The sequence below is a fragment of the Amycolatopsis australiensis genome (genome assembly GCF_900119165.1).
GTDB lineage: Bacteria > Actinomycetota > Actinomycetes > Mycobacteriales > Pseudonocardiaceae > Amycolatopsis > Amycolatopsis australiensis.
In genome coordinates, this window is record NZ_FPJG01000006.1 from 4279252 (window position 1) to 4335854 (window position 56603).

Consider the following 56603-nt stretch of genomic DNA (forward strand, 5'->3'; position numbering starts at 1 on the left):
CCGGCCGGTGAGCCGCACGGCGATCCTCGTCGGCTGCGCGGAGCTCCCGGAAGGCGACGGCGACGAGGACGTCGTGCTGCCCGCCCTGCGTGAGCTGGGCTTCTCGGTGTCGTGGGCACCGTGGGACTCGGGCGCCGGCTTCGCCGCGGCCGACGCCGTGATCCTGCGCGCGACCTGGGACTACGCCGCGCGGCGGGCCGAGTTCCTCGACTGGTGCGAGTCGGTGCCGGCGCTGTACAACCCGGCGGCCGTCGTGCGCTGGAACACCGACAAGGCGTACCTGGCCGAGCTGCTCGACGCGGGCCTGGCGGTCGTCCCGACGGAGCTGGTGGAGCCGGGCGAGCAGGCCCGCTTCCCGTCGTCGGACTTCGTGGTCAAGCCGTCGGTGGGCGCGGGCTCGCGCGGAGCGGCCCGCTTCGCGGCGGGCGCGGACGCGTCGTCGCACGTGGCGGGGCTGCACGCCGAGGGCCACACGGCACTGATCCAGCCCTACCAGTCCAGTGTGGACACCGAGGGCGAGCTGGCACTGGTGTACCTGGGCGGCATCTATTCGCACGCCTTCGCCAAGGGCGCGATGCTCGGGTCCACAATGGACGCGTCGGGGCTGTACCTGACGGAGCAGCTGGCGAAGGCGGAACCACCGTCGGACGCGGTGGCGCTGGCGGAGGACGTCCTGGACGCGGCGTCGGCACTGCTGGGCATCCTGCGGGCGGAGCTGCTGTACGCCCGGGTGGACCTGGTCCGCGGCGCGGACGGTAAGCCGCTGCTGCTGGAGCTGGAGCTGACGGAGCCGTCACTGGGCTTCCGCCAGGCGGACCCGGCCGCGGCGCTGCGGTTCGCCTCCGCGGTGCGGCAGCAGCTGGCGTAGCGCTCACCGGAGCGCTCGCGTGGCCACCAGGGCGACGAGCGCCACGACGGCCTTGATCGTGGTTACGGTGACGGAGCCGGTGACCACTGGGTGACAGCCGTCATCGAGCCCGCTTCGCCGCCAGCCGGTCCGCCCGCGGCCAGCGGACGTCCGTCGCCCAGCCGAGCTGCTCGAAGATCCGGATCACCCGCGCCGACACGTCGATCTGGCCGCGCAGCACGCCGTGGCGGGCGCACGTCGGGTCCGCGTGGTGCGAGTTGTGCCATGACTCGCCCATCGACAGCAGCGCCAGCGGCCAGAAGTTCGCCGCCCGGTCGCGGCCGGCGAAGGGACGCTCGCCGATCAGGTGGCACACCGAGTTGACCGACCACGTCACGTGGTGCAGGAACGCGATGCGGACCAGGCCGGCCCAGAAGAACGCCGTCACGACGCCCCACCATGACCACGACAGCAGGCCGCCCAGCAGCGCCGGCAGCGCCAGGCTCGCCGTGATCCACAGCCAGAAGTAGCGGTTGACCACGCGCAGGTCGCCGTCCGCCACCAGGTCCGGGGCGAAGCGGTCGGCGTTGGTGACCTCGCGGCCGAACATCCAGCCCATGTGCGCGTGCCAGAAGCCGCGCAGGAGTGCCGCCGGGGACGTGCCGAACAGCCACGGTGAATGCGGGTCGCCTTCGCGGTCGGCGAAGGCGTGGTGGCGCCGGTGGCTGGCCACCCAGAAGATCACCGAGCCCTGGACCGCCATGCTGCCCGCGACGGCCAGCGCGATCCGCAATGGCCGGTTGGCCTTGAACGCGCCGTGCGTGAAGTAACGGTGGTAGCCGACAGTCACCCCGAGCGTCGCGAAGACGTAGAACACCGCCGCGAGGATCAGGTCCACCCACGTCATGCCCCAACCCCAGACGAGCGGGACCGCGGCCAGGAGCGCCGCGAACGGCACCAGCAGGAACGTCTTCAGCACGAGCATCTCGCCGGTGCCCCGGCGGTGCGAGATCAGCGGCTTGGGCGCGGAGCGCGTCGTCATGGCGCGAAAGGTAGCCGCGGTGAGTTACGGCGGCGTGACCGCCGGTTGCTCAGGTGGTGGCGAGTTCCGGTTGCTTCGGCGCCGGCTCCAGCGAGACGGCCGGGCCGCGGTCGCGGCTGCCGGTCCACAGCGTCGCCGTCGCGATGATCAGCGCCATCGCGCCGAGCACGTGGAACGACACCATCGCCTCGGGCACGCCGAGCGCGTACTGCAGCGAGCCGAGGACGCCCTGCGCGACCGCGACCACCCAGACCGCCGTGTAGCGCTGCCACAGGCTCTTCGGCGCGCCGACGCGCAGCAGCTGCAGGCCGAAGATCGCGAGCAGCAGCAGGTAGAGCACGAGCAGCCCGCCGTGGACCTGGGCGAGCGCCTCGACCGGGGCGTCGAGGCGGTGGGTGTTGATGTCGCCGCTGTGCGGCCCGGCGCCGGTGACCGTCGTGCCGGCCGCGAGCACCAGCCACAGGACGACGGCCAGCGCGACGAGGATCGCGCGGCCGGACGCCGGGACCAGCGGCCGCGCGGGCTCGTCGCCTTCGCGGAACGCGCGCAGCAGCAGGACGGCCAGCCAGACGAGCGGGGTGGTGGCGAGGAAGTGGATCGCGACGGTCCACCACTCGAGCTTGGCGAGCACGGTCATCCCGCCGACGACGGCCTGCAGCACGACACCGCCGGGCATCGTCCAGGCCAGCTTGACCAGGCGGGTGCGGCGGGGGTGGTCGATCTGGACGCGCCAGGCGGTGACGACCGCGACGGCGGCGACGACGATGACGACGCCGGTCAGCAGCCGGTTGCCGAACTCGATCCACTGGTTGAGCGCGTGGATGCCGGGGTGGTTCACCGGGACGAGACTGCCGGCCACGCACTGCGGCCAGGTGGGGCAGCCGAGCCCGGACCCGGTGACGCGCACGATGGAGCCGGTGACCCCGATCAGCGCCTGCGCGAGGACGGCGGCGACCCCGACGGCCCGCTGCACGGCAGCGGACGGAAACGGCAGGCGGGCGACGAGGCTGGTGAACGGCACGTGTTCGATGGTAGAGCGCGCGGGAAACGGCCTTCCGGCAGGTCCCGGCGCCCAGCAGGCAGTCCGCGCCGCAAGGGACCAAGGTCACTCGCGAGCCGGGACGAGCGCCCCAAGGCCGCTTTGGGTGCGCAAGACGCACCGAAGGCGGCCTTGGGTGCGCGTGACGCACCGAAGGCCACATTGGGGCGCTTCGGGCCGGTCAGGTGAGTTTCGTCGTGCGCGAAGCCAGCGTGCCCGCCAGGACCGCCCAGACGGCCAACACCACGCACGGCCCGGCCGCGAACCCGCCGTCCACCAGGGCCGTGCGCATGCCCTCCGCCAGTGCGCCCGACGGCAGCAGCTCCACGACCACCGCGAGCCCGTGCGGCAGGGACGACGGGGCCAGCAGGATCCCGCCCGCCAGCAGCAGCACGAACCACACGATGTTCGCCAGCGCCAGCACGGCTTCCGCGCGCAACGCCCCGCCCAGCAGCACGCCCAGTGCCCCGAACGCCAGCGTGCCCAGCACCAGCAGCAACACCGCCGAAGCCAGTCCCGCCGCCGACGGGGACCAGCCCAGGAACGCCGCCACCACGCCGAGGACCACCGACTGCAGGGCCACGACCACCAGCGCCGCCACCACGCGGCCGGCCACCAGCAGCCACCGCGGCAACGCCGTCGCCGACAGGCGCTTCAGCACTCCGTACCGGCGGTCGAAGCCCAGCGCGATCGCCTGGCCCGTGAACGCCGACGACATCACCGCCAGCGCCAGGATCCGCGGGGTGATCCAGTCCACTTTGGACGTCGAGCCCAGCGACGACGCCGGCAGGATGTCCAGCAGCGACAAGCCGATCAGCAACGCCAGCGGGATCAGCAACGTCAGCAGCGCCTGCTCGCCGTGGCGCAGCGTCAGGCTCGCCTCCACCCGCGCGTGCGTGCGCAGCATCCGGCCCAGCGATCCGCGCCCCGGCGCCGGGGTGAACGTTCCGGGAGCGAAGTTCACGCGCGCAGCTCCCGTCCGGTCAGCTCGAGGAAGACCTCTTCGAGCGTCCGCTTCCCGACCTGCAGCTCTTCCGGCAGCACGCCCTGCTGCGCGCACCACGCCGTGACCGTCGACACGACCTGCGGGTCGACCGCGCCGACCACGACGTACGTGCCCGGCGCCGACTCGCGCACCGCGTACCCCTCGGGCAGCGCCGCGGCCAGCAGCGCCGTGTCGAGGCGGGTGCGGGCCTTGAAGCGCAGTCCGGCCGTGCCGCTTTCGTCCACCGTCAGCGACTGCGGTGCCCCGGACACGACGACCTTGCCGTGGTCGACGATCACCACCGTGTCGGCCAGCGCCTCGGCCTCCTCCATCAGGTGGGTGGTCAGCAGCACCGACACGCCGTCGCGGCGCAACGCCGACAGCAGGTCCCACACCAGGTGCCGGGCCTGCGGGTCCATGCCCGCGGTCGGCTCGTCGAGGAACACCAGCTCCGGCCGCCCGACCAGGGCGCACGCCAGCGAAAGCCGTTGCTGCTGACCGCCCGAGAGCCGTTTGAACGGCGTCCGGCGCACCGCGGCCAGCCCGAGGACGTCCAGCAGCCACGCCGGGTCCAGCGGGGTCGCGGCGCACGACGCCACCAGCCGGAGCATCTCGTCGGCCCGCACGCCCGGGTACGCGCCGCCGCCCTGGGGCATGATGCCGACGCGCGGACGCAGCTCGGCCGACTCGCGGACGGGGTCGAGGCCGAGGACGCGCACCGTGCCCGAATCAGGGCGGAGGAAGCCTTCGCAGACCTCGACGGTGGTCGTCTTGCCGGCCCCGTTCGGGCCGAGCAGGGCGAGCAGGCTGCCGCGCTCCATCCGCAGGTCGAGATCGTCGACCGCGCGGGTGGAGCCGTAGCTTTTCACCAGCCCGGTGATCTCGACGGCGGGGGCACTCACATCGGGTCACGATACGGCGTCGGCCCGCGCGGGCAGCCGCGGGGACGGCCTGGACAGCAGCACCGGCGCGAGCCGCCGCACGATCAGCATCCCGCCGCCGCACACGACGATCGCCGCGACGTAGGCGAACGGCAGCACGTACGGGCGCCCGTCGAAGGTGCTGCCGGTGGGCGGCAGCAGGAACGGCAGGGCGGCCGACAGCACCGTCGCGGCCACCCGGAACCGGGACGTCCCGGCCGAGGCGGCGAGCGGGATCACCGCCCACAGCACGTACCACGGCTGCAGGTTGATCTGCAGGATCATCACCGCGCCGAGCGCGACGCCGAGGCCGATGATCGGCCGGTAGCGCCACTTGAAGCTGTCCCAGAGGAACTTGAACGTGATGGCCAGCGCGACGAGGTAGCCGAGCACGCCGAGGATCGGCACCAGCGCGTCGGTGTGGTTGCCCAGCCCGAGCGCGATGCCGAGGACGCCGGAGAGGTTGGCGAGCTCGGCGGTGGGGGAGATCCAGGAGCGGACCAGCCCGGGTGTGCTGAAGGTCGCCCCGACCCAGCCGAAGCCGAGCCCGGTGCCGAAGCAGACGGCCACCAGCACCACGCCGAACCACAGCGCCATCGGCGCCCCCGCCACGAACAGGTCTTTCAGCCGCCCGTGCCAGCGTCGCGCCACCATCACGGCGAAGAACGGCAACGCGAACACCGCCGGCAGCTTCACCGCGACGCCGAGGGTGATGATCGCCACGCCGAGCCCGATGTAGAGCAGCTCGCCGCGGGCCAGCGGCGGGGGCGTGTCGCCCTTGACCCGGATCGGCAGCCGCCGGATGCCGACCTCCAGGCCGGCGAGCATCAGGCCGACCGCGAGCGCGTCGTTGTGGGCGCCGGCGACGAAGTGGAAGATCAGCAGCGGGTTGGCCGCGCCGAGCCACAGCGCGGTCGCGGGCTGGACGCCGAAGCGGCGCGCCAGCCGCGGCAGCGCCCAGACGATGAGCACCACGCCGGCGAGCGCGAGCACGCGCTGCAGGAGCACGCCGACGGCGATGCTGTTGCCGGCCAGCGGCGCGAGCCAGCCGCCGAGGCGCAGCACCAGCGGGCCGTACGGCGCCGGCGTCTCGCGCCACATGTTCGACACGCCCGCGGTGAACGGGTCGGCGACGCCGAGGGCCTGTGCCGGGCCCAGGACGTACGGGTCCATCCCGCGGTGCACGATCTCGCTCTGCGCCAGGTAGCTGTAGACGTCGCGGGAGAACAGCGGGGGGATCACCAGCAGCGGCAGCACCCACAGCGCGATGGTGCGCGCCAGCTGGCCCCGGGAGGCGAGCCGCGCGCAGTCGGGGCGGGCGAACTTGCCCAGCATCAGCCAGCTCAGCACCAGGATGCCCATCCCGGAGATGGCGATGGCCAGCGACACCGTCGGGATGCGGGTGAACAGCCGCAGCACCGGGATCTCCTGGACCGGGTTGATCACCGGGGCGGCGCCGGCGCCGAGGCTGCCGAGCGCGAGGAAGAGCGACCCGACCGTGCCGAAGCGGCGGACGACGTGCAGCCCGCGCCGCTCGTCCGGCTCCAGCGGGAGCGGCTCCCGCGGGCGGACGGGCGAAAGCGTGACGGGGTGGGCACTCCCGGTGTCCAGGTCCGCCACTTGCCGCTCCTGCCGCGCAGGATGTTCGCCGACTGCCACGCGTGCAGGGTATCGGTCCGCCCGGGAGTGAGTCGGGTCACTGCCGGACACCCCGCCTTTGCCGCTCGCGGGGAAATAAGACACACTTGTGTTGTGAAAAAGACGGAGGCGGGTGACCAGGCGGGCGGCGACATGCCCCGCGCCGCGCACCCGCACGTCCCGTCGCAGGTCAGCGCCGAGGGCAAGACCCGCCACGAGGTCGCCCGGCTGCTGCTGGAACAGGGTCCCATGACCGCCGTCGTGGTCGCCGAGCAGCTCGGCATCAGCCCCACGGCCGTCCGCCGGCACCTCGACGCGCTGCTCGCCGACGGCGAGGCCGAGACCCGGGACGCGCCGCGCCGCGGGCCCCGCGGCCGGGGCCGTCCGGCGAAGCTGTTCCTGCTCACCGAGGCCGGCCGCGCCCGGTTCGGGCACGCCTACGACGACCTGGCCGTCTCCGCCATCCGCTTCCTCGCCGAGCACGCCGGGGAGGACGCCGTGCGCGCCTTCGCCGAGCGCCGCGTCGCGAAGCTGGTCGAGCCGCACCGCCCGGCGATCACCGGTTCGAGTGATCCCGCGGCACGCGCCGAGGCCCTCGCGACCGCGCTGACCAGGGAGGGCTACGCTGCGTCGACCCGTCAGGTCGCGGCGCCCGCCCCTGGACGGAACGTCGGCGCGCAGCTTTGCCAGCACCACTGTCCGGTCGCGCACGTGGCCGCGGAGTTCCCGCAGCTGTGCGAGGCCGAGACGGAGGCGTTCGCGAAGCTGCTGGGCACCCACGTCCAGCGGCTGGCGACCATCGCGCGCGGGGACTCCGCGTGCACCACACACGTGCCCGTCACGACGGGTGACCCGGCCCATCCCGAGCCGGGTGGCACAGCGTCGACTCGGCGCGAAGCACGGATCCCGAGGAATGGAGGGAAACCCGCATGACTGCCGCTGCCGAGCAGCGCACTCCCACCACCGCGCCACTGAGCCAGGAAGAGACCATCGAGTCCCTTGGCAAGTACGCGTTCGGCTGGGCGGACTCCGACGAGGCGGGCGCCAGCGCCCGTCGCGGGCTGAACGAGGACGTCGTCACCGACATCTCCGCGAAGAAGTCCGAGCCGGAGTGGATGCGCGAAGCGCGACTGAAGGCGCTCAAGCTCTTCGAGAAGAAGCCCATGCCCAACTGGGGGGCCGACCTCTCCGGGATCGACTTCGACAACATCAAGTACTTCGTGCGGTCCACGGAGAAGCAGGCCACCTCCTGGGAGGAACTGCCCGAGGACATCAAGAACACCTACGACAAGCTGGGCATCCCCGAGGCGGAGAAGCAGCGCCTCGTCGCCGGTGTCGCCGCGCAGTACGAGTCCGAGGTCGTCTACCACCAGATCCGCGAGGACCTGGAGGAGCAGGGCGTGATCTTCCTGGACACCGACTCGGGCCTGCGCGAGCACCCCGAGCTGTTCCAGGAGTACTTCGGTTCGGTCATCCCGGCCGGGGACAACAAGTTCTCCGCGCTGAACACGGCGGTGTGGTCCGGCGGCTCGTTCATCTACGTGCCGAAGGGCGTGCACGTCGAGATCCCGCTGCAGGCCTACTTCCGGATCAACACCGAGAACATGGGCCAGTTCGAGCGCACCCTGATCATCGTCGACGAAGGTGCGTACGTGCACTACGTCGAGGGCTGCACGGCGCCGATCTACCAGTCCGACTCGCTGCACTCGGCGGTCGTGGAGATCATCGTCAAGAAGGGCGCCCGCTGCCGCTACACGACCATCCAGAACTGGTCGAACAACGTCTACAACCTGGTCACCAAGCGCGCCAAGTGCGAAGAGGGCGCGACCATGGAATGGATCGACGGCAACATCGGTTCCAAGGTGACGATGAAGTACCCGTCGGTGTTCCTCATGGGCGAGCACGCCAAGGGCGAGGTCCTGTCGGTCGCGTTCGCGGGCGAGGGCCAGCACCAGGACGCGGGCGCCAAGATGGAGCACCTCGCGCCGTACACGTCCTCGACGATCGTGTCGAAGTCGGTGGCGCGCGGCGGCGGCCGCACCTCCTACCGCGGCCTGGTCCGCGTGGCGAAGCGGGCGCACCACTCGCGCTCCAGCGTGGTCTGCGACGCGCTGCTGGTCGACACCATCTCGCGCTCGGACACGTACCCGTACGTGGACATCCGCAACGACGAGGTGTCCATGGGCCACGAGGCCACGGTGTCCAAGGTCAGCGAGGACCAGCTGTTCTACCTGATGTCGCGCGGCCTCGACGAGGCCGAGGCGATGGCGATGATCGTGCGCGGCTTCGTCGAGCCGATCGCCCGTGAGCTGCCGATGGAGTACGCGCTCGAGCTGAACCGCCTGATCGAGCTCCAGATGGAAGGGTCCGTCGGCTAGTCATGTCGGTTACCGAGAACAACGTTTCCGGAGCCCTCCGCGAGGGGGCCGTCGTCCCGGCGGCCTCCCGCGCGGAGCGGTTCACTTCTTACGACGTCGAGGCCTTCGAGGTCCCCGGCGGCCGTGAGGAGAACTGGCGCTTCACGCCGATGAAGCGCCTCCGCGGCCTGCACGACGGCAGCGCGCAGGCCACCGGCGAGATCACCCTCGACGTCGACGCCGCCCCCGAGCTGGGCATCGTGACCGTCGGCCGCGACGACCCGCGGCTGGGCCAGGCCGGCGTCCCGAGCGACCGGATCGCCGCGCAGGCGTACTCGTCGTTCACCAAGGCCACCATCGTGACGGTGCCGAAGGAGACGAAGGCGTCGAAGCCGTCCGTGCTGCGGATCCACGGTCCGGGCGAAGGCCAGGTCGCCTACGGGCACCTGCAGGTCCGCGCCGAGGCGTTCGCCGAGGCCGTCGTCGTGCTCGACCACGTCGGCTCCGGCACCTACGCCGACAACGTCGAGTTCGTCATCGGCGACTCGGCGAAGGTCACCGTGGTCAGCGTCCAGGACTGGGCCGACGACGCCGTGCACGTCTCCGAGCAGCACCTCAAGCTCGGCCGCGACGCCACGCTCAAGCACATCGTCATCACCCTCGGCGGTGACCTGGTCCGCGTCTCGCCGACGGCGACGTTCGCGGACAAGGGCGGCGACGTCGAGATGCTCGGCCTGTACTTCGCCGACGCGGGCCAGCACCAGGAGCACCGCCTTTTCGTCGACCACGCGGTCCCGAACTGCAAGTCGAACGTGATGTACAAGGGCGCGCTGCAGGGCGACGAAGCGCACACGGTGTGGATCGGCGACGTCCTGATCCGCGCGGCCGCCGAGGCCACCGACACCTACGAGCTCAACCGCAACCTGGTGCTCACGCCGGGCGCGCGCGCCGACTCGGTGCCGAACCTCGAGATCGAGACCGGCGAGATCGAAGGCGCCGGCCACGCGAGCGCGACGGGAAGGTTCGACGACGAGCAGTTGTTCTACCTGCAGTCGCGCGGGATCGCCGAAGAAGCCGCCCGCCGGCTGGTCGTGCGCGGGTTCTTCCACGAGATCCTGGTCAAGATCGACGTCCCCGAGGTGCGCGAGCGCCTCGAAGCGGCGATCGAAGCCGAACTCGAAGCCGTTGGCGCCTGACCGCCCTCTCTGACTTAGGAAAACGAAGAATGGCAACGCTGGAAATCAAGGACCTGCACGCCTCGGTGACCACCGAGGAAGGCGCCAAGGAGATCCTCAAGGGCGTCAACCTGACGATCAAGTCGGGTGAAACGCACGCGATCATGGGCCCCAACGGCTCCGGCAAGTCCACCCTGTCCTACGCCATCGCCGGTCACCCCAAGTACCAGGTGACCTCCGGCGAGGTGCTGCTCGACGGCGAGAACGTCCTCGAGATGAGCGTCGACGAGCGCGCCCGGGCCGGCCTGTTCCTGGCCATGCAGTACCCGGTCGAGGTGCCGGGCGTGTCGATGTCCAACTTCCTCCGCACCGCGGCCACCGCGGTCCGTGGCGAGGCCCCCAAGCTGCGCCACTGGGTCAAGGAGGTCAAGGAGGAGATGGGCAAGCTCGAGATCTCGCAGGAGTTCGCCGAGCGCTCGGTCAACGAAGGCTTCTCCGGCGGCGAGAAGAAGCGCCACGAGATCCTGCAGCTGGCGCTGCTCAAGCCGAAGTTCGCCATCCTCGACGAGACCGACTCCGGCCTCGACGTCGACGCGCTGCGGATCGTCTCGCAGGGTGTCAACGACTACAAGGCCAACAGCGAGGTCGGCGTCATGCTGATCACGCACTACACCCGGATCCTCCGGCACATCACGCCGGACTTCGTCCACGTCTTCGCCGGCGGCAAGATCGTCGAGTCGGGCGGCAAGGAACTGGCGGACGAGCTCGAGGAAAACGGGTACGTCAAGTACACCGGCAAGACCGAGCCCGCCGCGGTCTGACCCGTTCCACCACACCGAGAACGAGAGGAGTCGGCCCGATGACCACCACCTCGGCCAGCTCTTTGCCACTGGACGTGGCGGCCCTGAGGGCCGACTTCCCCATCCTGTCGCGCACGGTTCGCGACGGGAAACCCTTGGTGTACCTGGACTCCGGGGCGACTTCGCAACGTCCCACCGCGGTGTTCGAGGCCGAGCGCGAGTACGTCTTCACGTCGAACGCCGCCGTGCACCGCGGCGCGCACCAGCTGTCCGAAGAGGCGACCGACGCCTACGAGTCCGCGCGGGCGAAGATCGCCGAGTTCGTCGGCGCCGACCCCGAGGAGCTGGTGTTCACCAAGAACGCCACCGAGGGCATCAACCTGGTCGCGTACTCGATGAGCAACGCCGCCACGGCCGGTCCCGAGGCTTCGCGGTTCGTGGTCGGCCCGGGTGACGAGATCGTCGTCACCGAGATGGAGCACCACGCGAACCTCGTGCCGTGGCAGCAGCTGTGCCAGCGCACCGGGGCGACGCTGAAGTGGTTCAAGGTCACTTCCGGGGGCCGCCTCGATCTGTCCGATGTGGACGAGCTGATCACGCCGCGCACGAAGGTGGTCGCGTTCGCGCACCAGTCCAACGTGCTCGGCACGGTCAACCCGGTCTCGCTGCTGGTCGAGAAGGCCAAGGCCGTCGGCGCGCTCACCGTGCTGGACGCCTGCCAGTCGGTGCCGCACTTCCCGGTGGACTTCCACGCCCTCGGCGTCGACTTCGCGGTGTTCTCCGGGCACAAGATGCTCGGCCCGTCCGGCATCGGTGTCCTCTACGGCCGCACCGAGCTGCTCGAAGCGATGCCGCCGTTCCTGACCGGCGGCTCGATGATCGAGATGGTCCGGATGGAGGGCTCGACCTTCGCGCCGCCGCCGCAGCGGTTCGAAGCGGGTGTCCCGATGACGTCGCAGGCCATCGGCCTCGGCGCGGCCGTCGACTACCTCACGGCCATCGGCATGGACCGCGTCGCGGCGCACGAGAAGGAACTCGCCGCGGCGGCCCTCGAAGGCATCGGCGCCATCCCCGGCGTCCGGATCATCGGCCCGGCGGACCTCGAGGACCGCGGCGCGACCGTGTCGTTCGTGATCGACGGCGTCCACCCGCACGACGCCGGCCAGGTGCTCGACAGCCTCGGCATCGCCGTGCGCGTCGGCCACCACTGCGCGTGGCCGCTGCACCGGGCCTGCAACGCGCAGGCGACCGTGCGCGCGTCGTTCTATCTGTACAACGACCTGTCCGAAGTGGACGCGCTCGTCGCGGGCGTCCGCGAGGCGCAGAAGTTCTTCGGGGTGGGCCAGTGAACCTGGAGAGCATGTACCAGGAGATCATCCTGGACCACTACAAGAACCCGCACGGGCGCGGCCTGCGCGACCCGTTCGACGCCGAGTCGTTCCAGGTCAACCCGACCTGCGGCGACGAGGTGACGCTGCGGGTCAAGCTCGACGACGGGAAGGTCGCCGACGTCTCCTACGAGGGCCAGGGCTGCTCGATCAGCCAGGCCTCGACGTCGGTCTTGACGGATCTCGTCGTCGGCCACACGCTTGAGGAGGCGTTCACCACCATGGACGCCTTCGTGGAACTGATGCAGGGCAAGGGAAAGGTCGAGCCGGACGAGGACGTGCTGGAGGACGGGGTCGCCTTCGCGGGCGTCGCCAAGTACCCGGCCCGCGTGAAGTGCGCCCTCCTCGGCTGGATGGCTTTCAAGGACGCCGTCGCCCGGACGACCAGTGGAGCTGAGAAGGCATGAGCGAAGACACCGCCACTCGTGAGGGGCGCACCGCCGCCGACCTCGACGCCGAGGCCACCGCGAAGCAGGACCTCGAGCTCGCCAAGATCGAAGACGTCGAGGAGGCCATGCGCGACGTCGTCGACCCGGAGCTGGGCATCAACGTCGTCGACCTCGGCCTGGTCTACGACATCCGCGTCGAACCGGACAACACGGCGACCCTCGACATGACCCTGACGTCCGCGGCCTGCCCGCTCACCGACGTCATCGAGGACCAGACGTCGGCCGCGCTGACCTCCGGCGGCCTGGTCAAGGACTTCCGCATCAACTGGGTCTGGATGCCGCCGTGGGGCCCGGAGAAGATCACCGAGGACGGCCGCGAACAGCTGCGCGCCCTCGGCTTCACCGTCTGAGACCGCTCAGGGAAGGCCGCTCTCCGGAGCGGCCTTCTTCGCGTATAACGACCTATACCACCCGTGCCAGGCCAGCGCGTACAGGCCGAGGGCGACGGCGAACCCGCTGCCGGCGCCGGTGACCAGCAGGTACGTCGCGTTGCCGACGACGCCCGCTTTCGTCATGGGATCGTGCCGGGCCAGGAAGGGCAGCACCTGCAGCAGCGCGCCGGTGAACGCGCCGGTCGCCAGGGACGCGGCGACGGTCTTCCGGTGGCGGATACCCGGCGGCGCCGGTTCCGCGGGCGCGGTGCGGTACCAGCGGACCAGCCACCACGCGAGGATCGCGGCCCCGGTGACGGTGCTGACCAGCTGGATCAGCCGTCCGACGTCGACGCCGGTGACGATCGGCACGCGCAGGAACGGCAGGCCGCCGCTCTCGTGGGTGAAGGCGTCCCAGCCGACGTGGGTGGTGGCGCCGACGACCAGCGACAGGGCGATCCAGCCCGGTCGCTTCCAGCTGAAGCCGTGCGGCAGCCGGGCGGCCAGCGGGGCCGGCGCCAGCGCCACCAGCGGGCGCCTCAGCAGCAGCTGGAAGACGGCGAGCAGGGCCAGCGCGAGGAGCGGGTCGAGCCAGAGGACCGCGGTGAACTCGTGCGTGCGGGAGAGGCCCAATCCCTCGGGCGCGGGCACGAACCAGAAGACGTCCGGCGCGACGGACCCGGCGACCAGCGCGGAGGGCACCAGCGGCCGCCGCGCCAGCGGCAGCACGGCGGCGGGATGACTCAGGGTGAACGGCACGGGAGCTAGTATCCCGGGGTGCTCGTGCGGTCGATCCTCCTGTTCCTGGCGGCGGCGGTGTGCGAGATCGGCGGCGCGTGGCTGGTGTGGCAGGGTGTCCGCGAACACCGCGGCTGGCTCTGGATCGGCGGCGGAGTGCTGGCACTGGGCGTGTACGGCTTCGTGGCGACGCTCCAGCCGGACGCCCACTTCGGCCGCATCCTCGCCGCGTACGGCGGCGTGTTCGTGGCGGGCTCACTGGCCTGGGGCATGGTGGCGGACGGCTACCGCCCGGACCGCTACGACGTGCTCGGCGCGCTGCTGTGCCTGGCCGGGGTGGCCGTGATCATGTACGCGCCCCGCTCAGCGGGGTGACTTCCGTTGACCGCCGCGGCGGGTCGCTCTTCCGCTCGCCGGGTGCGTTGTGCTGCTGCTCAGCGGGCTGATCGTGACCGCCGTCCGGAGCGGCGGAAGACGACGAACAACAGCCGCAGGCCCACCAGGGCGCTGATCACCAGCAGGTTGTACCCGAACACCTGGTGCAGGCCCAGGTCCGCGACGATGCGCGGGCCGCCCGAGCCGGTCAGCAGGAACACCGCCATCAGGCCCGTCGCCGCGCCCACGAACGCCAGCAGGACCTCGTGCACCAGCCCCGTCACCACGTCGCGGTCGCGCTCGTCGGAGAACAGGCGGACGTTCACCGAGAGCCGGCCCTCCGCCAGCGCCGCGCCGATGCGGTCGACGCGGCGGGGGATGCGGCGCAGCACCGGCAGCAGCGCCAGCACCTCGTTGACCGCCGTGTGGCGCAGCGACTCCGGGCGCAGGCGGGCGCCGACCTGCTCGACCGCGAACGCGCGCGACTCCGCCATGACGTCGAACCCGGGGTCGAGCGCGGCCAGGGTGCCCTCGACCGTGGCCAGCGCCCGGAACACCGCCGCGACCGGTGGCGGCACGCTCAGCCGGAAGTCCGCCACCACCCGGAACAGGCCGGTGAACAGGTCGAGGCCGGGGCTGCGGCCGGGGCCGAAGTGGCGGGCGACCAGGGCGCCGAGCGCGCGTTCGAGACGCTGCTCGTCGATGTCGTCCGTGCGGTCGACGATCTCCAGCAGCCCGTCGCGCAGGCCCGCCGGGTCGCCGCGGTCCAGGGCCAGCACCAGGTTCTGCAGCCCGCCGCGCAGCCCGGCGTCGAGCCGGCCGACCGAGCCGAAGTCGAGCAGCCCGAGGCGGCCGTCGTCGAGCAGCAGCAGGTTGCCCGGGTGCGGGTCGGCGTGGAAGACGCCGCCGATCATCACCTGGCCGAGCAGGCAGCGCAGCAGCGACCGCGCCAGCGGCGTGCGCGCGGACGGCGCCGCCGCCTCCACCGGCTTGCCGCTCAGCCGCGACATCACCAGGACGCGTTCCGTGGACAGTGCCTTGTGGACGGTCGGCAGCACGACGTCCGGGCACGAGGTCGCGGCCACGGCGGCGATGTTGCGGGCCTCGATGGTGAAGTCGAGCTCCTCGGCCAGTGCCGCGGCGAACCCGTCGGCGAGTTCCGCCGCCCCGAGCGAGCGCGCCCAGTCCGCGCGGTCCTCCAGTGCCGCGGCGAACCGCCGGACGATGTCGGCGTCGCGTTCGGCTTGCTCCCGCACACCCGGCCGCTGGACCTTGACCACGACGTCCTCGCCGCTGCGCAGCCGCGCCCGGTACACCTGCGCGACCGACGCGGCGGCCAGCGGTTCGGGATCGAACTCGGCGAAGATGTCGTCGGGCGAGCCACCGAGTTCTTCGCGCAGCACGGCCCGGACGGCGTCGGCGCGCGCGGGTGCCACGCTGTCCTGCAGCTTCCCGAGCTCTTCGACGAAGACCGGCGGCAGCAGGTCCGCGCGGGTCGAGAGCAGCTGGCCGAGCTTCACGAACGTCACGCCGCCCTCCTCCAGTGCGCGACGCAGCGAGCGGGCGAGCTGGGCCTGCCGCCCGGGCGCGACCCCCGGTTCGCGGTGGCCGGTGAGGTAGCGGCCGAGGCCGTGCTTGATCGCGATCCGGCTGATCTGCGAATAGCGCCGGGCCCGCGCCGCGCGCGCCCGCACCGACCGCAGCCTGCCGAACACGCCGGATCCGCTCGGCACGGCCATCTCCGCGACGAACAGGAAGAGCAGCGTCGCGAGGAAGGCGCTGCCCGCCAGCGGGATCAGCAGCCCGAGGGCCGCGCCGCCGTTGTGCAGCAGCGAAACCGGGAACGCCCGGCCGATGGCCCCGGCGACGAGCCAGCCGAAGCCGGCGCCGCACAGCGCGCGCACGGTGCCGACGCGCACGCCTAGCACCCGCCTCGACGCGACCACGAGCGGCCACAACACGAGCGCGTACAGGGGAAGGGTCAGCAGGCCCAGCAGGATGTCCACGCCGCCGAGCAGATCACGGCGGCGGGGCCGGGCGGCTCACGCGGCGGCGGGACGCGGCTCCCTCCCCGGAGGGAACGACTTTCGGCCGTGGCCCGCCGTCCGGTGGACTTCTAACCTCGTCTCGCGAACCACGGTGAAGTGCTCTCTGAAGAACCGGACGAAGGAGACACGATGAACGGACGCGCGATCGGCCGGGTCGTGGCGCTCGCCACGGCCGTCGCGGCACCGCTGGGCCTGGGGCTCGCCGTCGCCCCCGGCGCCGAAGCGGCCACCGTCACGACGCTCTACTACAGCTCTTCGGGCGCGCCGGACTACCTCGCCCAGATCGACCGGGGCGCGGCCAACTGGAACGCCGCGGTCACCGACGTGCGGCTGGTGAAGCGGAACACGGGCGCGACGATCGTGTTCCACGAGGTCCACAGCGGCGGCTCGTACACGAACACCGACGGCCACGGGCACGGGCAGATCTACCTCGACACGAGCCAGGTGGCGGAGGGCTTCGACCCGACGCGGATCGCCGCGCACGAGCTGGGCCACAACCTCGGCCTGCCCGACCACTACAGCGGGCCGTGCTCGGAACTGATGTCCGGCCACGGCCCGGGCACGTCCTGCACGAACGCCAAGCCGTCCGCGGCCGAAGCGGCGAAGGTCCAGTCCCTGTGGGCGAACGGCATCGCGGCAGCACGCCCGGAACAGACGTACACCGCCGCACTCTGAGGCGTTCCATCGCGAGAGGGAGGCGCGCGCACCGGCCGCCTGCGAAGATCGACCGGTGCGCGTACTCCGGCCCCTGACGACCAAGGCGACCTACCGCCGGTGGGTCTACCTGGTCCTCGGCGGCGCGATCAGCGTGCCGTACCTGCTGTTCGCCGCGGTCGCCGTGCCGTCGCTGCTGCCGTTCGTCACCACGGTCGGGCGCGCCGTCCTCGTCGGGGGACTGCTCACGCTGGCCGTGCTGGCCGCGACGGCGTTCCTGCCCGCGGTGCACGTGCTGGAGTCCGCCGCGGTCCGCGAGCTGCTCGACGACCCGGTGCCGGACGCGCCCGCGAAACCCGGTAGCCGGCGTGGACGGCTGCGCGCGGCGGCGATGTTCGTGCTGCACGTCGTCACCGGGTTCGGGGTCAGCTTCTTCAGCCTGCTGGCGCCGGTCGCGATCGGCGTGTCGATCAGTGCCGTGTTCACCGGGCACCTGTTCCAAACCGGCGAGGGCGACGAGATCCGGGTGCCCGCGGGCTGGCCGTCGGTGTGGCTGCCGGTGGTGTTCGGGCTCGGGACGGTGCTGCTCGGCTACGCCGTGTGGGCGATCGGCGGGCTGCTCCGGCGGGCCGCGGCCGGGCTGCTCGGGATGACCGCCGCCGACCGGATCGCCCGGCTGGAGCGGCGGACCGAGCAGCTCGCCGAACGCAACCGCCTGGCCAGGGAGCTGCACGACTCGGTCGGGCACGCGCTGAGCGTCGTCACCGTGCAGGCCGGCGCGGCGCGGCGGACGCTGCGCACCGACCCGGACTTCACCGAGCGGGCGCTCGGCGCCATCGAGGAGTCCGCCCGCACCGCGCTCGACGACCTCGACCACGTGCTCGGGCTGCTGCGCGAGGAGGCGGCGGGCCGGACACCGCAGCCGGCGCTCACCGAGCTGCCGGCGCTGCTCGACACGACCCGGCTGGCCGGCACCCAGGTGACCGCCGACATCGGCGGCGACCTGGCCGCCGTGCCCGCGGTCGTGTCCCGCGAGGTCTACCGGATCCTGCAGGAATGCCTGACCAACGCGGTGCGCCACGCCGGTAGGGTCCCGGTGACGGTGGCCGTCGACGTCGCGGCGCACGCGCTGGTGGCCCGGGTCGCGAACCCGCTGGGCCGCGGCACGGGCCGCGCCGGCGGCGGCCGCGGCCTGCGCGGGATGACCGAGCGGGTGGCGGTGCTCGGCGGCGAGCTGTCGGCGGGGCGGGTGGACGAGCGGTGGGAGGTCGTGGTGCGGGTGCCGTGGGGGAGCGGGCGATGAGCGTACGCGTGCTGCTGGTCGACGACGAGCCGCTGATCCGGGCCGGGCTGCGGGCGATCGTCGAAAGCGAGGACGGCCTGACGGTGGCCGGCGAAGCGGGCGACGGCGCGGAGGTGCCCGGGCTGGTGGCCCGCCTGCGCCCGGACGTCGTGCTGATGGACGTCCGGATGCCTGCGGTGGACGGGATCCGCGCCACCACGCACCTCATGTCCACTGTGGACGAACCGCCGAAGGTGCTCGTGGTGACGACCTTCGAGAACGACGACTACGTCTACGACGCGCTCCTCGCGGGCGCCAGCGGCTTCCTGCTCAAGCGCGCCCGCCCGGAGGAGATCGTGGCGGCGATCCGGACGGTGGTGACGGGCGAGTCCCTGCTCTTCCCGGCGGCGATCCGCCGCCTGGCGGCCCGGCACGCCCCGGCGGGCGACGGCCTGGCGAGGGCGAACCTGACCGAGCGCGAACGCGAAGTGCTGCGGCTGATGGCGGCCGGGCTGTCCAACCTGGAGATCGCGGGGAAGCTGTTTCTGGGCATCCAGACGGTGAAGACGCACGTGGGCAACGTGCTGACCAAGCTGGACGCGCGGGACCGCACCCAGGCGGTGATCCGCGCGTACGACTCGGGGTTCGTGACGCCCGCGGGTTAGAGCCGGTCGGCCAGCAGCTTCGCGAGTGTGCCATAGCCGCCTTCGGGGCCGGTGACGCCCAGGAAGAGAGTCGCGGTCCGCAGCCGGCCGTGGCTGTGCTTGGCGACCACGATCTGCAGGCCGGCGTCCTTCGTTTCGCAGTGCATCGCGCCTTCGCCGATGCCGGGCATCGGGACCACGTGCGCACAATCCCGCTTCGACCGCGCGAGGAACTGCGCGGCCGAAGTGGAATCCGTGGCGACGTACAGGCTTCCCGTCCGGCCTCGGCCGTAGTCGCAGGCGTAGGCCTTGCCGACGTCGGTCTGCACCGGGTCGCTTTCCTTCGAACCGCCGGTCACCGACCGCGTCTGCGCCTGCATGATCTCGTCGTCGCCGAGGAACGGGCAGGCCGCGGTCACGGTGTCGGGGGAGGCGGCCGGTGTGCAGGTCGGCGCGGTCGTCTTCGGCTTGCTCACCGTGCTGGACGGCGGCTGCGACGGCGACGGTGGCGGTGCCGCGGCCGGCGAGCCGCCCGAACACGCGACGAGACCGGTCAGCAGGCAGGCGGCGAGGATCCCCCCGGAAAAGCGGATGCCGGTAATGTGGCCGTTGATCCGCTTTGCGTGCTCTCGATCATGCAACGTGCCGGTCTCGTCAGCCGAGACCGTCGAGCAGCGCCTGGATCGCCGCCGCCATCGTGGCCGGGTCGCCGTCGGATGGCCGGAGCACCAGATCGGGCGACGACGGCCGCTCGTACGGCGCGTCGATCCCCGTGAACCCGCGGATCTCGCCGGACCGCGCCTTCGCGTACATGCCCTTCGGGTCCCGCTCCTCGCACACCTCCAGGGGCGTGTCCACGAACACCTCCACGAACGGCAGCCCGTCGTGGATCCGCCGCGCCCGGGCGCGATCGGCTTCGTACGGGCTGATCAGCGACGCGATCGCCACCACGCCCGCGTCCGCGAACAGGCGTGCCACCTCCGCCACCCGCCGGACGTTCTCCGCCCGGTCCCGCGGGCCGAAGCCGAGCCCCGCGTTGAGCCCGTGGCGCAGGTTGTCGCCGTCCAGCAGGTAGGCAGGCCGCCCGGCGGCGACCAGGCGGCGTTCCAGCTCGACCGCCACCGACGACTTGCCCGACGCCGAAAGCCCGGTCAGCCACACCGTCGCGCCGCGGGTCGGGCGGTCTTCGCGCCGGACCGCCGCGGTGTGCCAGACGACCGGGGACGCGACCGCGCCGGTGATCATGCCCGCCGCCACCGTGTCGCCGGTGTACTCGTCGACCAGCAGGAACCCGCCCGTGGCGCGGTTGCGGCGGTACGGGTCGAACAGCAGCGGCGCCCGCGTGCGCAGCCGGATCCGGCCGATGTCGTTCAGCGCCAGCGAATCCGCCGCGCAGCGGTGCAGCGTCGTCACGTCGAGGCGGTACTCCAGCCGCTCCACCGACCCGCGTGTTTCGGTGGTCGTGTGCCGGATCACGTAGGACGCGCCCGGCCTCAGCGACGACCGTTCGGAGAACCAGCAGACCAGCGCGTCCACTTCGCGAGCCGACTCCGCCCGGTTGCCCGGGCGGCACAGCATCGCGCCGCGGCCCAGGTCGAGGTCGTCGGCCAGCTCCACCGCCACCGCCTGGCCGGTGAAGGCTTCGGCCAGCGGTGTCCCGCCCGGGCCCCACACCGCGCGCACCTTCGACGTGCAGCCGGACGGCAGCGCCACCACCTCGTCACCCGGCTTGAAGACGCCGCCGGCGATGGTGCCGGCGTAGCCCCGGAAGTCGGACCGGCGGATCACGAACTGCACCGGGAACCGCGCGTCGATCAGGTTGCGGTCGGAGGCGACGTGCACCTCCTCCAGCTGGTGCAGCAGCGAAGTCCCCTCGTACCATGGCATGCTTGCGCTGCGGTGGACGACGTTGTCGCCGTGCAGCGCGGAAACCGGCACGAACGTCAGGTCCGCGACGTCCAGCTTCATCGCGAACCGGCGGAAGTCCTCGCGGATCTCGGCGAACCACTCCCGCGACCAGCCGACGAGGTCCATCTTGTTCACGCACACCACGAGGTGGCCGATGCCCAGCAGCGAGGCGAGGAACGCGTGCCGCCGCGACTGCTCCAGCACGCCCTTGCGCGCGTCGACGAGGATCAGCGCCAGGTCGGCCGTGGACGCGCCGGTCACCATGTTCCGCGTGTACTGCAGGTGGCCGGGGGTGTCGGCGATGATGAACTTCCGCTTGGGCGTGGCGAAGTAGCGGTGGGCCACGTCGATGGTGATGCCCTGCTCGCGCTCGGCGCGCAGCCCGTCGGTGAGCAGCGCGAGGTCCGGGTAGTCCTCGCCGCGGTCGCGGCTGGCGCGTTCGACGGCGGCGAGCTGGTCGGTGAAGATCGCCTTGGCGTCGAACAGCAGCCGTCCGATCAAAGTGGACTTCCCGTCGTCCACGCTCCCCGCCGTGGCGATCCGCAGCAGCTGCATCAGAAGTAGCCCTCCCGCTTGCGGTCCTCCATGCCTGCTTCGGAAATCCGGTCGTCGGCTCGCGTCGCGCCGCGTTCGGTGACGCGCGTGGCGGCGACCTCGGCGACCACTTCGGACGGTGTCGCCGCCGAAGATTCGACGCAGCCGGTGCACGTCGCGTCGCCGACGGTCCGGAAGCGCACGGTCGCCTCGTACGGCGTTTCACCGTCCACAAGGGACAGATAGCGTGTCGCTGCCAGGAGCATGCCGTCGCGCTGGACCACCGGGCGCCTGTGGGCGTAGTACAGCGGTGGCAGCGCGATCCGCTCGTCCCGGACGTACTGCCAGATGTCCAGCTCGGTCCAGTTCGACAGCGGGAACACGCGGATGTGCTCGCCGCGCCGGTGCCGCCCGTTGTAGAGGTTCCACAGCTCCGGCCGCTGCGCCCGCGGGTCCCACTGGCCGTGCTCGTCGCGGAAGCTGAACACGCGCTCTTTCGCTCGCGCCTTCTCCTCGTCGCGGCGGGCGCCGCCGAAGACCCCGTCGAACCCGCCTTCGCGGATCGCCCGCAGCAGCGTGACGGTCTGCAGCCGGTTGCGGCCGGCCCGCGGGCCGGTTTCTTCGACGACGCGTCCGGCGTCGATGTCGTCCTGCACCCGCGCGACGATCAGCCGCAGGTTCGAAGCGGCGACGGTCTCGTCGCGGAACCGCAGCACCTCGTCGAAGTTGTGCCCGGTGTCGACGTGCAGCACGGGGAACGGCAGCGGCGCCGGCCAGAACGCCTTCGCGGCGACGTGCAGCATCACCACCGAGTCCTTGCCGCCGGAGAACAGCAGCACCGGGCGCTCGAACGTCGCCGCGACCTCGCGGAAGACGTGCACGGCCTCCGCTTCGAGCGCGGCCGGGCTGGACAGCTCATAGGCCACCGACACGCGAAAAAAGTAGAACATGTTCTTGTAATCGGTCAAGCGGTGCGGGACCCTGTGGGCATGGACCTGGTCGTACTCGAAGAGATCCGCCGGCTGAAGTACCGGTACCTGCGCGGGGTGGACCTGAAGCTGTGGGACGAGGTGGCCGGCACGTTCACCGCCGACGCCACGGCCGACTACGGGACGCACGCCGCGGGCGGTGCGGGCAAGCGGTTCGAAGGCCGCGACGCCATCATGGCGTTCCTCACCCAGAGCCTCGGCAACGGCATCATCACGGTTCATCACGCTGGTCAGCCCGAGATCGAGGTCGACGGAGACACGGCGACCGGGCGGTGGTCGTTCACCGACAAGGTCATCGTCCCCGACCACAAGGTGATCATCGAAGGCGCCGCGTTCTACGAGGACACCTACCGCCGCGAGAACGACGGCGCCTGGCGGATGTCGCACATCGGGTACGTCCGGACGTACGAGTCGATGCTGTCGTGGGAGGGCAACCCCGGCTTCCGGCTGCTCGCCAACCGCTGGGCCGTCCCGGCATGATCGAGAACGAGTTCTCGTTGACCCGGCCGTTCGCCGACGCCATCGCCGAGGCCGAGAAGCTGATCGCGGAAGCCCCGCACGTGAAGACCGGGCAGGACCTGCTCGAAGGCTACGACTACCTCGCCGGCAGCATCCGCGCCTCGCTGCAGATGGCCTGGGCCTACCAGCGCGACTTCCCGTACTTCACCGCGTCCACCGGGCCGTACACGAAGATGGGCCTGGACAACCCGGACACGCTCTACTTCAACGCGAACATCCGCGACGACCGCGAGTACGTCGTGACCGGGGTCCGCGGGACCACCGCCGACCTGAGCTTCCAGGTCCTCAACGGCGACTATTCGCCGGTCGAGGTGCCCGACAGCCTCGCCGCGTTCGACGACCGCGCCATCGAAATCGGCGAAGACGGCCGGTTCGAGCTGCGCTTCGGCCCGGCCCGCGAAAACCCGGGCCCGAACCACTTCACCCTCGGCGCGGGCTCGTCGATGCTCGTGGTCCGCGAGGTGTACAGCGACTGGGCGACCGAAAAGCGGGGCGAGATCCGCATCCGGTGCGCCGGCACCGCGGGGCAGGCGCCACCGGTGCCGGACCGCGCCGCACTGGCCAAGCGCTACGGCGTCGCCGGCAAGATCCTGCTGAGCCGGCTCAAGACGTTCCTGGCCTTCCCGAAGTGGTTCTACTACGACCTGCCGGTGAACACCATGACCGAGCCGCGCTCGACGCCGGGCGGGCTGACCACGCAGTTCTCTTCGGCCGGCCACTACGAGCTGAGCGACGAAGAGGCGATGATCGTCACCGTCCCGCGCTGCGCCGACGCGCCCTACCAGGGCATCCAGCTCGGCAGCCTCTGGTACGTCTCGCTGGACTACATCAACCACCAGACGAGCCTCACCGCCGACCAGGCCCGCGTCGACCCCGACGGGAAGATCCGGTTCGTCCTCAGCGAGCGCGACCCCGGCCTGGTGAACTGGCTGGAGCTGACCGGCCACGACCGGGGCTACGTCCAGATCCGCTGGCAGCGGCTGTCCCGGAACCTCGGGCCCGGCGACGGCCCGGCCGTCGAAGTCGTCAAGGTGGCGGAGCTGGCGGACCGGCTGCCGTTCCACGAGCAGGCCCGCGTGACGCCGCGGCAGTGGGCGGCGCGGATCGCGGCCCGGCAGGACGCCGTCGCCGCCCGGATGCTGGGGTGAGCATGGACAACCTCCTGCGGGACAAGGTGGTCGTCGTCTCGGGCATCGGTCCCGGTCTCGGCCGCTCGATCGCCGTGCGCAGCGCGCGGGCCGGCGCGGACGTCGTGCTCGCCGCGCGCACCGAGTCGCGGATCGCCGAGGTCGCCGGGGAGGTCACCGATCTCGGGCGGCGGGCTGTCGGCGTCCGGACCGACATCGACGACGCGGACTCCGCCGCGAACCTGGTGAGCGAGGCGCTGGACGCGTTCGGCCGGGTGGACACGGTGGTGCACAACGCCTTCGCCGTCCCGCCGCTGACCGACCTGGCCACTGTGGACCTCGACGCCGTCCGTGCGGGCTTCGAGACCGCCGCGATCTCGGTGCTGCGGCTGACCCGGCTGTTCCTGCCCGCGCTGAAGGAGAGCAAGGGCTCGCTGGTGATGATCAACTCGGCCGTGCTGCGGCACTCGCGGCGGACGTTCGGCGCGTACAAGATGGCGAAGTCGGTGCTGCTGTCGCTGGCCCAGAGCCTGGCGAGCGAGCTGGGCCCGGACGGCGTGCGCGTCAACACCGTCGCGCCCGGCTACATCTGGGCGCCCAACCTCAAGTGGTACTTCGCCTACCTCGCCAGGGAACGCGGCATCACGCCCGAAGAGGTCTACGCCGAAACGGCGTCCACGACAGACCTCCGCAAGCTGCCGGAGCCCGACGAGATCGCCGACGCGGTGGTGTTCCTCGCCTCGCCGATGGCACGCGCGATCACCGGGCAGTGCCTCGACGTCAACGGCGGCGAATACCACCACTAGGAGGCCAGATGCTCCCCGGCCGGGAGAACGTGGGCACCGTCGAGGACCTGCACGCCTCGGCGGCGAAGCTCACCGGGCTCGACGACTTCGGCGACGACGACCACGTCGAGGGCCTGCGCGTGCTGCTGGAGGCCTACGAGGCCGACGAAGAGCTCACGCCGTTCGGCAACAAGGTCCACCGGGCGTTCCTGCGCGGCGCGCTGGTGGCCCGGCTGCTCAGCGAAGCGTCGTGGAAGCAGCACCCGCGGTACGCGGACGTCGCGATCGAGCGGCCGATCTTCGTCACCGGCCTGCCGCGCACCGGCACGACCGCGTTGCACCGGCTCCTGGCCGAGGACCCCGCGCACCAGGGGCTCGAGGTCTGGCTCGCGGAGGCCCCGCAGCCGCGGCCGCCGCGGGAGACGTGGACGGGCAACCCGGTGTTCCGGGGCATCCAGGCCGGGTACGAGCGCCACCACGTCGAGCACCCGGAGTTCATGGGCGTCCACCACATGTCCGCCGACCAGGTCGAGGAGTGCTGGCAGCTGCTGCGGCAGTCCCTGCGTTCGGTGTCCTTCGAGTGTCTCGCGCATGTCCCGCGCTACTCCCGCTGGCTGGCGAAGCAGGACTGGACCGGTGCCTACGCCCGCCACCGGCGGAACCTGCAGCTGATCGGGCTGCCGGACGCAGGCAAGCGGTGGGTGCTCAAGAACCCCAGCCACCTCTTCGCCCTGGACGCGCTCATGGCGGTGTACCCGGACGCGCTGGTGGTCCAGACGCACCGGGCACCGCGGACCATCATGGCGTCGATGTGCAGCCTGGCGGAGAAGGCGGCGGACGGCTGGTCGGCGAAGTTCCGCGGCGAGGTGATCGGCCGCGGCCAGCTCGACCTGTGGGCCCGCGGCGCCGACGAGTTCCGCCGGGCCCGCGCCAAGTACGACCCGGCGCAGTTCTGCGACGTGCGGTACGAGGACTTCGTGGCGGACCCGATCGGCACCGTGTCCGCTGTGTACGACCACTTCGGACTGTCCACCAGCGACGATGCCCGCGCGGCGATGACGGCGTTGCACGCGGAAAGCCGGGCCGGGGAACGGAAACCGGCGCACCGCTACCGGCTGGCGGACTTCGGCCTGACGCCCGAGGAGGTCGACGAGCGGTTCGCCGGCTACCTGCGCGAGTACTTCTGACCCGCCGTCACCAGCGCCACCACCTCGTCCATCGACGGCCCGGCGGCCATCTCGGCGGCCAGCTCCCGCGCCCGCTCGCGGTAGCGCGGGTCGTCCAGGACCGCGCGGACGTCCCGCCGCAGCGCCCGCGGCGACGCCGAGCCGCGGGCGCGGCCGATCCCCGCGCCGGACCACCTGACCCGGGCCGCCACCTCGCGCTTGTCCTCGCTCGCCCCGACGACGACCAGCGGGACCCCGTAGCGGAGCGCGTGGTTGACCCCGCCGTAGCCGCCGTTGCTGACCATCGCGGCGCACCGGGGGAGCAGCTCGTCGTAGGGCAGGAAGTCGGCCACCCGGACGTTGGCGGGCAGCGGGCCGGGCCGCAGTTCGCCGCCGCACTTGGTCACGACGACCAGGACGTCCTCGCCGGCCAGCGCGTCGATCGCGGGTTCGACGAGCCGGCTCAGGTCGTCGTTCGCCACCGTTCCCTGCGTCACGTGCACGACCGGGCGCGTGCCGTCCAGGTCGGCCCACCACGGCGGCAGCGGGTGCTCACCGGCCGAGCTGACCGTCGTCGGCCCGATGAAGTGCAGTGGCGCGCCCGGCCGCGGGTACTCGAAGCCCGGGCAGGTCATCTGCAGCACGCCGTCGCTGTGCAGCGGCCAGTCGGCGAACAGCATGCCGGGGTCCCCGCCCAGCAGCTCGCGAGCCCGCTGCTGCGCCGGCCCCAGCACCCACGGTGAAAGCAAGCGGATCACGGCGGCGCGGAGGTGGTCGGCGAGCCCCCGCGGCGGCGGGCCGGTCGGCGTCGGGGGCATGAACGGCAGGAATCCCAGGGTCAGCACGCGGGGCCGGTGCTCGCGGCGCACCAGGGCCAGGCCCGCCATGAACAGCGGGTCGCACAGCACGACGTCGAAGTCGCCGTCCATCACGCTGAGCTGGTGCGGCATCGCGCGGACGAAGTTGGCCAGCTCGAACCGCGCGCGGTTCAGCCCGCGCTTCCCGGCCCGGCCGGGGACCGAGCCGTCCATGTCCGTCTCGTCGAAGTCGGCCTCCGGTGGCAGCACCCGCACCTCGGCGCCCAGCTCTTCGAACGCCCGCCGGTACCGCGCGCCGGTGACGACCGCGACCTCGTGCCCGGCGCCGAGCAGCGCCTCGACGATCGGCTTGGTCGGCCCGACGTGGCCGCGCGCGGGGTGGACGCAGACGAGGACCGCGGCCATGACGCCTCCAGTATTTGAGCGATACGTTGTACTATCCAATAGTGACGATACCCGATGCCGAAGGCGCGCGGCGCCGCTACTCCTCGCCGGTGCGCGAAGCCCGCGCCCGGCAGACCCGCGCCCACGTGGTGGCGACGGCGGGACGGCTGTTCGCCGAGCGGGGCTACGCGGGCACGAGCATGCGGCAGATCGCCGCCGCGGCCGAGGTGAGCCTGGAGACCGTGACGCAGACCGGCCGCAAGGCGGACCTGCTGCTCGCCGCGTTCCGCGACGGCTTCGCCGGCAATCCGGACGCGGTGAACCTGGACGCGCTGGTGGGCACGGCCGGACCCGCGGACCTGCCCGCGGTCGTCGCGCGCGTGGCCGAGGGGCTGCGCCGGTCGCTGCCGATCTGGCGCGCGTTCACGACGGCGGCGGCGGCCGACCCGGCGGTGGCGGCGGTCCGCGCGCAGCTGGCGGCGGCCCGCCGGGAAGAGATCGTCGCCCGCTTGGCGGCGGCCGGCCTGGCCCCGGCGCGCGGCAGCGAACGGCTGGCCGACGCGATCGGCCTGCTCACTTCGCACGACGCCTACGACCACCTGACCGGCGTGTGCGGCTGGCCGCACGAGGAGTACGTGGCCTGGGCCGCCGCGGCGATCCAGGCCCAGCTCACCCTGGACTGGCCGGCGCCGGTCGTGAGTGAGGAACAGGGTTAGAACCCTGTTCCTCACCCACGACGGGTGCTAACCGGCGGCCGCCTGCAGGCCGCGCGTGCCGATGCCACGCAGCACCTCCACGCGGTCCGAGCCCGGGCGGCTGAGCACCCAGCTCGACCCGGGCACCGCCTTGGCGCGCTTCTTCAGGGGCGCCAGCAGCCGGGAAACTTCCTGGTAGGAACGGATCGAGCCGCTGGCGCAGACCAGCGTCGCCAATGAGACCGTCACCGGCATGCCGTCCGCCGTCCAGCGGCGGTCCAGCAGGGCGGCCGCCACCGTCGCGATCTCGTCGACGTCGCAGACCACCAGGAAGTCGTCGCCGCCGACGTGGCTCACCCGCATGCGCCGCAGCTGCCCGGTCAGCTCGGTGAGCGCGCCGCCGAGCGCGCGGATCAGGTCGTCGCCCGCCGCGAAGCCCGCCGTGTCGTTGACCGCCTTGAACCCGTCGATGTCCAGCCACGCCGCCACGAACGGCTCGCCGATCGTGATCCGGCGGGCGACGTCGCGTGCGACCGTGTCGCTGCCCGGCAGCCGCGTGAGCGGGTTGAGCGCCGCCGCGGCCTCGACCTTCGCCTCGGCCACCCCGCGCACCACCTCGGTCACCAGCACCACGCCCAGGCAGCGGCCCACCTCGTCGACCACGACGACGTCGTCGCCGGTGCGGCCCCAGTCGGCGTCGGTGACCAGCTCGAGGAACTCCATCGCGCCCGCCCGCGCCTCGATCGTGTGCGGGGTGTCGGCGAGCCGGGCCGCCGGGCGCTTCGCGTGCAGCGCGTGGCCGTACGGCCCGGTGACGGCGACCAGGAACCGCGTCCGGTCGACCGACCAGCGCGGCCGGTTCAGCTCGTCCACCCCGACCACACCCGACGGCGCGTCGGCCGCCGCGAGCACCGCGCGTACCTCGTCGCAGGTCGCGGTTTCGGGCAGGGTCGTGGCCGGGCGGAGGAAGTCGCCGACGCACTTCGCCGGTGCCGCCGGGCCAGCGGCGGGCCGGCCGAGCGTGCGCAGCGCCGGCGCGGGACCGGCGGCGGTGGGCGGGGCGAGCAGGTGGCCCTGTGCGATCCGGACACCGAGGCCGCTGACCGCTTCCAGCTGGGCCTCGGTCTCGACCCCGGTCGCGACGAGCCGGATGCCGGTGCGGTGGGTGTAGTGCAGCAGCGCTTCGACGACGGCGACCGACGCCTGGTCGTCGGGCAGCCCGCGCAGCACTGTGCGGTCGAGCTTGACCAGGTCGACCGGCGCTTCGACGAGCAGGCCGAGCGGCAGGTCGCCGCGGCCGAGCCCGTCGAGCGCGAGCCGGAAGCCGAGCTCGGTGAGCATCCGCATCCCGGCGAGCGCGCGGTCGGCCGGCACCGGCGCGAACGGCGGGCCGATCTCGAGGACGACGTCACGGGTGCGTCGCCCGGCGTCGCCCAGCTCCGCCAGCAGGTCGTCGAACATCGCCTGCGGCGCGGCGAGGGTGCGCGCGGACAGGTTGAGGTGCAGGGGAAGGGAGCTCTCGTCCTGGCGGACGGCGGCGATCGCGAGCCCGAGGTCGACCTCGGCGAGCCTGCCTTCGCGGCGCGCCTGCGTGAGCAGCTCGGGGACGGTTCCGTGGCCCGGCCTGGCCAGCGCTTCGTGCGCCACGACGCCTCCCGTGTGGAGGCTGTACAGCGGCTGGAAGGCGAAGCGGACCGCGCGTGGCGACTTCACGCCCCGATCGTCGCGGGTCGTCCCGGGAAACGAAACGGATGTCGACTGATGTTCACCGCCATTACCCACATCGGGCTAACGCAGCGTGACGCCCGCCACTTATTCAGGCTTGACTTATATAAGTCGCTGCTTGTAGCTTGGCCCGGTGCACGCGTTCGACGTCCTCGGCGACCCGGTCCGCCGGCGGATCCTGGAGCTGCTGGCCGACGGCGAGCGGGCCGCCGGCGCGGTGACCGAGGTGATCCGGGCCGAGTTCGGCATCTCGCAGCCGGCGGTGTCCCAGCATCTGAAAGTGCTGCGGGACAACGGGTTCGCGGTCGTCCGCCAGGAGGGCACGCGCCGGCTGTACGCGGTCGGGCACGCGCCGCTGCGGGACGTCGACGTCTGGCTCGACCGGTTCCGCCGGTTCTGGACCCCGCCGCTGGACGCACTGGCCACCGAAATCGCCCGCGGCAAGCGAGAGCGGCGCCTTGCCGCGGACAAATCCGAAGGAGAAAGCCCGTGATCGACGTCCGTCACCAGATCAGCGCCGTCCGCCGGACGGTCGGCAAGCGCGTGCTCGAAGCCGGGGAGGCGCGCGTGATGACCATCAGCCAGGTCTACGACACCGACGTCGACGACCTGTGGGACGCGTGCACGAACGCCGAGCGGATCCCGCGCTGGTTCCTGCCGGTGACCGGCGAGCTGCGCGTCGGCGGGAAGTACCAGCTGGAGGGCAACGCGGGCGGCACGGTGGAACGCTGCGACCCGCCGAAGAGCTTCGCCGCGACGTGGGAGATGCACGGCGGCGTCAGCTGGATCGAGGTCCGGCTGACCCGGAGGGCGCGGGCACGCGGTTCGAGCTGGAGCACGTGGCGCACGTCGACGACCACTGGGACCAGTTCGGCCCGGGCGCGGTCGGCATCGGCTGGGACATGGCCCTGACGGCGTTCGTCCGCCATCTGGCGGCCGGGCGGGACCACGTCGTCGACCCGGCCGAGGCGATGGCCTGGATGGCGTCCCCGGAGGGCGCCGAGTTCGTCCGGCAGGCGGGCGAGGCCTGGTACGAGGCCCACGTCGCGGGCGGCGAGGAACCGTCCGTGGCCCGCGCCCAGGCGGACCGCTGCCTGGCGGCCTACACCGCGCCACCGGAGTCCTAGCGGTCCGTGTACTTGACCGCCGTCAGCGTGATGACCGTGTCGGGCGGGACCTCGGTGCCGGCGGCCGGGTCCTGGCCCGTCTGGACCCAGTTGCGGTCCACGACCAGCATCCGGCCCTGGCCGGTGCCGTCGACCTCGCGCAGGTGGTGGAGGCCGGCCCGGTGCATCGTGTCCTGGGCGTCCTGGTGGTTCATGCCCGAGACGTCCGGGACCTTGATCAGCGCGGCGGACGTGGTGGCCGGCGCGGCCGTGGTTCCGGCACGGGTCGGCGCCGGCGCGGGACCGCCGGTGCGTCCGGGACCGCAGGCGGCGAGCCCGGCGCCGAGCAGGAGCACGGCGGCGAGGCGAATCGGGCGGTTCATGGCGGCTCCTCCTCGGGGACACTCCCTCCATCGGTCCGCGGACGCGCCGTGTTGCCCATCGATCGGGTGAACCGAACCCGGCCGGATAAGGTCGGGCGCATGGATCAGGACAGCGACCCGCGGGCGGCGCGGCGGGACCCCGTCGCCAACGTCGGCGGGTTCACCGACCTGGCGACCAGCCCGTTCCGGATCGACCGCGACCGGATCGCCGCGTCGCCGTTCTTCGCCCGGCTCGGTGGGGTCACGCAGGTCGTCAGCGCCGGCGGGGCCGGGCTGCTGCACAACCGGCTCACCCACAGCCTGAAGGTCGCGCAGGTCGCCCGCGCCGTCGCCGAACGGATCACCGCCGGGCCCGACGCCGCTCTCGCCGACAAGCTCGGCGGCTGCGATCCCGACGTCGCCGAGGCCGCCGCGCTCGCGCACGATCTCGGCCACCCGCCTTTCGGCCACCTCGGGGAGCAGACGCTCGACCGCATCGCCCGGCACCGGTTCAACCTCGCCGACGGCTTCGAAGGCAACGCGCAGACCTTCCGCATCATCACGACCACCGACGTGCGCGGGCCGGCGGCGATCGGGCTCGACCTCACCGCCGCCGTCCGGGCCGCCGTCCTGAAGTACCCGTGGCTGCGGCTGCACCATCCCGCGCCGCACCCCTCCGCGATGGCCGTGCCGCCGCGCGGCGCCGGCGAGCCCGGCGACCTGCCCGGCACCGGCGCGGCGAAGTTCTCCGCCTACGCCACCGAACTCGACGACTTCGAGCAGGCGCGCGCCGTGTTCGCCGGCCGCGTCGAAACGTGGCAGCAGACCGTGGAAGCGTCGGTGATGGACACCGCCGACGACATCGCCTACGCCATCCACGACCTGCAGGACTTCCACCGCATCGGGGTCCTGCAGCACGCGCCGGTCGCGGCGGAGCTGGGGCAGTGGCTCGAGCACGCGGGCGAGCTGGCCGCGCTCGACGACGAAACGCTGCACGAGGGACTGCGCCGCCCGGGCCGGTCGCTGGAACGCCTTCGCCGCCGCATGCACGCGAAGGACGCGTGGATCGTCGACGACGACGCCTTCGCCGCGGCGGTGGCGCGGGTGCGCGCGGAGCTGGTCGACGGCCTCCTCGCCGGCGAGTTCGACGGCTCGATCGAGGCCGAGCAGGCCACGGCGGCGTTCTCGGCGAACTGGACGGCCCGGCTGGTCGACGGCGTGTACGTGCTGCCGTCCCCGTCGACCCGCACCGGGCACGTGTCGCTGCGGCCCGCCCAGTGGCACGAGGTCCAGGTGCTGAAGTTCGTGCACCGCCGGTTCGTGCTGCTGCGCCCGGACCTCGCGCTGCACCAGCGCGGCCAGGCCGGCGTGGTGTCCAGCCTGGTCGACGCGCTCGACGCGTGGCTGCTCGACCGCGACGAGGTGTCCCGGCTGCCGCGCCGGCTGCACGACCTGGTGGAGCTGGCCCGCGCGGAGTACTCGGAGCTGGCGCGGTCGGCGCCGGAGCTGCTGGTGGGCGCGACCGGCGAGCCGGTGTCCGGGGCGGACGCGGTGCGTGGGCTGGCCCGCGGCCGGGCGGTCGTGGACTTCGTGGCTTCGCTGACCGACAAGCAGGCGGTGACGCTCCTGGACGCCCTGTCCGGGCGGGCCGCGCAGCCGTGGTCGGACTCGTTCGTGCTCTGACCGGCGCATGTGGACTTCCCACCGGCCGGCCGCCCCTGCCGGAGGCCGGTTGTCCGGCCCTTGTCCGGTGGGACGTCCGCGACTGCGCTGAACGGCCTACGACATCCGTCCGGTTCCGGAAATTATCCGTCCTTTGTCACTCCAACGGCCGCTGTTTACCAAGAACTCACCGTACTTAGCTTGATCCAACCGGTGATCACCGGCGTCGGTCAGCGTGAGTCGGGGCACGCGCCTGGAGAATCGGAGGGCGCCCGTGCGTCGAACCCGTTCCACGAGATCGAGATCCACTGTGCTCACCGTCGGGGCCGCGGCACTGCTCGCCGCGCTCGGCCTGGTGTCCCCGCCCGCCGCCGGGGCCGCAACGTCCACACCGGACGCCTTCACCGAGACCGCGCAGCAGCAGATCGCCGCGCTGCAGGCGGTCAAGGCGGCCCGCACCCCCGCCGAGTCCAAACTGGACGGCAAGCTGCTCGTCGCCGAAAAAGGCCTGGGAAAGCAGCTGAACGCCCTCCAGCCCAGCGTTTCCGCGGCCGGGACCGTCCTGGTCGACATCCGCGCGAGCAAGGTTTCGCCGGACCTCCTCGGCTCGCTGACCAAGGCCGGCGCGGGCATCCGCGCGGTGTCCGACCGGTACGCCAGCGTCCGGGCCGAAGTGCCGGTGGCCAAGGTCGGCGAGATCGCCGCGCGCGGCGACGTCCAGCGCGTCGAGCAGGCCGACCAGGCCATGACCGCCCGCGAACTGGCCGCCCCGGCGGCACCGGGCAAGAACACCGAAACCAAGCAGCAGAAGGCCGATCGCCTCGCCGGCGAGCTGCAGCAGGCCGTGGCGGCCAAGACCCAGCGCAGCGCGGCCGCCGCCGCGACGCTCACCAGCGAAGGCGACCGCGCCCACAACGCGGACATCGCGCGCCAGCAGTTCGGCGTCACCGGGGTCGGCGTCAAGGCGTGTGCGCTCTCCGACGGCGTCGACTCGCTCGCGGCGTCGCAGGCCAAGGGCGAGCTGCCGCCGAACGTCGACGTCGTCCCCGGCCAGGAGGGCGACGGCGACGAGGGCACCGCGATGCTCGAGATCATCCACGACCTCGCGCCCCGCGCCGCGCTCGGCTTCGCGTCGGCGTTCAACTCCGACGCGAGCTTCGCCGACAACATCCGGAAGCTGCGCTTCGAGTCGCACTGCGACGTCATCGTCGACGACGTCATCTACTTCAAGGAATCCCCGTTCCAGGACTGGATCATCGCCCAGGCGGTGAACGACGTGACCGCGGACGGCGCGCTCTACTTCTCCTCGGCGGGCAACGAAGGCAACGTCGCCGACGGCACCGCCGCGCACTGGGAAGGCGACTTCGCCGACTCGGGCAAGTCGATCGGGAAGTTCGCCGGCACCGCGCACAACTTCGCCGGCGCCGCGGGCACCCAGATCTACGAGCCGATCTCCGACGCCTCGTCGGCCGGCGTCCCGGTGACGCTGCACTGGTCCGACCCGCTCGGGCACTCGGCGAACGACTACGACCTCTACCTGCTCAACTCCGCGGGCGCGGTGGTCAGCTTCAGCCAGAACGTCCAGGACGGCACCCAGGACCCGTACGAGATCCTGCAGACGCCGGCCTTCGGCGGCACCGGGCTGCGCCTGGCCGTCGTGAAGTTCTCCGGCCAGGCCCGCTACCTTTCGCTGTCCGCGCTGCGCGGCCGGTTCAAGGACTCGGCGGACGGGCTCAAGGCCTACAACACCCCGGGCGTGACGGTCGGCCACTCGGCCACGCGGAACGCCTTCAGCGTCGCGGCCGCCCCGGCGGCCAAGGCCTTCGGCCGGGCCCTCGAACCGGGTGACCCGGCCAACCCGGCCGGCCCGTACCCGGGCGCGTTCAGCGGCGCCACCAAGGCCGAGCGGTTCACCTCCGACGGCCCGCGCCGCGTGTTCTACGAAGCCGACGGCACGCCCATCACCCCGGGCAACGTGTCCTCGACCGGCGGCGAGGTCCGCACCAAGCCGGAGATCACCGCGGCCGACGGTGTCACGACCAGCGTGAGCGGGTTCAACCCGTTCTACGGCACGTCGGCGGCCGCGCCGCACGCGGCCGCGATCGCCGCGCTGGTGCTGTCCGGCAACCCCGGCCTGCCGCCGTCCGAGGTGCGGGAGGCGCTGATCAACACCGCGGTCGACATCGAAGCCCCGGGCCGCGACAACTTCACCGGCGCCGGCGTCATCCTCGCGGACAAGGTGCTGGCCTACACCGGCGCGAGCCCGCAGCCGCTCGCGGTGGCCCAGCAGCCGACGGTCACCCCGGCCGACGGCGGCCCGGCGCTCGACCCCGGCGACACGGCCAAGGTGACGCTGCCGGTGACCAACGACGGCGACGGCACCGCGGTGTCCACCAGCGTCGTGCTCACCAGCCCGACCCCGGGGGTCACGGTGGCGCCGCGGGCGAAGTCGTACGGCACGATCAGCCCGGGGCAGACCGGCGTCAACGACTTCACCATCACCGTGCCGGCGACGCAGCAGCTCGGCGTGCCGGTGGTGCTGAACGCCCGGGTGACCTTCGCCGGCGCCCATTCACCGACGACGTCGACGTTCTCGCTGCCGGTCGGCACCCCGTCGCCGGTCGCGCGGGACTTCGCCTACACCGGCGCGCCAGTGGCGATCCCGGACAACAGCCCGGTCGGCGCGTCGGTGACCATCCCGGTCAGCGGGGTCGGCCGCGCGTCGAAGGTGACGTTCTCGGTGGACGGCACCAGCTGCAGCACCGATCCGGCGTCGGCGACGGTGGGACTGAACCACTCGTACGTCGGTGACCTGGTCGGCACGCTGACCGCGCCGTCGGGCGCCAAGGCGACGGTGTTCCAGCGCAACGGCAGCTCGGGCAAGAACCTGTGCCAGGTCGTGTTCGCGGACACCGCCTCGGCCGCGTTCAGCTCGGTGACCTCGGCGAACGCGCCGTTCACCGGCACGTGGCGGCCGACGCAGGCGCTGACCGGCAACCTGGCCGGCGCGGCGGCCGACGGCACGTGGACGTTCGCGGTGGTCGACGCGGCGGGCGGCGACACCGGTTCGATCCGCTCGGTCGCGTTGCACATCAACGGGTTCGTGCAGCCTTCGTCGCCGTCCGACCGGCCGGCGACGGTGCGGGGCTACACGAACAACGGCCCGGTCCACCCGCTGTAGGGTCAAGCGCCCCCAATGTGGCCTTGGTTGCGTCTGACGCACCCAAGGCGGCCTTCGGTGCGTCTGACGCACCGAAGGCCACATTGGGGCGCTAGCTTGGGGCCATGGCGAAGGGACGGCAGGTCGCGGGCGGCGGGCGCGCTGTCGAAGTCCCGCCGGAGCGGCTCGCCGGGTGGTTCGAGCGGTTCGCCGCGAGTCACGGCGGAGTTGTGCGCACCGAAGCCGCGCCGGACCAGGTGAAGGTGTCCGCGGGCGATGGGACCGTCGCGACCGCGACCGTCCCCTTCGGACCTCTCGAAGAGCCCTCGCTCGACGCGCTCGTCGCGCACGCACTCCGCCCGCGGACCGTCGGGCTCCTGCTCGTGCGGCTCGGCGGGCACAGCGTCGGCATCGCGCGCGACGGGCGGGTCCGGGTCTCCCGCACGGACCGGCACCTCGTGCAGGGCCGCTCGGCCGCGGGCGGCTGGTCCCAGCAGCGGTTCGCCCGCCGGCGTGCGGGACAGGCCCGGCACGCGCTCCAGGCCGCCGCCCGGGACGCCTTCGCGGTGCTCGTGCCGCGGTTGTCCGAAGTGGACGCCGTCGTGCTCGGCGGGGATCGCCGCGCCCTCGACGAGCTGCGCGCGGACCGGCGGCTGGCCCCGCTGTTCGCCCGCGCGGAACCCCGCGTGCTGGACGTCGGCGAGCCGAGCTACGCCGTGCTCGAGGACGCTGCCGTGCGGGCGCTGTCGGTGCAGGTCACGCTGCGCGACGGGTGAGACCGCACACGTCCGGAAAATCGGTGGACCGCGGCCCGTACACTGGGCTTCGTGGATATCCAGCTGGAGTGACGCCGCGGCCCGAGTGGCCGCTTGCCGCTGTCCTCCGTTCACCCCTGTCCACGGGAGTTTCCCTTGATCACGGCCACCGGCCTCGAGCTGCGCGCGGGTTCGCGCATCCTGCTCGACGGCGCCACCCTCCGCATCCAGCCCGGCGATCGCATCGGCCTCGTCGGCCGCAACGGCGCGGGCAAGACCACCTCGCTGAAAGTCCTCGCCGGCGAAGGCGAACCGCACGCGGGCGAGGTCCGCCGCACCGGCGAGCTCGGCTACCTGCCGCAGGACCCGCGCGAAGGTGATCTTTCGGTCACCGCGAAGGACCGCGTGCTGTCGGCGCGCGGTCTGGACAAGCTGATGCGCGACATGGAGAAGGCGCAGGCCTCGATGGCCGAGCTGGTCGACGAAGCCGCGCGCGACAAGGCCATCAACCGCTACGCCCGGCTCGAAGAACGCTTCGCCTCCCTCGGCGGGTACGCCGCCGAGAGCGAAGCCGCGCGCATTTGCTCGAACCTCGGCCTCGCCGACCGGGTGCTCGCCCAGACGCTGCAGACGCTTTCCGGTGGTCAGCGCCGTCGCGTCGAGCTGGCGCGGATCCTGTTCGCCGCGGCCGAGGCGGGCGCCGGCGGCAAGTCCGAGACGATCCTGCTGCTCGACGAGCCGACCAACCACCTCGACGCCGACTCCATCAACTGGCTGCGCGGGTTCCTCAAGCAGCACGACGGCGGCCTGGTCGTGATCAGCCACGACGTCGAGCTGCTGGCCGACGTGGTCAACAAGGTCTGGTTCCTCGACGCGACCCGCGGCGAGCTGGACATCTACAACATGGGGTGGCAGCGCTACCTCGACGCGCGCGCCACCGACGAGAAGCGCCGCCGGCGCGAGCGCGCGAACGCCGAGAAGAAGGCTTCGGCTCTGCAGGCGCAGGCCGCGAAGCTCGGCGCGAAGGCGACGAAGGCCGTGGCGGCCAAGAACATGGCGCGCCGCGCCGAGCAGATGCTCAGCTCGCTGGAGGAGACGCGGCAGGCCGACAAGGTCGCCCGGATCAAGTTCCCCGAGCCCGCGCCCTGCGGCCGGACTCCGCTCACCGCCGAGGGCCTGTCGAAGTCGTACGGGTCACTGGAAATCTTCACCGGCGTCGATCTCGCCGTCGACCGGGGTTCGAAGGTGGTCGTCCTCGGCCTCAACGGTGCCGGAAAGACGACTTTGCTCCGGTTGCTCGGCGGAATGGAAACACCGGACACCGGATCCGTCGTTCCGGGTCACGGATTGCGTTTGGGCTATTACGCACAGGAACACGAAACTCTTGATCATGATGCGTCGGTGTGGGAAAACATCCGACATCTCGCTCCGGACACGGGCGCCCAGGAGTTGCGGAACCTGCTCGGCTCGTTCCTGTTCACCGGCGAACAACTCGACCAGCCCGCCGGCACGCTTTCCGGTGGTGAGAAGACCCGGCTCGCGCTGGCGGGCCTGGTCTCCAGCGCTGCCAACGTGTTGCTGCTCGACGAGCCGACGAACAACCTCGACCCGGCGAGCCGCGCCCAGGTCCTGGACGCCTTGCGCAGCTTCGCGGGCGCCGTCGTCCTGGTCACGCACGACCCCGGCGCGGTCGAGGCGCTGGAGCCCGAGCGGGTCATCCTGCTGCCCGACGGCACCGAGGACCATTGGTCGGCGGACTATCTGGAACTTGTCCAGCTTGCGTGACCGGTGCGTCCATTCGGGTGCAAGATCGCCGGGCCCAAGGCACTGGAATGGCCCAATGTGATCGCAGTTTCGACGGTTTTCCGGCTGTCGTCTGGCATTCCGGCGCTCAGTGTTCGATCATTGCCCCGGCAGGGGCCGTTATGTGGCCCAGAACACTCTCGGCGGGAAGGCGATCGACGTGGCTGATCTCAAGAAAGGCGCGCGGATCACCGGCAACACGCGCGACAAGCTGGCCGCTGACCTGAAGAAGAAATACGAGAAGGGCTCGAGCATCCGGGCGCTCGCGGAGTCCACGGGGCGCTCGTACGGGTTCGTGCACCGGGTGCTGTCGGAGTCCGGGGTCCAGCTGCGGGGGCGCGGCGGGGCGACCAGGGTCAAGAAGAAGTAGCCGCGGACTGCTGCGCGGGGGGCGCAGCGGGATCTTCGGCCACGCGGAACGCCAGGTGGGCCCCGAGCAGGACCAGCGGGTACACCAGGTAACCGTACCGGGTGGCCGGGGTGAGCAGGATCAAGGCGCCGAGTCCGACGGCGACGCGCAGGAGTGCGTCGGAGCCGCTCGCGGGGGGCCGGCGCACCAGCCAGACCAGCATGGCCACGGCCGCCGCGCCGACGAGCGCGAACGCCGCCACCTGGCCCACCGGGCCCGTCTCGGCGATCAGGTGGCCCGGCAGCGGGCTGGCCGCGGGCGAGCGCACGGCGCCCATCCCGAGGGGGAACCGGAAGACATGTTCGACGAAGGCCGCCGGATCCACCAGGTACACCGGCAGGTGCAGCGCGATCGTGGTGGCCACCAGCGCTGACAGGAACCGGCGCAGCGCCGCCCGGCCCGAACCGCGGCGCACGAACACGAACACCGCCAGCACCGCGGCCGCGGGCGCGACGATGAGCTTCGCGCTGACGACCAGCGCCAGCACCAGGCCCGACCACGCGGCGCGTCCGGTGGCGGCGAGCGCGCAGGCGAGCACCAGCAGCCCGACGATCGCCAGGTCCGGCCCGGCGACGGCCCAGGTCAGCGCGGTGAGCGGGCAGGCCAGCGCGAGCTGCGCGGCCCCGACCGGCACCTTCGGCCACTTCAGCAGTTTCAGCGTGCCGAGCACGCAGGCGACGGCCGCCAGCGCGAACACCCAGCGGGCGTCGGTGAGCGCGTCACCCAGCGGGGTGCCGCCGAACACCGCGCGCGGCAGGCCGAAGACCGCCATGACCGGGCCGTAGGGCGTGTAGTCGTTGACCTCCGGCGGCCGGCCGAGCGCGGTGACGTCGACGTACGGCGTTCCGTGGTGCAGCAGCAGATCCGCGGCCCGCTCGATCACCCAGACCTCGGGCTGCGCGGCCCACGAGAACGGCGTGATCAGCCAGTCCACCCCGGTCAGCCGGCGGATCACCAGCAGGGCCAGCGGAAGCACCATGGCCACCAGCGCGACCACGGCGATCGCGCACCAGCGTGAGCCGAGTACTCCGCGTGGCGTACGGCCGGTCCGGGCCGAAAGCAGCAGCCAGCCGCTGTGCAGCACGCCGAAGCCGTACGCGGCGGTCGCGAAGTGGCCCCAGACCCGGTAGCCGTAGAACTCCGAGACGAGCGCGGTCGGCAGCGCGAACGCCAGGCACGCCAGGTAAAAGCCCAGGTCCCACCGCAGGGCGGCGGATCCGGGAGCGTGAGCGGGCGCCGAGAAGAGCCGGGCCGCGCGCCGCCATGCGGGCGCCTGGCCCACCACCTCCGTTCCCACTTCGCCAGGCTACCGAGGCGCCCGGCGCCCGGTTCAGCCGACGTCGCGCAGGCGGGGGAGCAGGTCCGCGGCCGCGCCGGCCGCCTTGACGACGTCGTCGTGACCGCCCGGCATCAGGACGAGCTCGGTGAACCCGGCGGCGACGTAGCTCTCCGCCAGCCGGAGGGCACCGTCCGCATCGGACGGCAGCCGGAACTGCACCGCTCGGCGGATCGTCGCCGGGTCGCGGCCCGCCGCCGCGCAGTGCTCGTCGAGCACCCGCGAAAGCCGTTGCAGCTCGGCGAGTTCGGTGCCCGGCAGGGCGGCGCTGAGCCAGACGTCGGCGTGCTCGGCGACCACGCGCAGGCCGCGCTTCTCGCCGCTGCTGCCCAGCCACAGCGGCGGCTTCGCCTGCACCGGCTTCGGGTCGCTGACCGCGCCGGTCAGCGTGTAGTACCGGCCCCGGTAATCGGTTTCCCGGCGGGTCCACAGCAGACCGAGGATCTCGCACGTCTCGGCCAGCCGTCCGACGCGTTCGGCCGCCGGCGGCGTCGGCGTGCCCATCATGGCGTCGGTCAGCGTGTCGCCGCCCGCGCCGAGGCCGACGTCGAGCCGGCCGCCGGAGAGGTGGTCGACGGTCACGGCGATCTTCGCGAACGTGCCCGGGTGCCGGTTGGTGTTGCCGGACACCAGGCAGCCGATCCGCACCCGCCGGGTCGCCTCGGCCATCGCCGCCAGCAGCGTCCAGCCGTCGAAGATGTCGCCGGTGCGGTCCGCGCCCATCGGCGCGAGGTGGTCGAACACCCAGCAGCCGTCGAAGCCGGCGTCGTCGGCGATGGCCCAGATCTGGCGCAGCGCGGCGATGCCGACGTGCTGCTGCGGTGGCTTGAGTCCGACGGTGGTCATGGGTACTCCTGATTATCAGTCGTGCAGATCGTCAGTATGACTGACGATCAGGATAGGGGTAGAGTTTGCCCGTGTCCAGCGACCTCGGAGCGCCCCCGGCCGTCACCCGGCGGCTCGGCTACCTGCTCAAGCACGCCCAGCTGCGTCTCGCCGAGCTGGCCGAGCCGCTGTACGCGCCGCTCGGCATCACCGGGCGGCAGCTGGCACTGCTCACGCTTTTCGGTGAAGGACCGGCGCTGTCGCAGCAGGACGGCGCGGCCCGGCTCGGCGTCGACCGGACGACGATGGTGGCGCTCGTCGACGAACTGGAGGCGCGCGGGCTCGTCCGGCGCGAGGTCGCGCCGGGCGACCGCCGGAAGCGGCTGGTGCGGCTGACCGGCGAAGGCGAACGCGTCCGGGAAGCGGGCGAGGAGGTCACGCGGCAGGCCGAGACGCTCCTGCTGGCGCCCTTGTCCGCCGAGGACGCGCAAGGGCTGCGTGCCGCGCTGGGCCGGATTGTTCGCGGCGGGTGAACGCCGGCGGGAAGCAAACGGACGACGGTCGCGTTGTCCAGGTCATATCCGGAGAAAACCTCAGCTAAAGTCGAGGTTTTGAGACTGGGGGTTTCCCATGGACAACATGTGGGGGCTGTGGAGCTCGGCGATGCGCGCCGGCGACGCGCCCAAGGCACTGACCCGCGGCACGCTCAAGCGCGTCGCGCGGTTCGCCCGGCCGCACTGGCGGCGGCTGCTGGCCTTCCTCGTGCTCACCGTCGTCTCGGCGGTGCTGGCGGTGACGACCCCGGTGCTGGCCGGCAAGGTCGTCGACGCCATCGTCGCCGGACGGGACCTGCCGCTGGTCGTCTGGCTCGCCGTCGTGATCGCCGTGCTCGCGATCGCCGACGCGGGCTTCGGGCTCGTCGAGCGGTGGCAGTCCGCCCGCATCGGCGAGGGCATCATCTTCGACCTGCGGCGCGCGGTGTTCGAGCACGTGCAGCGGATGCCGATCGCGTTCTTCACCCGCACCCGCACCGGCGCGCTGGTCTCGCGGCTGAACAACGACGTCATCGGCGCGCAGCGGACGTTCACCGCGACGCTGTCGGGCCTGGTCACCAACGTGATCCAGCTGACGTTGTCGCTCGCGGTCATGCTGACGCTGTCGTGGCAGGTGACGCTGGTCGCGCTGGTGCTCCTGCCGATCTTCGTGCTGCCCGCGCGCCGGCTCGGCCGCCGGATGGCCGGGCTGCAGCGCGAGGCCGCGAACCTCAACGCCGGGATGACCACGCAGATGACCGAGCGGTTCTCCGCGCCGGGCGCGACGCTCGTGAAGCTCTTCGGCCGCCCGGTGCAGGAGGCGGAGGACTTCGCGCTGCGGGCCGGGCGCGTGCGGGACATCGGCGTCCGGACCGCGATGCTGACGCGCTGGTTCATGACCAGCCTGACCCTGGTGTCGGCACTGGCCCAGGCGCTGGTCTACGGCCTCGGCGGCTACCTCGCGCTGACCGGCGTGCTCGCGCCGGGCACCGTCGTCGCGCTGGCGTTGCTGCTGACCCGGCTGTACGCGCCGCTGACCGCGCTGGCCAATGTCCGCGTCGACGTCATGACCGCGCTGGTGTCCTTCGAGCGGGTCTTCGAGGTCCTGGACCTCGAGCCGATGATCAAGGAGAAGCCGGGCGCGCGGGCGCTGGACGCCCAGGGCGGCGTCTCGGTCGAGTTCTCCGACGTCCGGTTCGGGTATCCGGCGGCGGACAAGTACTCGCTGGCGTCGCTGGAAGACGTCGCCACGCTCGACCACCGCGGCGGCGAAGAGGTGCTGCACGGCATCTCGTTCCGCGCCGAGCCGGGACAGATGGTCGCGCTGGTCGGGTCTTCGGGCGCGGGGAAGTCGACGATCGCGTCGCTGCTGCCGCGGCTGTACGACGTCGACTCCGGTTCGGTGCGGCTGTCCGATGTGGACGTCCGCGACCTGACGTTCGCGTCGCTGCGGGAGACCGTCGGCGTCGTGACGCAGGACGGGCACCTGTTCCACGACACGATCCGCGCGAACCTGGCCTACGCGCGGCCGGGCGTCACCGACGAGGAGATCTGGGCGGCGCTGGAGCGCGCCCGGCTCGGTGAGCTGGTCCGGTCGCTGCCCGACGGCCTCGACACGATGGTGGGCGAGCGCGGCTACCGCCTCTCCGGCGGCGAGCGCCAGCGGCTGACCATCGCGCGGCTCCTGCTGGCCCAGCCCAAGGTCGTCGTCCTCGACGAGGCGACCGCGCACCTGGACTCCGAGTCGGAGGCGGCGGTCGGCGAAGCCCTGACGCACGCACTGGCGGGCCGCACGGCCCTGGTCATCGCGCACCGGCTCTCGACGGTCCGCGCGGCCGACCAGATCCTGGTGCTGGAGCACGGCGAGATCGTCGAACGCGGCACGCACGAACAGCTCCTGGCCTTGAACGGCCGCTACGCGACGCTGCACGCCACGCAGTTCGCGGACGAGGAACCCGCCGTGGCGTGACCCCGGAGGGCGTCACACGTTCGGCAGGGACTCGTAGAGGGCGTGGACCAGGGCCATCTTGCGGGGGTCGTCGCGGATCAGGGGGCCCAGCCGGTTGAGGGTGTAGCCGAACGAGATGCCGTTTTCCGGGTCGGCGCCGCCGGAGGAGCCGCCCAGGCCGTCGTGGCCGAAGGCCGCCGGATTGGGGCCGAAGCCGCGGGCGTCGCTGCCGAGGTAGAAGCCCAGCGCCCACTCGTTCGGCAGGCCGACCACCAGGTCGACCTCCTTGCCCTGGCTCGCCCGCGCCCGGGCCAGAGCCGGCGCCGACAGCAGGGCGCCGGTGGCCAGTGCGCCGTAGATCGTCGCGATCGCGTGGGCCGTGCCGTGGCCGTTCAGCGCCGGCAGGACCGCGTGCCGCCACGCCGGTTCGTTCGCGTCGTGGCCTTCGACGCGCGGGTTCGCCATCGCGGCCAGCGCGACCGGGCCCGCGTTCGCGAACGCCGTGGCCAGCGCCTCCGCCATCTCCTCGGTCAGCACCGGGTCGACCAGCGTGGCGCAGCGGTCCAGGTCGGCGTCCGGGCCCAGGCCGATGGAGAAGTCCGCGCCGAGCGGCCCGGCGATCTGCTCGGCGAAGAACTCGCGGACGCCCTGCCCGGCGACCCGCCGCACGACCTCGCCGACGAGCCAGCCGAAGGCCAGCGCGTGGTAGCCGCCCGCCGAACCCGGTTCGTACAACGGTTCCTGGGCCGCGAGCAGCGACGTCATCAGGTCCCAGTCGTAGAGCTCCTCGACGCGGACCGGCCGGTCCAGCCCGATCCCGGGGACGCCGGAGCGGTGCGAAAGCAGCCAGCGCACCGGGATTCCGGCCTTGCCGCCCGCAGCGAACTCCGGCCAGTACTTCGCGACCGGCGCGTCCAGGTCCAGCTCGCCCGCGTCGGCCAGCTTGTGCGCGCACAGCGCGGTCAGCCCCTTGGTCGTCGACCAGACGTTGACCAGGGTGTCCGGCCGCCACGGCCGGGCGCGGTCCGGCCCGGTCCAGCCACCCCACAGGTCCACGACGACCTCGCCGTGGCGGGTGGCGGTGAACGCTGCACCCAGCTCACCGCGGTCGCGGAAGTTCGCCGCGAAAGCCTCGCGCACCGGCTCGAAGCCGGGCGCGCACTGGCCGTGCACCGTCGCCGTGGCACTGTCCACCGGACCTCCTCGGGGAGCGACCGATCCACACCGACCAGTCGGTATGTTGACGCTAAAGCGGGCCGGGCACGCCGTCAAGACGTGCCCGGCCGGTGCTTTTTCACCGGTTACCGCAGCTGGGGAACGAGCGGGCCGTACTTCTCGAGCAGGGCCGCGTTCGCCTCGTCGCCGCCCTCCACATTGGAGCTGCGCCACAGCGGGACGTCGAGGCCCTCGGCCGTGCCGCGGTCGTACACCTGCGCCAGCACCAGGTCCCAGAGGAACGCGTTGACCACAGTGGACAGCGGCGCGGTGCGCGGCGAGTCCGGCGGGTAGCTCGCGTCGCCGGGGACGACCAGCGAGTCCAGCACCACCGTCCCCTGCTCGACCAGGGTGCTCGACGACCGCTTCGGCGCCGCCGCCACGCACGCCCGCGACGTCACCGCGATGACCGCCGCCCCGCGCTTGCGCGCCTCGATGCACAGCTCGACCGGGTACGGGTTGGACCCGGACGTCGAGAACACCACCAGCACGTCTTCGGGGCCCGGCGCGCGCTCGGCCAGGACCTCCGCGGCGAGGCCGCTGCGCCGTTCGGTCCGCGTGCTGTGCACCGCGCCGTGCAGCGGCAGCAGCTCCGGGTGGTACAGCGGGTACACGCAGGCGAGCCCGCCCGCCCGGTAGAACGTCTCGGCGACGGCCGCCAGCGAGTGCCCGGCGCCGGCGGTATAGACCAGTGCGTCGGCCCGGATCACCCCCAGCACCAGGTCCGCCGCCGCCCGCACCGCTTCGGCGTTGGCCCGCTCGACGTCCGCCAGCTGCTTGGCGACACTGCCCGAGATGTCCGTGGCGCTCACCACACCCACCCTTCCGTCGGGGATCGGGCGCCGAATCTACCGCGAAGATGGTGGTGGACGGGGGAATAGCCCGGTGGGCGGGCACGGTTGACCCGGATGCGCGCGACGAGGAGGACTGGGTGAGCGAGGTGGAACCGGCGGTGTCCGTGTGGCCGGCGCGCGGGCGGACCGGAGCGGTCGTGCTCGTGCTGCACGGCGGCGCGGAACGTGGCACGGGCGGCGTGCCGCCCTGGAAGCTCGCCCACCTGCGGATGGTCCCGATCGCGCGCGCCCTGCACCGGGCCGGCCGGAAGGCCGGCGTCGAGGTGCGGCTGCTGCGCAACCGCCGCTACGGCTGGAACGCGCCCGCCGAGGACCCGGTCGGGGACGCCCGCTGGGCGCTCGCGCGCATCCGCGCCGACCACCCCGGCCTGCCGGTCGTGCTGGTCGGGCACTCCATGGGGGGCCGGGTGGCGCTGCGCGTCGCCGACGACCCGGCCGTGCTCGGCGTCTGCGCGCTGGCGCCGTGGACGCCGCGGGGTGAGCCGGTCGCGGCCGTCACCGGGCGTTCGGTGCTCATCGTGCACGGCACCCGCGACCGCATGACGAGCCCGGCCGAGTCGCACGCCTTCGCCGAACGCGCCGAGGGCGTCGCCGCCCGCGTCGCCCGGTTCGAGATCGCGAACGAGGGACACGCGATGCTGCGCCGGTCGTCCGTGTGGACCCGGCTGACGATTGCTTTCACACTGGACGTGCTCGCCGGCGAAGCCGGGGACGAGCTCCGCGGCGCGTGGGCCGCGCCGGGGCCCGAACGACTGCGGATACCCGTGTGAAAGGCGCCCGGACAGGGCATTCGGCGAAGCGCGCCGCGGGGGTGCGGCGACTAGGATCGATCACCGGCGTACCTGGCCGGCCGGAGGGAGAACCGTGACCACCTCGAGCGTTGACCGGGCGTCGGCCCCGACCGGCCCCGACGAGTCCCGCTGGCCGGGCCTGGCCACCCCGCCGCACTCCGCGCTGCGCGCCCGGATCGCGGAGGCCCTGTTCCGCCGCGCGGTCCGTCCCCTCGACCTCCGCGTGACGTTCCCGGACGGCGCCGTGCTCGGCGCCGGCGGGCCCGAATCGCCCGAAATGCGCATCCTGCGGCCGGCCGCGTTCTTCCACCGCCTCGGCGTCGACGCCAAGATCGGTTTCGGCGAGTCCTACATGGCCGGTGACTGGACCGCGTCCGACCTGGCCGAGGTCCTCACGCCGTTCGCCGAGCGGATGGCCACCCTGGTCCCGCCCGTGCTGCAGAAGTTCCGCCGGTTCGCCGAGCGCACGCAGCCGCCGTCGGAGGAGAACACCCTCGAAGGCGCGCGGGCCAACATCCACCGGCACTACGACCTGTCCAACGACCTGTTCGGCGCCTTCCTCGACGAGTCGATGATGTACTCCTCGGCGCTGTTCGGCCCCGGCGACGACCTCACCGCCGCCCAGCACCGCAAGATCGACAGCGTCCTCGACTACGCCGGGGTCGGCGAAGGCAGCGAAGTCCTCGAAATCGGTACCGGATGGGGTGAACTCGCGATCCGCGCCGCGGCCCGCGGCGCCCGCGTGACGTCACTGACCATTTCGGAGGAACAGCGTTCCCTGGCCACCGAGCGGATCGCGGCGGCCGGGTTCGCCGACCGCGTCGACGTGAAGCTGTGCGACTACCGCGAGTCGAGCGGGCAGTACGACGCCGTGGTCAGCGTCGAGATGATCGAGGCCGTCGGCGCGTCCTACTGGCCCACCTTCTACGCCACGATCGGGCAGCGGCTGCGCCCCGGCGGGCGGTTCGGGCTGCAGGCCATCACCATGGACCACGACCGGATGCTGGCGGCCTCGCGCACCTACACCTGGATCCACAAGTACATCTTCCCCGGCGGCATCATCCCGTCGGTGCGCTCGATCGAAGAGGGCATCCGGGCGAACACGCGGCTCCGGCTGGCCGGGATGCGCGAGTTCGGCCAAGACTACGCGCGCACGTTACGGTTGTGGCGCGAACGGTTCCTGCACCGCTGGGCCGACATCGCCGGGTTCGGGTTCGACGACGTGTTCCGCCGGATGTGGGAGTTCTACCTGGCCTACTCCGAGGCCGGGTTCCGGTCGGGGTACCTCAAGGTCCACCAGTTCGGATACGAGGCGCCCGTCCGGTAGCGCACAACCCGACCCGGGTGCCGCACGTCCTCTTGTCGAGGACGTGCGGTGTACTGACGACGACAGGTTTGTCCGGATCGGGATTGGGTGATGGAGATGACCTACCGTGGCGACGACGGCGGGCGCCGCATGCCGCCCCGGCCTCCCGCACGTCCCCGGGAGCACCAGCGCGCGCAGATGATGCCGCTGCCCGGGCGCGGCCGCAGCCCCTACGACGAGCGCACCCGCCCGATGGGCGAGCCCGAGCCGCAGTACGCGCCGCCTCCGCCGCCGCGGCGTGACCCGCCCCGCCCGGCCGACGACTACCCGCCGTCCCGGCCGCCCCGGCGCCGCCGCCGGTGGAGCTTGGGCCGCGTCCTGGGCGCGCTGGTGCTGGTCTTCGTCGTGTTCCTCGCCGGCATCTGGGTCTACCTGGAGTTCTCCATCAAGCGCGTCGACGCGCTCACCGACTACTCGGGCCGTCCGGTCGCGGCGTCCGGCACCAACTGGCTGATCGTCGGCTCGGACAGCCGGGAAGGCCTCACGGCGGAGGACGAGGAGCGCCTGGCCACCGGTGACGTCGCGGCGGCGGGCGGCGGGCAGCGCACCGACACGATCATGGTCGCGCACATCCCGGACAACTCCACCAAGCCGACGCTGCTGTCGCTGCCGCGTGACTCGCAGGTGAAGATCCCGGGCCACGGCACCAACAAGATCAACGCGGCGTTCTCGCTCGGCGGGCCGTCGCTGCTCGCGCAGACCGTCGAAGGCGCCACCGGCCTGCACATCGACCACTACGCCGAGATCGGCTTCGGCGGGTTCGCCAAGATCGTCGACGCGATCGGCGGAGTCGACATGTGCATCGACAAGGACATGAACGACACGATGACCGGCATCAGCATCAAGGCGGGCTGCCAGTCGCTCGACGGCCGCTCGGCACTGGGCTTCGTCCGGATGCGCCACAGCGACGCGACCCCGCGCTCGGACCTCGACCGCGTCGCGAACCAGCGCAAGTTCATCGGCGCGCTGGTCAGCCAGATCGCGAGCCCGGGCACGCTGCTCAACCCGTTCCACTTCTTCCCGCTGCTGGGTTCGGCCCCGGACGCGCTGACGATGGACTCGGGCGATCACGTCCACAACCTGGTGGGGCTCGCGATCGCGATGCGCGGCATCTCCTCGGGCGGCGTGGTCACCACGACGGTCCCGGTGACCAGCGCGTCGGCCGAGAACTGGGACAAGAACAAGTCGAAGCAGCTGTTCGACGCGCTGAAGAACGACACCGAGATCCCGGACAGCGTCATCGTCAATTAATTCGGGAGCGCCGGGCGGCCCGGCCGGGGCACCATGGAAGCCATGGAGACCCCGGCCGAGCACTACCGCGTTGACGAATTCTCCCTGGCTCGCTGGCAGTTCGCCGACGAGCCGGACCTCGTCGCGGTGGTCAACGGGTCCCTCGAGCACATCGGCGCGTGGCTGATCTGGGCGACCGGCGGTTACACGTCCGGCGACTGCGCGGAGTTCCTGCGGCGCAGCCGGGAGAACTGGGAGAGCGGGGAAGCCCACGACTTCGCGATCCGGGTGGACGGCGCGCTCGCGGGCGCGGTCGGCCTGATGGCCCGCGAAGGCGGCGTCGAGATCGGGTACTGGCTCGCCCGCGAGTACACCGGCCGCGGCCTGGTCACGCGTGCGGTGCGGCTGCTGACGGCGGAGGCGTTCCGGCTCGGCGCCGGCTACGTCGAGATCAAGCACGACGAGCGCAACGTCCGAAGTGGAGCGGTGCCCGCCCGGCTCGGCTTCACGAAGGTGCGCGAGGAGCCGTCGGAGAAGCAGCGGGCGCCGTCGTGCGCGGGCACGAACTTCGTCTGGCGGCTGTCCGCTTAGGACACCTTGTCCCGCTCCCGCAGCACCTTCAGCGCCCGGTCGGCGTGCACGGTGAAGTTCAGCTCGCTCTTGATCTTCCCGAGGATCCTCCGGTCCTCGCCGATCACGAACGTGACGCGCTTGGCGTGCAGCGGCAGCAGCTTCCGCCAGACACCGAACCGCTTCGCGACCTCGCCGTCCACATCGGACAGCAGGGGGTAGCCGAAGCCGTTGGCCTCGGCGAACCGCCGCTGCTTGGCGACCTCGTCCGGGCTGATCCCGACGCGGTGCGCGCCGACCTCGGCGAACTCGGCGGCGAGGTCGCGGAAGTGGCAGCTCTCGGCCGTGCAGCCGGTCGTCATCGCGGCGGGGTAGAAGAAGAGCACGACCGGGCCGGTGGCCAGGAAGTCCGACAGCGTGCGGTCGCGGCCCCGGTCGTCGGGCAGGGTGAAGTCGGGGGCGAGGTCTCCGGCGTCCATGGAGGTCCCTTTCGTGGGCGGCAGCACCCATCCTGGTCCTGGCCGCCGCGCCGGCGTCAGCCGGGGTGGCGGGCGATGAGCTCGTCGACCTCGTCGCCGGTGGCCGAGTCGGTGACGAACGGGCCGCGGGCCGCCACCACGCCCAGCTGCCGCAGGCGGGCCGCCTGTTCGGCGGTGCGGACGCCCTCCGCGCCGACCCGCAGCTTCAGCTCGCGGGCCCGGGTCACCAGCTGCGTCAGGTGCCGGATGTCGGGCTCGGCCGGCGAGTCCGTGTCCAGCGCGTCGACCACCGCGCCCGAGAGGATCACGTGCCGCACCGGCAGGCGGTGCTGCGGGATCAGCTCCAGATCCGCCGAGCCGGAGATCGTCAGCACCAGCTGCGTACCCAGGTCGGCCAGGACCGCGAACGACTCGAGGACCTCGCCGCGCGGGTCGAGCAGCGAGTCGCGGTCGGTGCACAGGCGCAGCGCGTTCGCCGGCAGCTCGTGCTTGTCCAGCTGCTCCTTCACCAGCAGCACCAGGTCGGGGTCGATGGCCAGCCGGGTCGGGAGCCGGACGCACACGTCCGGGGCCGCGTCGCCGAAGCGGGTGCGCCAGCGGGACGTCGCCGCCAGTGACTCGGCCAGCAGCCAGCGCCCGAGCGGCACCGTCATGCCCGTCGTCTGGGCCAGCGGGTAGAACTCGTCGGAGTCCAGCTCGCCCTTCTCCGGGTGGTTCCACCGCAGCCCGGCGTTGACCGCCGCGAGGCGGTCCGGGTCGGCGAGCTTCACCGTCGGCTGGTAGATCAGCGAGAACTCGCCGTTCTCCAGCGCGCCGGCGATCACCGCGCCCAGCTGGTAGCGGCCGCGGTCGCGGGCGTCGAGCTCCGGGTCGAACAGCATCCACTGGGCCTTGCCGGCCTCCTTGGCCCGGTGCAGCGCGATCTCCGCCGCGCGCAGCAGTTCCGCCGCGCCGCCCTCGACGGCCGCGCGCACGACGATGCCCGCGCTCGCGCTCACGCCGATGCCGTGCCCGCCGAGGTAGATCGGCTCGTTGAGGTCCTCCAGCGCGCGTTCGACGAGCTGGATGACCTTGGTGGCGGTGAGTTCTCCCCGCAGCAGCACCGCGAAGCCGTCGCCGGACAGCCGCGCGACGAACCCGTCGTGGTGGCCGGTGAACACCGCCGACAGCTTGCCCGCGACCCCGCGCAGCACCTGGTCGCCGACGCCGGCGCCGAGGCCGTCGTTGATCACCTTGAAGCCGTCGACGTCGAGGTAGATCAGCGCGATGTCGTCGCGCGCGCCGGCGCCGAGCGCGGCTTCGAGCTTGGTGCTGAACGAAGACGCGTTGGGCAGCCCGGTCAGCGGGTCGTGCACGTTCTGGTGCAGCAGCCGTTCCTGGAGCAGGTGCAGCTCGTTCGCGTCGGACACCATCAGCACCGGGTAGACCGACCCCGGCCGGTCGCCGGGCAGCGGGGCCAGCGTGACGTCGGTCCACAGCTGCCCGTCCTCGGTGTGGTCGAGCAGCATCCGCTCCTGGTAGCGGTCACGTCCGGCGCGCACCAGTTCGAGCCCGGCCTTGAGCCGGGAGACGTCGTGGTCGGTCGAGCCGAGCTCGGTGATGTGCCGTCCGCGCAGCTTCTCCGGCGAGCAGCCGAGCAGCTGCCCGAGCGCGAGGTTGGCCTCGACGATCTCGCCGTCCGGATCGGCGAGCGCGATGCCCATCGGCGACGCGGCGTAGAGCGCGGTGAAGCGCTGCAGGGCACCGTCGTGCCCCGAGCCGGCGTGGCCGACGGCGTCGTGCGCGACCTCCAGCAGGAGCTGCTCCAGCTCCTCGGGGGGAAGTGTTACTCCTTTGGTGTCGGCCAACGTCGCCGCCCACCGGCGCGCCACGTCCAGCAGTCCTGGCGCGGCACCGGGCTCAGGCACACTCCACCTCTTCACGCACAGGTCAGGCCAGTTCAGGCACGGTCTCGGGGATCATGACGCCACACTAGGTACCCCTCGGCCGCGACCGATGCCACGCCATCATGCGCGTCACGGGGTGTCTACCGGCTGAACGAGTGAACGAATCTCCACAAGCGGTGACGTTTTGTCACAGCCCGTATGCGGTGGCAGACACTCTGCGGGTCAGCGAGGGGTCAGGCGCACCGGGAGGCCGTCCGCGGGCACCGGCAGGGACACGTAGTCCCAGCGCGCGGTGTAACTCTCCGGAACCGACCAGCGGTAGGCGCGCAGCATTTCGTGCATCAGCAACTTCACCTCGAGACCGCCGAAGTGGAGGCCGATGCACTTGTGCGCGCCGCCGCCGAAGGGCAGCCACGCCATCCGGTGCGACTTGTCCTCGCGGCGCGGCTCGGCGAACCGCTCGGGGTCGAAGCGGAACGGGTCGGTCCAGCACTCCGGCGCGAAGTGGTTCACCGTCGGCGAGACCCCGACCAGCGTGCCCGCCGGGAGGTAGTGGCCGAGCACCTCGGTGTCCTTGACGGTCTTGCGGGCCAGCGACGGCACCGGCGCCACCAGCCGCAGCGCCTCCTTCATGACGAGGTCGAGGGTCTCGAGCCGGTCGACGGCCTCGATGCCGGGCACGTCGTCGCCGAGGGCCAGGGACTCCTCGCGGGCGCGCTCCTGCCACTCCGGGTGCTTCGCGAGGTAGTAGGCCATGGCAGTGCTGGTGATGGTCGTCGTGTCGTGCGCCGCCATCATCAGGAAGATCATGTGGTTGACGACGTCGGTGTCGGTGAACCGGTCGCCGTCCTCGGTGGTGGCGTGGCAGAGGGCGGTGAAGAGGTCGTCGCCGTCGGAAACGCGCTTGGCGGGCAGGGTCTCGCCGAAGTAGCGCTCGAGCACGCGACGGCCGTGCAGCCCGGCCGACCAGCGCCCGCCGGGCACGGGGACGCGCACGAGCGCGGTCCCGGCGCGCACGGAGCTGACGAAGGCGCGGTTGATCCGGGCCGCGTCGGCGCCGCTGCGCATGCCCATGAACACGCGGGTCGCCACGTCGAGGGTCAGCTGCTTGAGCGCCCAGTACAGCCGCGGCCGCCCGGCACCCCACCGTGCGATGCCTTCGCGCAGCGCGGGGCCCATCTCGCCGACATAGCCGCTCAGCCGCGGCCGCGTGAAGGCCTCCTGCATGATCCGGCGGTGCAGGTGGTGCTCGCCGAAGTCCATCAGCATCAGGCCGCGCTCGAAGAACTTCTCGATGAAGAACTTCCAGCCCTCCTGCGAGAACGCCTTGTCCTTGTTGACGAGCGCGATCTGGGTGGCCTCCGGGCCGGACAGCGTGACGATCCGGCGGCCGAAGCCGCCGGTCCACGACACCGGGCCGTAGAGCTCGTGGCGGCGCAGGGCGAACTGGATGCCGAAGCGCATCATCTCCGGCATGTGCCCGACCAGCGGCGGCCCTTCGTCGCCGAGCACGGGCTTCAGGCCGCTCCCGGCGGGCGGCGCGGCGAGCTCCTTGACCGGCCAGCGCGACCGCAGCCACCGCTCGTCGACCCCGCGGGGGAGCGGGATCGCCGTCAACGGCGGTACGCGTTCCCGCAGTGCTTCGGCGGCTCGGCTCACGGTGCCCGGCAAAGTGACCATCTCCCCGCTGAGATCGGCTACCCCTCCACGATGCACGCTTGTTGACGGTCTGACAACACCTGGGTGGCCCTCTTTTCGGGTGGCTTCCCGGCGCGCCGGGCCTCGCTCGGCGTGACCCCGCGGACCCGCTTGAACGCCGCGCTGAACCCGAAGGCGTCGGCGTACCCGACGGCGCGGGCGACTTCGGCGACGGTGACGTCGTCCGGCCCGGTCAGCAGGTCGGCCGCGAGCGCCATGCGCCACCGGGTGAGGTAGGCCAGCGGCGGCTCGCCGACCAGGTCGGCGAAGCGCTTGGCGAGCGTCGAGCGCGAGACGCCGGTCCGGGCCGCCAGCGCGGCGACGGTCCACGGCGCCGCCGGATCGGCGTGCAGCAGGCGCAGCGCGTGGCCGGCCACCGGGTCCCGCCGGGCGGTCCACCACGACGGCGGTTCGCCACCGGGCCGGTCGAACCACGCGCGCAGCGTGCAGACCAGCAGCCAGTCGAGCAGCCGGTCGAGGACGACCTGCTGGCCCGGCGCGTCGACGGCGACTTCGGCGGCGAGGTGGTCGAGCACGGCGTCGCCGGTGCCGCCGCCGTCGACGCGCAGCACGACGGGCAGCGCGTCCAGCAGCGGACGGCTGATCTCGCCGCCCGCCGGGTAGGCGCCGACGATCACGGTGGTCGGGCCGTCGCCGGGGTCGTGCCAGCCCCGCCGGTGCACCGTCCCGCCCGCTTCCGGGACCGCGCAGTGCTCGCCGCACGCGACCGGCTCGGCCGGGGTGCCGACCTCGTCGACGAAGGTGAAGGTGCCGGGACCGCGTACGAGAACCGTGTCGTAGGCGCGAAGCGGCTCCGGCGTGCCGTGCTCGGGCACGATCCAGCCCTCGCCGGTGAGCACGGTGCAGAGGGTCAGCGGCGCGCCGTCGACGAAGTGCAGCGCCCACGGCGGGGAGAGGGCCGAGCTGCCGAACAGCGAGCCGTGGGCGCGCACACCGCGGAAGAGGTCCTCGAAGACGTCCACCGCGCCGAGGTTAGACGAATACGCAGGCGTTCCGGTGTCTCGGCTATGGGATCGTCCGGGCCGGCCGGGTTGAATCGCCGTCATGGACGTACTGACCACCGACGATCTCGAGTTGCTCCGCCGCCCGTTGCACGGGTTCCTGACCGTGGCCGCGGGTGAGCCCCGCCCGGTGTGGTACGAGACGGCCGACGACGGCACGATCCAGCTGATCACGGAGCCGGACGCGCCGAAGGTGCGCCGGCTGCGCCGCGACCCGCGCGCGTCGATCGTCGTCGCGGCGCCGGTGGGGGAGCGTGAACGCTGGGTGTCGGTCGCCGGGCGCGTCTCGATCGAATCCGATGGCGCGCACGACCTGGCCGCCCGGCTGGCGGGCCGGTACTGGGACCTGGCCGACCCGGTCCGCGCCGGCGACCTCGCCGGAATCCTGGCCATGGACCAGGTCCGGCTGGTGATCCACCCCGAGACCGTGCGCCGCTACGCGTACTGACCGGAAAAGCCACGCCCCTGGCGCACCGGGGGCGTGGCTTCGTTCCGCCGGGAGGTCAGTCCCAGTCGAGGGCGCCGCCGGACTGGTACTCGATCACGCGGGTCTCGAAGAAGTTCTTCTCCTTCTTCAGGTCCATCGCCTCGGACATCCACGGGAACGGGTTCTCGGTCTCGCCGAAGATCGGCGCCAGGCCGATCTGCTGCGCGCGCCGGTCGGTGATGAAGTGCATGTACTGCTCGCACAGCTGCGCCGACAGGCCGAGCATGCCGCGCGGCATCGTGTCGCGCGCGTACGCGACCTCCAGCTCGCACGCCTCGGTGAGCATCCCGCGGACCTCCTCCTGGAACTCCGGCGTCCACAGGTGCGGGTTCTCGATCTTGATCTGGTTGATGCAGTCGATGCCGAAGTTCAGGTGGATCGACTCGTCGCGCAGGATGTACTGGTACTGCTCGGCGATGCCGACCATCTTGTTCCGGCGGCCCAGCGACAGGATCTGCGCGAAGCCGGTGTAGAACCACATGCCCTCGAAGATCACGTAGAACGCGACGAGGTCACGCAGGAACGCCTGGTCGGCCTCCGGCGTCCCGGTCTCGAAGTCCGGGTTCTCCAGGTTCTGCGTGTACTTCAGCGCCCACGCGTCCTTGTCCGAAATGGACGGGACCTCGCGGTACATGTTGAACAGCTCGCCCTCGACCAGGCCGAGGCTCTCGCAGATGTACTGGAAGGTGTGCGTGTGCACGGCCTCCTCGAACGCCTGGCGCAGCAGGTACTGGCGGCACTCCGGGTTGGTGATCTGCCGGTACACCGCGAGCACGATGTTGTTGGCCACCAGCGATTCCGCGGTCGCGAAGAAGCCGAGGTTGCGCTTGAGCATCGTCCGCTCGTCCTCGGTGAGGCCGTCCGGCGACTTCCACAGCGCGATATCGGCCTGCATGGCGACCTCGGTCGGCATCCAGTGGTTGTTGCAGCCGGCGAGGTACTTCTCCCACGCCCACTTGTACTTCATCGGCAGCAGCTGGTTGACGTCGGCACGCGCGTTGATCATGCGCTTGTCGTCGACGTTGATCCGGGCGGCGCCGACCTCGATCTCGCCGAGGCCGGTCGCGTCCGTCGTCTCCACGTTGGTCATCTGTGCAGGGGTTCCTTTACTGGCAGGCTTCGCAGTCGGGGTCGTCGATGCGGCAGGCGGCGCCTTCGGTGGCGACGAAGTCGACGTCCGGCTCGGGCTTCGGCGAGGGAGCAGGCGTCGGCGCGGGCGCCGGGGTGGCCGCGGGAGCCGGGGCCGGGGTGGCCGAGACCGCGTTCAGCTTGCCGTCGGTGCCGCGCAGGGTGCTCTTCTCCACGTGCGTCGCGGACTGCGCGCGCAGGTAGTACGTCGTCTTGAGGCCCTTGTGCCAGGCGTAGCGGTACAGCTCGTCGAGCTTGCGGCCGCTCGGCGCCGCGATGTACAGGTTCAGCGACTGCGCCTGGTCGATCCACTTCTGGCGCCGCGAACCCGCGTCCACCAGCCACTTCGACTCGATCTCGAACGCCGTCGCGTACAGCGCCTTGAGGTCGTCCGGGACGCGGTCGATCTGGCCGAGGCTGCCGTCGAAGTACTTCAGGTCGCTGACCATGACCTCGTCCCACAGCCCGCGCTCCTTGAGCGAGCGGACCAGGTGCGGGTTCACCACGGTGAAGTCGCCGGACATGTTCGACTTGACGTACAGGTTCTGGAACAGCGGCTCGATCGACTGGCCGACG

54 protein-coding genes and 1 pseudogene (2 of these 55 only partly in view) are annotated in these 56603 nt (G+C 72.1%); 32 read left to right on the forward strand and 23 right to left on the reverse strand.

The genetic code is table 11. The features are described from left to right. Together BT341_RS21345 and BT341_RS21350 are read left to right on the forward strand one after the other, a co-directional pair. A protein-coding gene (locus BT341_RS21345; RefSeq protein ID WP_084742951.1) for a hypothetical protein crosses the window boundary here: on the forward strand, window positions 1-11 show its end. 280 nt of this gene lie to the left of the window's left edge; only the last 11 of its 291 coding nucleotides appear in the window; its start codon lies beyond the left edge, outside the window; the stop codon is at window positions 9-11. Continuing rightward, entirely contained in the window at window positions 8-868 is an 861-nt protein-coding gene (locus BT341_RS21350) for an ATP-grasp domain-containing protein (RefSeq protein ID WP_072477970.1), read from the forward strand. Before BT341_RS21345 ends, BT341_RS21350 begins: the two co-directional genes overlap by 4 nt. Window positions 869-968: 100 nt before the next feature. Here the strand turns inward: BT341_RS21350 and BT341_RS21355 are convergent, their stop codons facing one another. The 5 genes from BT341_RS21355 to mptB all read right to left on the reverse strand — a co-directional run bounded on the left by BT341_RS21355 (window position 969) and on the right by mptB (window position 6453). Continuing rightward, the gene (locus tag BT341_RS21355; protein WP_072477971.1) at window positions 969-1889 is read right to left on the reverse strand and encodes an acyl-CoA desaturase; all 921 of its coding nucleotides are present in this window, start codon (window positions 1887-1889) and stop codon (window positions 969-971) included. Between the two features lie 49 nt (window positions 1890-1938). After that, on the reverse strand, window positions 1939-2910 hold the full coding sequence (locus BT341_RS21360) for a COX15/CtaA family protein (protein ID WP_072477972.1): 972 nt from the start codon (window positions 2908-2910) through the stop codon (window positions 1939-1941). Window positions 2911-3109: 199 nt separating this feature from the next. Continuing rightward, entirely contained in the window at window positions 3110-3835 is a 726-nt protein-coding gene (locus tag BT341_RS21365; RefSeq protein WP_072482100.1) for an ABC transporter permease, read from the reverse strand. A gap of 53 nt (window positions 3836-3888) precedes the next feature. Then, window positions 3889-4815: an ABC transporter ATP-binding protein gene (locus tag BT341_RS21370; RefSeq protein ID WP_072477973.1), complete on the reverse strand. Its 927-nt coding sequence runs from the start codon at window positions 4813-4815 to the stop codon at window positions 3889-3891. Between the two features lie 6 nt (window positions 4816-4821). Next, a complete protein-coding gene (mptB, locus tag BT341_RS21375; protein ID WP_072482101.1) occupies window positions 4822-6453 on the reverse strand; it encodes a polyprenol phosphomannose-dependent alpha 1,6 mannosyltransferase MptB in 1632 nt (543 codons plus the stop codon). A gap of 171 nt (window positions 6454-6624) precedes the next feature. Between mptB and BT341_RS21380 the strand changes: the two genes are divergently transcribed. The 7 genes from BT341_RS21380 to BT341_RS21410 are packed head-to-tail and all read left to right on the forward strand — an operon-like array spanning window position 6625 to window position 12990. Then, the gene (locus tag BT341_RS21380) at window positions 6625-7404 is read left to right on the forward strand and encodes a helix-turn-helix transcriptional regulator (protein WP_084743243.1); all 780 of its coding nucleotides are present in this window, start codon (window positions 6625-6627) and stop codon (window positions 7402-7404) included. After that, window positions 7401-8849 carry a Fe-S cluster assembly protein SufB gene (gene sufB / locus BT341_RS21385; protein ID WP_072477974.1) on the forward strand — a complete coding sequence of 483 codons (1449 nt, stop codon included), beginning with the start codon at window positions 7401-7403 and terminating at the stop codon, window positions 8847-8849. The genes BT341_RS21380 and sufB overlap by 4 nt, the downstream gene beginning before the upstream one ends. A gap of 2 nt (window positions 8850-8851) precedes the next feature. Beyond that, entirely contained in the window at window positions 8852-10024 is a 1173-nt protein-coding gene (gene sufD / locus BT341_RS21390) for a Fe-S cluster assembly protein SufD (RefSeq protein ID WP_072477975.1), read from the forward strand. 29 nt (window positions 10025-10053) lie between these two features. Continuing rightward, a complete protein-coding gene (gene sufC, locus BT341_RS21395; RefSeq protein ID WP_072477976.1) occupies window positions 10054-10824 on the forward strand; it encodes a Fe-S cluster assembly ATPase SufC in 771 nt (256 codons plus the stop codon). Window positions 10825-10862: 38 nt separating this feature from the next. After that, window positions 10863-12152: a cysteine desulfurase gene (locus tag BT341_RS21400; protein WP_072477977.1), complete on the forward strand. Its 1290-nt coding sequence runs from the start codon at window positions 10863-10865 to the stop codon at window positions 12150-12152. Then, window positions 12149-12598, forward strand: a complete 450-nt coding sequence (gene sufU, locus BT341_RS21405; RefSeq protein ID WP_072477978.1) for a Fe-S cluster assembly sulfur transfer protein SufU — start codon at window positions 12149-12151, stop codon at window positions 12596-12598. Before BT341_RS21400 ends, sufU begins: the two co-directional genes overlap by 4 nt. Then, window positions 12595-12990, forward strand: a complete 396-nt coding sequence (locus tag BT341_RS21410) for a metal-sulfur cluster assembly factor (RefSeq protein WP_072477979.1) — start codon at window positions 12595-12597, stop codon at window positions 12988-12990. The genes sufU and BT341_RS21410 overlap by 4 nt, the downstream gene beginning before the upstream one ends. 6 nt (window positions 12991-12996) lie before the next feature. Here the strand turns inward: BT341_RS21410 and BT341_RS21415 are convergent, their stop codons facing one another. After that, window positions 12997-13770 (reverse strand): DUF4184 family protein, encoded by a 774-nt coding sequence (locus tag BT341_RS21415; RefSeq protein WP_072477980.1) that lies wholly within the window; start codon window positions 13768-13770, stop codon window positions 12997-12999. 18 nt (window positions 13771-13788) lie between these two features. Between BT341_RS21415 and BT341_RS21420 the strand changes: the two genes are divergently transcribed. Next, on the forward strand, window positions 13789-14124 hold the full coding sequence (locus tag BT341_RS21420) for a YnfA family protein (RefSeq protein ID WP_072477981.1): 336 nt from the start codon (window positions 13789-13791) through the stop codon (window positions 14122-14124). Window positions 14125-14183: 59 nt separating this feature from the next. Here BT341_RS21420 and BT341_RS21425 read toward each other — a convergent pair whose 3' ends face one another. Continuing rightward, entirely contained in the window at window positions 14184-16130 is a 1947-nt protein-coding gene (locus BT341_RS21425; protein ID WP_072477982.1) for an ABC1 kinase family protein, read from the reverse strand. Window positions 16131-16301: 171 nt separating this feature from the next. On the opposite strand from BT341_RS21425, the gene BT341_RS21430 reads away from it, so the two are divergent. Genes BT341_RS21430 through BT341_RS21440 form a run of 3 tightly spaced genes read left to right on the forward strand, consistent with a single transcriptional unit; the run spans window position 16302 to window position 18773 of the window. Continuing rightward, complete coding sequence (locus BT341_RS21430) at window positions 16302-16847, forward strand: snapalysin family zinc-dependent metalloprotease (RefSeq protein WP_072477983.1); 546 nt, start codon at window positions 16302-16304, stop codon at window positions 16845-16847. A gap of 55 nt (window positions 16848-16902) precedes the next feature. After that, window positions 16903-18129, forward strand: coding sequence for a sensor histidine kinase (locus tag BT341_RS21435; RefSeq protein WP_072477984.1), 1227 nt, complete (start codon window positions 16903-16905; stop codon window positions 18127-18129). Then, window positions 18126-18773, forward strand: a complete 648-nt coding sequence (locus tag BT341_RS21440; protein WP_072482103.1) for a response regulator — start codon at window positions 18126-18128, stop codon at window positions 18771-18773. The genes BT341_RS21435 and BT341_RS21440 overlap by 4 nt, the downstream gene beginning before the upstream one ends. On the opposite strand, the gene BT341_RS21445 is transcribed toward BT341_RS21440, so the two are convergent. Genes BT341_RS21445 through cysD form a run of 3 tightly spaced genes read right to left on the reverse strand, consistent with a single transcriptional unit; the run spans window position 18770 to window position 22144 of the window. Next, window positions 18770-19393 (reverse strand): hypothetical protein, encoded by a 624-nt coding sequence (locus tag BT341_RS21445; protein ID WP_072477985.1) that lies wholly within the window; start codon window positions 19391-19393, stop codon window positions 18770-18772. The genes BT341_RS21440 and BT341_RS21445 overlap by 4 nt on opposite strands. A 13-nt stretch (window positions 19394-19406) precedes the next feature. Continuing rightward, window positions 19407-21215, reverse strand: coding sequence for an adenylyl-sulfate kinase (gene cysC, locus BT341_RS21450; RefSeq protein WP_072477986.1), 1809 nt, complete (start codon window positions 21213-21215; stop codon window positions 19407-19409). Next, window positions 21215-22144, reverse strand: coding sequence for a sulfate adenylyltransferase subunit CysD (gene cysD / locus BT341_RS21455; RefSeq protein WP_072477987.1), 930 nt, complete (start codon window positions 22142-22144; stop codon window positions 21215-21217). Before cysD ends, cysC begins: the two co-directional genes overlap by 1 nt. Window positions 22145-22183: 39 nt before the next feature. Here cysD and BT341_RS21460 point away from each other — a divergent pair, with 39 nt between their 5' ends. Genes BT341_RS21460 through BT341_RS21475 form a run of 4 tightly spaced genes read left to right on the forward strand, consistent with a single transcriptional unit; the run spans window position 22184 to window position 25801 of the window. Next, window positions 22184-22663, forward strand: a complete 480-nt coding sequence (locus tag BT341_RS21460; RefSeq protein WP_072477988.1) for a nuclear transport factor 2 family protein — start codon at window positions 22184-22186, stop codon at window positions 22661-22663. Then, on the forward strand, window positions 22660-23850 hold the full coding sequence (locus tag BT341_RS21465; protein ID WP_072477989.1) for a hypothetical protein: 1191 nt from the start codon (window positions 22660-22662) through the stop codon (window positions 23848-23850). The genes BT341_RS21460 and BT341_RS21465 overlap by 4 nt, the downstream gene beginning before the upstream one ends. A gap of 2 nt (window positions 23851-23852) precedes the next feature. Next, a complete protein-coding gene (locus BT341_RS21470; protein ID WP_072477990.1) occupies window positions 23853-24635 on the forward strand; it encodes an SDR family oxidoreductase in 783 nt (260 codons plus the stop codon). A gap of 8 nt (window positions 24636-24643) precedes the next feature. After that, on the forward strand, window positions 24644-25801 hold the full coding sequence (locus BT341_RS21475; RefSeq protein WP_072477991.1) for a sulfotransferase family protein: 1158 nt from the start codon (window positions 24644-24646) through the stop codon (window positions 25799-25801). Here the strand turns inward: BT341_RS21475 and BT341_RS21480 are convergent. Continuing rightward, window positions 25780-27003, reverse strand: coding sequence for a glycosyltransferase (locus BT341_RS21480; protein ID WP_072477992.1), 1224 nt, complete (start codon window positions 27001-27003; stop codon window positions 25780-25782). The genes BT341_RS21475 and BT341_RS21480 overlap by 22 nt on opposite strands. Before the next feature lie 41 nt (window positions 27004-27044). Here BT341_RS21480 and BT341_RS21485 point away from each other — a divergent pair, with 41 nt between their 5' ends. Beyond that, window positions 27045-27698, forward strand: a complete 654-nt coding sequence (locus BT341_RS21485) for a TetR/AcrR family transcriptional regulator (protein WP_072477993.1) — start codon at window positions 27045-27047, stop codon at window positions 27696-27698. Window positions 27699-27725: 27 nt separating this feature from the next. Here BT341_RS21485 and BT341_RS21490 read toward each other — a convergent pair whose 3' ends face one another. Further along, entirely contained in the window at window positions 27726-29390 is a 1665-nt protein-coding gene (locus BT341_RS21490) for a GGDEF domain-containing protein (RefSeq protein WP_072477994.1), read from the reverse strand. Between the two features lie 145 nt (window positions 29391-29535). Between BT341_RS21490 and BT341_RS21495 the strand changes: the two genes are divergently transcribed. Continuing rightward, window positions 29536-29895 (forward strand): ArsR/SmtB family transcription factor, encoded by a 360-nt coding sequence (locus BT341_RS21495; RefSeq protein ID WP_072477995.1) that lies wholly within the window; start codon window positions 29536-29538, stop codon window positions 29893-29895. Next, window positions 29892-30529: pseudogene (locus tag BT341_RS21500) on the forward strand (SRPBCC family protein). Before BT341_RS21495 ends, BT341_RS21500 begins: the two are co-directional and overlap by 4 nt. On the opposite strand, the gene BT341_RS21505 reads toward BT341_RS21500, so the two are convergent. Further along, window positions 30526-30891: a PASTA domain-containing protein gene (locus BT341_RS21505; protein WP_084742952.1), complete on the reverse strand. Its 366-nt coding sequence runs from the start codon at window positions 30889-30891 to the stop codon at window positions 30526-30528. The pseudogene BT341_RS21500 and the gene BT341_RS21505 sit on opposite strands and share 4 nt — an antisense overlap. Window positions 30892-30990: 99 nt before the next feature. Here BT341_RS21505 and BT341_RS21510 point away from each other — a divergent pair, with 99 nt between their 5' ends. The 5 genes from BT341_RS21510 (at window position 30991) to BT341_RS21530 (ending at window position 38620) form a co-directional block, all read left to right on the forward strand. Beyond that, on the forward strand, window positions 30991-32553 hold the full coding sequence (locus BT341_RS21510; RefSeq protein ID WP_072477996.1) for a deoxyguanosinetriphosphate triphosphohydrolase family protein: 1563 nt from the start codon (window positions 30991-30993) through the stop codon (window positions 32551-32553). A 289-nt stretch (window positions 32554-32842) separates the two neighbouring features. Then, window positions 32843-35713: a S8 family serine peptidase gene (locus BT341_RS21515; protein ID WP_072477997.1), complete on the forward strand. Its 2871-nt coding sequence runs from the start codon at window positions 32843-32845 to the stop codon at window positions 35711-35713. Between the two features lie 104 nt (window positions 35714-35817). Continuing rightward, window positions 35818-36468 (forward strand): acVLRF1 family peptidyl-tRNA hydrolase, encoded by a 651-nt coding sequence (locus BT341_RS21520; protein ID WP_072477998.1) that lies wholly within the window; start codon window positions 35818-35820, stop codon window positions 36466-36468. A gap of 135 nt (window positions 36469-36603) precedes the next feature. After that, complete coding sequence (locus BT341_RS21525) at window positions 36604-38232, forward strand: ABC-F family ATP-binding cassette domain-containing protein (RefSeq protein WP_072477999.1); 1629 nt, start codon at window positions 36604-36606, stop codon at window positions 38230-38232. Between the two features lie 178 nt (window positions 38233-38410). Further along, window positions 38411-38620, forward strand: coding sequence for a helix-turn-helix domain-containing protein (locus tag BT341_RS21530; RefSeq protein WP_003071237.1), 210 nt, complete (start codon window positions 38411-38413; stop codon window positions 38618-38620). Here BT341_RS21530 and BT341_RS21535 read toward each other — a convergent pair. Further along, the gene (locus BT341_RS21535) at window positions 38607-39956 is read right to left on the reverse strand and encodes a glycosyltransferase 87 family protein (RefSeq protein ID WP_084742953.1); all 1350 of its coding nucleotides are present in this window, start codon (window positions 39954-39956) and stop codon (window positions 38607-38609) included. The two genes, BT341_RS21530 and BT341_RS21535, sit on opposite strands and share 14 nt — an antisense overlap. Window positions 39957-39989: 33 nt before the next feature. Continuing rightward, complete coding sequence (locus BT341_RS21540; protein WP_072478000.1) at window positions 39990-40841, reverse strand: LLM class flavin-dependent oxidoreductase; 852 nt, start codon at window positions 40839-40841, stop codon at window positions 39990-39992. A gap of 71 nt (window positions 40842-40912) precedes the next feature. On the opposite strand from BT341_RS21540, the gene BT341_RS21545 reads away from it, so the two are divergent. Together BT341_RS21545 and BT341_RS21550 are read left to right on the forward strand one after the other, a co-directional pair. Beyond that, window positions 40913-41353 carry a MarR family winged helix-turn-helix transcriptional regulator gene (locus BT341_RS21545; RefSeq protein ID WP_072478001.1) on the forward strand — a complete coding sequence of 147 codons (441 nt, stop codon included), beginning with the start codon at window positions 40913-40915 and terminating at the stop codon, window positions 41351-41353. A 97-nt stretch (window positions 41354-41450) separates the two neighbouring features. Beyond that, on the forward strand, window positions 41451-43322 hold the full coding sequence (locus BT341_RS21550; RefSeq protein ID WP_072478002.1) for an ABC transporter ATP-binding protein: 1872 nt from the start codon (window positions 41451-41453) through the stop codon (window positions 43320-43322). A gap of 12 nt (window positions 43323-43334) precedes the next feature. Here BT341_RS21550 and BT341_RS21555 read toward each other — a convergent pair whose 3' ends face one another. Next, window positions 43335-44495 carry a serine hydrolase domain-containing protein gene (locus tag BT341_RS21555; protein WP_072478003.1) on the reverse strand — a complete coding sequence of 387 codons (1161 nt, stop codon included), beginning with the start codon at window positions 44493-44495 and terminating at the stop codon, window positions 43335-43337. Window positions 44496-44602: 107 nt separating this feature from the next. Further along, complete coding sequence (locus tag BT341_RS21560) at window positions 44603-45331, reverse strand: SIS domain-containing protein (RefSeq protein WP_072478004.1); 729 nt, start codon at window positions 45329-45331, stop codon at window positions 44603-44605. Between the two features lie 116 nt (window positions 45332-45447). Between BT341_RS21560 and BT341_RS21565 the strand changes: the two genes are divergently transcribed. From BT341_RS21565 to BT341_RS21580, 4 genes are all read left to right on the forward strand, one after another. Then, on the forward strand, window positions 45448-46140 hold the full coding sequence (locus BT341_RS21565) for an alpha/beta hydrolase (RefSeq protein WP_072478005.1): 693 nt from the start codon (window positions 45448-45450) through the stop codon (window positions 46138-46140). Between the two features lie 94 nt (window positions 46141-46234). After that, window positions 46235-47488: an SAM-dependent methyltransferase gene (locus BT341_RS21570; protein ID WP_072478006.1), complete on the forward strand. Its 1254-nt coding sequence runs from the start codon at window positions 46235-46237 to the stop codon at window positions 47486-47488. Between the two features lie 90 nt (window positions 47489-47578). After that, entirely contained in the window at window positions 47579-48778 is a 1200-nt protein-coding gene (locus BT341_RS21575; RefSeq protein ID WP_072478007.1) for an LCP family protein, read from the forward strand. A gap of 42 nt (window positions 48779-48820) precedes the next feature. Further along, window positions 48821-49348, forward strand: coding sequence for a GNAT family N-acetyltransferase (locus BT341_RS21580; RefSeq protein ID WP_072478008.1), 528 nt, complete (start codon window positions 48821-48823; stop codon window positions 49346-49348). On the opposite strand, the gene BT341_RS21585 is transcribed toward BT341_RS21580, so the two are convergent. The 4 genes from BT341_RS21585 to BT341_RS21600 form a co-directional block, all read right to left on the reverse strand. Further along, window positions 49345-49806 (reverse strand): peroxiredoxin, encoded by a 462-nt coding sequence (locus BT341_RS21585; protein ID WP_072478009.1) that lies wholly within the window; start codon window positions 49804-49806, stop codon window positions 49345-49347. The two genes, BT341_RS21580 and BT341_RS21585, sit on opposite strands and share 4 nt — an antisense overlap. A 56-nt stretch (window positions 49807-49862) precedes the next feature. Next, window positions 49863-51677, reverse strand: coding sequence for a diguanylate cyclase domain-containing protein (locus BT341_RS21590; protein ID WP_072478010.1), 1815 nt, complete (start codon window positions 51675-51677; stop codon window positions 49863-49865). Window positions 51678-51914: 237 nt separating this feature from the next. Continuing rightward, the gene (locus BT341_RS21595; RefSeq protein ID WP_072478011.1) at window positions 51915-53372 is read right to left on the reverse strand and encodes a cytochrome P450; all 1458 of its coding nucleotides are present in this window, start codon (window positions 53370-53372) and stop codon (window positions 51915-51917) included. 17 nt (window positions 53373-53389) lie between these two features. Next, window positions 53390-54373: an AraC family transcriptional regulator gene (locus BT341_RS21600; RefSeq protein ID WP_072478012.1), complete on the reverse strand. Its 984-nt coding sequence runs from the start codon at window positions 54371-54373 to the stop codon at window positions 53390-53392. An 82-nt stretch (window positions 54374-54455) separates the two neighbouring features. Here BT341_RS21600 and BT341_RS21605 point away from each other — a divergent pair, with 82 nt between their 5' ends. Continuing rightward, entirely contained in the window at window positions 54456-54860 is a 405-nt protein-coding gene (locus BT341_RS21605; RefSeq protein ID WP_072478013.1) for a pyridoxamine 5'-phosphate oxidase family protein, read from the forward strand. A 55-nt stretch (window positions 54861-54915) separates the two neighbouring features. Here BT341_RS21605 and BT341_RS21610 read toward each other — a convergent pair whose 3' ends face one another. Both BT341_RS21610 and BT341_RS21615 read right to left on the reverse strand, forming a co-directional pair. Beyond that, window positions 54916-56103: a ribonucleotide-diphosphate reductase subunit beta gene (locus BT341_RS21610; RefSeq protein ID WP_281256037.1), complete on the reverse strand. Its 1188-nt coding sequence runs from the start codon at window positions 56101-56103 to the stop codon at window positions 54916-54918. Then, on the reverse strand, window positions 56006-56603 hold the end of the coding sequence (locus BT341_RS21615) for a ribonucleoside-diphosphate reductase subunit alpha (protein WP_072478015.1). The gene runs 2291 nt beyond the window's last position; only the last 598 of its 2889 coding nucleotides appear in the window; its start codon lies off the right edge, out of view; the stop codon is at window positions 56006-56008. Before BT341_RS21615 ends, BT341_RS21610 begins: the two co-directional genes overlap by 98 nt.

Excerpts from the sequence above, each read along its gene's own strand:
- BT341_RS21400 (WP_072477977.1), top strand. The coding sequence starts at position 10,863 with ATGACCACCACCTCGGCCAGCTCTTTGCCACTGGACGTGGCGGCCCTG.
- BT341_RS21475 (WP_072477991.1), top strand. The coding sequence starts at position 24,644 with ATGCTCCCCGGCCGGGAGAACGTGGGCACCGTCGAGGACCTGCACGCC.
- BT341_RS21470 (WP_072477990.1), top strand. The coding sequence starts at position 23,853 with ATGGACAACCTCCTGCGGGACAAGGTGGTCGTCGTCTCGGGCATCGGT.
- BT341_RS21440 (WP_072482103.1), top strand. The coding sequence starts at position 18,126 with ATGAGCGTACGCGTGCTGCTGGTCGACGACGAGCCGCTGATCCGGGCC.
- BT341_RS21410 (WP_072477979.1), top strand. The coding sequence starts at position 12,595 with ATGAGCGAAGACACCGCCACTCGTGAGGGGCGCACCGCCGCCGACCTC.
- BT341_RS21595 (WP_072478011.1), bottom strand. The coding sequence starts at position 53,372 with ATGGTCACTTTGCCGGGCACCGTGAGCCGAGCCGCCGAAGCACTGCGG.
- BT341_RS21460 (WP_072477988.1), top strand. The coding sequence starts at position 22,184 with ATGGACCTGGTCGTACTCGAAGAGATCCGCCGGCTGAAGTACCGGTAC.
- BT341_RS21355 (WP_072477971.1), bottom strand. The coding sequence starts at position 1,889 with ATGACGACGCGCTCCGCGCCCAAGCCGCTGATCTCGCACCGCCGGGGC.
- BT341_RS21510 (WP_072477996.1), top strand. The coding sequence starts at position 30,991 with ATGGATCAGGACAGCGACCCGCGGGCGGCGCGGCGGGACCCCGTCGCC.
- BT341_RS21520 (WP_072477998.1), top strand. The coding sequence starts at position 35,818 with ATGGCGAAGGGACGGCAGGTCGCGGGCGGCGGGCGCGCTGTCGAAGTC.
- BT341_RS21505 (WP_084742952.1), bottom strand. The coding sequence starts at position 30,891 with ATGAACCGCCCGATTCGCCTCGCCGCCGTGCTCCTGCTCGGCGCCGGG.
- BT341_RS21465 (WP_072477989.1), top strand. The coding sequence starts at position 22,660 with ATGATCGAGAACGAGTTCTCGTTGACCCGGCCGTTCGCCGACGCCATC.
- BT341_RS21585 (WP_072478009.1), bottom strand. The coding sequence starts at position 49,806 with ATGGACGCCGGAGACCTCGCCCCCGACTTCACCCTGCCCGACGACCGG.
- cysC (WP_072477986.1), bottom strand. The coding sequence starts at position 21,215 with ATGCAGCTGCTGCGGATCGCCACGGCGGGGAGCGTGGACGACGGGAAG.
- BT341_RS21580 (WP_072478008.1), top strand. The coding sequence starts at position 48,821 with ATGGAGACCCCGGCCGAGCACTACCGCGTTGACGAATTCTCCCTGGCT.
- sufB (WP_072477974.1), top strand. The coding sequence starts at position 7,401 with ATGACTGCCGCTGCCGAGCAGCGCACTCCCACCACCGCGCCACTGAGC.
- BT341_RS21480 (WP_072477992.1), bottom strand. The coding sequence starts at position 27,003 with ATGGCCGCGGTCCTCGTCTGCGTCCACCCCGCGCGCGGCCACGTCGGG.
- BT341_RS21380 (WP_084743243.1), top strand. The coding sequence starts at position 6,625 with ATGCCCCGCGCCGCGCACCCGCACGTCCCGTCGCAGGTCAGCGCCGAG.
- cysD (WP_072477987.1), bottom strand. The coding sequence starts at position 22,144 with ATGTTCTACTTTTTTCGCGTGTCGGTGGCCTATGAGCTGTCCAGCCCG.
- BT341_RS21605 (WP_072478013.1), top strand. The coding sequence starts at position 54,456 with ATGGACGTACTGACCACCGACGATCTCGAGTTGCTCCGCCGCCCGTTG.
- sufC (WP_072477976.1), top strand. The coding sequence starts at position 10,054 with ATGGCAACGCTGGAAATCAAGGACCTGCACGCCTCGGTGACCACCGAG.
- sufD (WP_072477975.1), top strand. The coding sequence starts at position 8,852 with ATGTCGGTTACCGAGAACAACGTTTCCGGAGCCCTCCGCGAGGGGGCC.
- BT341_RS21540 (WP_072478000.1), bottom strand. The coding sequence starts at position 40,841 with ATGACCACCGTCGGACTCAAGCCACCGCAGCAGCACGTCGGCATCGCC.
- BT341_RS21430 (WP_072477983.1), top strand. The coding sequence starts at position 16,302 with ATGAACGGACGCGCGATCGGCCGGGTCGTGGCGCTCGCCACGGCCGTC.
- BT341_RS21550 (WP_072478002.1), top strand. The coding sequence starts at position 41,451 with ATGGACAACATGTGGGGGCTGTGGAGCTCGGCGATGCGCGCCGGCGAC.
- BT341_RS21365 (WP_072482100.1), bottom strand. The coding sequence starts at position 3,835 with ATGCTGCGCACGCACGCGCGGGTGGAGGCGAGCCTGACGCTGCGCCAC.
- BT341_RS21575 (WP_072478007.1), top strand. The coding sequence starts at position 47,579 with ATGGAGATGACCTACCGTGGCGACGACGGCGGGCGCCGCATGCCGCCC.